Source organism: Pseudomonas sp. FYR_5, from assembly GCF_043106315.1.
GTDB lineage: Bacteria > Pseudomonadota > Gammaproteobacteria > Pseudomonadales > Pseudomonadaceae > Aquipseudomonas > Aquipseudomonas putida_Y.
Map to the genome: position 1 here is coordinate 1 of NZ_JBICMK010000044.1, position 48,087 is coordinate 48,087.

Here is a 48,087-nt window from a genome sequence, read left to right on the forward strand (position 1 = left end):
CGATAGGGCCGCAAAGCGGCCCCATTGGCCCTTCGGTTTGATATAAGATAACGCCCCTCAGATTTCCCAGCCTTGCCTTGCCCCGGAGTTCCCCATGACGGCCCCTGCCGAGCTCTCGCCTACCCTTCAACTGGCCTGCGACCTGATCCGTCGTCCCTCGGTCACCCCCGTCGATGCCGATTGCCAGGCGCAGATGATGAACCGTCTGGGCGCCGTTGGTTTCCAGCTGGAGCCGATGCGCATCGAAGACGTCGACAACTTCTGGGCCACCCACGGCAACCAGGAAGGCCCGGTGCTGTGCTTTGCCGGCCACACCGACGTGGTGCCCACCGGCCCGGTCCAGCAATGGCAGCATGAACCGTTCGAGGCGCTGATCGACGCCGACGGCATGCTCTGCGGTCGTGGCGCCGCCGACATGAAGGGCAGCCTGGCGTCCATGGTCATCGCCAGCGAGCGCTTTGTGCAGGACTACCCGGACCATCGCGGCAAGGTCGCGTTTCTGATCACCAGCGACGAGGAAGGCCCGGCCCACCACGGCACCAAGGCGGTGGTCGAGCGCCTGAAAGCGCGCAACGAGCGCCTGGACTGGTGCATCGTCGGCGAACCGTCCAGCACCACCTTGCTGGGTGACGTGGTCAAGAACGGCCGCCGTGGTTCACTGGGCGCCAAGCTGACCATACGCGGCAAGCAGGGCCATGTGGCCTATCCGCACCTGGCGCGCAACCCGATCCACCTGGCCGCCCCGGCCCTGGCGGAACTGGCTGCCGAGCACTGGGACGAAGGCAACGCGTTTTTCCCGCCAACCAGCTTCCAGATCTCCAACGTCAACTCCGGCACCGGCGCCACCAACGTGGTCCCGGGCGAGCTGACCGCGCTGTTCAACTTCCGCTTCTCTACCGAGTCCACCGTCGAAGGCCTGCAGGCCCGAGTGTCGGCGATTCTCGACAAGCATGAACTGGACTGGTCGGTCGATTGGGCACTGTCGGGCCTGCCATTCCTGACCGAACCAGGCGAGCTGCTCGACGCCGTGGCGGCCAGCATCAAGGGCGTCACCGGTCGCGAAACCCAGCCCTCCACCAGCGGCGGCACCTCCGATGGCCGTTTCATCGCAACCATGGGCACCCAGGTAGTCGAACTCGGCCCGGTCAACGCCACCATCCACCAGGTTGACGAGCGGATCCTTGCCAGCGACCTCGATCTGCTGACCGAAATCTACTACCAGACCCTGGTCCGGTTGCTCGCCTGATGCTTGCCTGCCCGCTTTGCCAGGCGCCGCTGAGCCGGCTCGACAATGGTGTGGTGTGCCCGGCTGGCCACCGCTTCGACCGCGCCCGCCAGGGTTACCTGAACCTGCTGCCGGTGCAGCACAAGAACAGCCGCGACCCCGGTGACAACCAGGCCATGGTCGAAGCACGCCGCGACTTTCTCGACGCCGGCCATTACGCGCCAGTCGCCCGCCGCCTGGCCGAGCTGGCCGCCGAGCGCCAGCCTGGCGCCTGGCTGGACATCGGCTGCGGCGAGGGTTACTACACCGCACAGATCGCCCAGGCCTTGCCGGCCGCCGACGGCTATGCGCTGGACATCTCCCGCGAAGCGGTCAAGCGTGCCTGCCGCCGAGCACCGGCGGTCACCTGGATGGTCGCCAGCATGGCCCGCGTACCGCTGACCGACGCCAGCTGCCAGTTCATCGCCAGCGTTTTCAGCCCGCTGGACTGGGCCGAGGCCAAGCGTTTGCTCAGCCCCGGCGGCGGCCTGATGCGGGTCGGCCCGACCAGCGGCCATCTGATGGAACTGCGTGAAGTGCTCTACGATGAAGTACGCCCTTACGCCGACGACAAGCACCTGGCCCTGGTCCCTGAAGGCATGGCCCATGCCCACAGCGAAACCCTCGAGTTCCGCCTGAGCCTAGCCGCGCCCAAGGCCCGCGCCGACCTGCTGGCCATGACCCCACACGGCTGGCGCGCCAGCGCCGAAAAACGTGCCCGGGTGATCGACCAGCCCGAGCCGTTCGAGGTCACGGTTTCCATGCGTTATGACTATTTCGTGCGCCAAGACTGAGCACACCGGAGCCCTTATGCGTCAACCTGATATCGAGATCTACCTGAAGGACGCCGACGTCGACCACAAGCAGATTGCCGAGTGGCTTGCCCAGGCAATCGGCCCGTGCACTGAATGGAAGCAGAAAGGCCAGACCTTCAAATGCCATGCCGGTAACATTCCGGTCACTTGGTTACCCAAGGCTGTAGGGAAATGGAACAGCCTGTACCTGGAAAGCGACCAGACGCCGTGGGCCGATGACGTTGCCTGCGCCAGGGCTGCATTTGCCGCGCTGGGTGTGGAAGTGCGCTGTGCGCCGGGTGGCTGGGTTGAGGAAGACGGGGAAGAAGATGCCGACCGCTGGGTCCGCATCAGCGCCGACGGTGAGGAGGAAATCACCTGGCGTACATCATGAAACGGCAGCCTTGCTCGTTTCTGTAGGAGCGGGTTTACCCGCGAACACGGGCCATGCCCGTGGCAGCCACCGTGGTGGCTGCTTCGCGGGCAAGCCCGCTCCTACGGCTTGAAACCAGAGGCTCAGAGGCCCACTACGTCTTCGGCTTGCAGGCCTTTCTGGCCCTGCACGCAGGCGTACTCCACCCGCTGCCCTTCGACCAGGGTACGATGCCCCTCACCGCGAATCGCCCGATAGTGGACGAACACATCTGCACCACCTTCGCGCTGAATGAAGCCGTAACCCTTGGCATCGTTGAACCACTTTACATTCCCAGTCTCACGAGACGACATCTGAACTACTCCGGATTTTTATTGTGAAGATCGCCTTGCAGGCATGAGGTCACCTGCCCCATGCCAACGCCGCTTGCCGAAATATCCTGCAAGTGGCAGGCCGAGTATATGACACAGAACAAAAAAAATTGATGACGGCCCCGCTGTTGGCCGAATTTTGCTGAACTTACGCCGATACGGCAGACTAAATAGCAGGATACTCACCTGATAATCACACCCAGGGCACACACCCCATGACCCGTTCCCCCCTGCGCCGCCTGATCTTCGGCGGCCTGCGTCGCCTGTTGTACCTGTGGGTGCGCTCCGAGACCATCAACCAGTCTTCCATGACCCTCAACCTGGACCGCAGTCGGCCGGTGTTCTATGCGCTGCCCTCGCCCGCGCTCACCGACCTGGCCGTGCTCGACCACGAGTGCACCAAGGCGGGGCTGCCGCGCCCGGTGCTGCCGGTAGCCGTCGGCCCACTGCAGGAACCCGCCGCGTTCTTCTACCTGACCCCCGACCCGGACTGGCTCGGCCGGCAGGACAAAAGTGGCGCCCCGCCCACGCTCGAGCGCCTGGTGGCTGCCGTCAGCCAGCATGCCGAAGAAGATGCGCAGATCATTCCTGTCAGCGTGTTCTGGGGCCAGACCCCGGCCAGCGAGTCCAGCCCCTGGAAGCTGCTGTTCGCCGACAGCTGGGCGGTAACCGGGCGCCTGCGCCGGCTGCTGACCGTACTGATCCTCGGGCGCAAGACCCGGGTACAATTCTCCGCGCCAATCCACCTGCGCGAACTGGTGCAGCACAACAAAGGCCACGAGCGCACCGTGCGCATGGCCCAGCGCCTGATGCGCGTGCACTTTCGCAACCTCAAGACTGCTGTCATCGGCCCGGACATCTCGCACCGACGCACCCTGGTCAAAGGCCTGGTCCATGCTCCGCAAGTGCGCCAGGCGATTGCCGACGAAGCGCAGCGCGAGAACCTGCCGCTGGCCAAAGCCGAGGCCCAGGCACTGCGCTACGGCAACGAGATAGCCTCGGACTACACTTACACCGCCATCCGCTTCCTCGAAGTGGTGCTCAGCTGGTTCTGGAACAAGATCTACGACGGCATCAAGGTCAACCACATCGAACAGGTGCAGGGTATCGCCCCTGGCCATGAAGTGATCTACGTGCCGTGCCACCGCAGCCACATCGACTACCTGCTGCTGTCGTACCTGCTGTTCCGCAACGGCCTCACCCCGCCGCACGTGGCGGCGGGCATCAACCTCAACATGCCGGTGGTGGGTAACCTGCTGCGCCGTGGCGGCGCCTTCTTCATGCGCCGCACGTTCAAGGGCAACCCGCTTTACACGGCAGTGTTCAACGAGTACCTGCACACGCTGTACACCAAGGGTTTCCCGGTCGAGTACTTCGTCGAAGGCGGCCGCTCGCGCACCGGGCGCATGTTGCAGCCGCGCACCGGGATGCTGGCCATTACCCTGCGCAGCTTCCTGCGTTCGTCGCGTACACCAATCGTGTTCGTGCCGGTGTACATCGGCTACGAGCGCGTGCTCGAAGGCCGTACCTACCTGGGCGAACTGCGCGGCGCCAGCAAGAAGAAGGAGTCGGTGTTCGACATCTTCAAGGTGTTCGGCGCACTCAAGCAGCGCTTTGGCCAGGTCTACGTCAACTTCGGCGAACCCATCCGCCTGGCTGGTTTCCTCGACCAGCAGCAGCCCGGCTGGCGTGACCAGGATCACGGTCCGCAGTACCGTCCGGACTGGCTCAACGCTACCACCGCTCGCCTGGGAGAAACCGTGGCCCGTCACCTCAACGAGGCAGCCGCCATCAACCCGGTCAACCTGGTGGCCCTGGCACTGCTGTCCACCAGCCGCCTTGCCCTGGACGAACGCGCCCTGACCCGCGTACTCGACCTGTACCTGGCGCTCCTGCGCCAAGTGCCCTACTCGCCGCACACCACCCTGCCCGAGGGCGACGGCCAGGCATTGATCGAACATGTACGCAGCATGAACCTGGTGGCCGAGCAGAAGGACGCCCTGGGCCGCATCCTCTATCTGGATGAAGGCAATGCGGTACTGATGACCTATTACCGCAACAACGTGCTGCACATCTTCGCCCTGCCGGCGCTGCTGGCCAGCTTCTTCCTCAGCAGTTCACGCATGAGCCGCCAACTGCTGGGCCAGTATGTGCACGCGCTTTACCCCTACCTGCAGGCCGAACTGTTCCTGCGCTGGACACCAGAACAGCTGGACGAGGTCATCGACCAATGGCTGGTCGCGTTGGTGGAACAGGGCCTGCTGCGCCAGGACAACGACCTGTACGTGCGCCCGGCGCCCAGCTCGAGGCAGTTCGTTTTGCTGACCCTGCTTGCCCGCACCATCACCCAGACCCTGCAGCGCTTCTACATGGCCACCTCGCTGCTGATCAACAGCGGGCAGAACAGCCTGAGCGCCGAAGCGCTGGAAGACTTGTGCGTGATGATGGCCCAGCGCCTGTCGATCCTGCATGGTTTGAACGCGCCGGAGTTCTTCGACAAGACGCTGTTCCGCCACTTCATCCAGACCTTGCTCGAGCAAGGCGTGCTGCACGCCGACGCTCAAGGCAAGCTGGGTTATCAGGACAAGCTCGGCGAGCTGGCCGAGGGCGTGGCCAAGCGTGTGCTGTCGGCCGAGCTGCGCCTGTCGATCCGCCAGGTGGCCCTGCACCGTGACGACGGGCTGGAAACTTCGGCACTCTAACGGTTCATCGGTCGGGAAAATCCGCTAAAGTCCCTGGGGTTGGCCACAAGCCAGCTCCAAGGACACCGGAGATTCCATGAAAAAGCTCTTTATGCTGTGTTGCGCATCCCTGCTTGCAGCCTGTTCCAGCCAAACCCCACACAGCCAGGCCAGCCTGGACGGTGAAGTCTTCTACCTGCAGCGCATTGCCCTGCCGCCTGCCGCCACCCTGAGCGTGGAACTGCAGGATGTGTCGCTGATGGACGCCCCTGCCGTAACCCTGGCGCGCCAGGCCGGCCCGGTCAAAGGCAACGTACCACTGCCGTTCCATCTCACCTATGACCCCGCGCAGGTCAAGCCTGGCCACCGCTATGCGGTGAGCGCGCGCATCGAGCTGAATGGCAAGTTGCTGTTCATCAATACCGAACACCACGCTGTCGCGCTCGATGGCAGTGACCCGCAATCTGTACGCATCAAGGTAGACCAGGTTCGCTGATACCCGTACTCATCCGTTTACAAGGAAAGCTTCATGATCCGCACTTCCCTGCGCTTCACCACCCTGTGCGCCGGCCTGCTGCTGTCGGCCAGTGCCCTGGCCCTGTCGCTCGGCGACCTCAGCCAGAAAGACGCCACCGGCGGCCTGAAGGACGCCCTGACCCAAGGTGCGCAACTGGCCGTCAAGCAACTGAGTGCCCCAGGCGGCTTCAGCAACAACCCGGACGTGCGCATCGAGCTGCCAGGCAACCTGGGCAAAGCTGCCAAGGCGATGAAAATGTTCGGCAAGGGTGAACAGGTCGAAGCCCTGGAAACCAGCATGAACAAGGCCGCCGAGGCTGCCGTGCCGCAGGCCCAGGCGATTTTGGTGGATGCCGTGAAGAACATGAGCGTGACCGATGCCAAGGGCATCCTCAGCGGCGGTGACGACTCGGCCACCCAGTACCTGAACAAGAGCAGCCGCGAGCAGATCCGCGCCAAGTTCCTGCCAATCGTCAAGCAGGCCACCGACAAGGTCGGCGTGGCCCAGCAGTACAATGCCTTCGCTGCCCAGGCCAAAGGCCTGGGGCTGGTCAAGGATGACGCCAATATCGAGAACTACGTGACCGAGAAGGCGCTGGATGGCCTGTTCGAGATGATCGGCAAACAGGAGCAGAGCATTCGCCAGAACCCGGCAGCCGCGGCTACCAGCCTGGCCAAGAAGGTCTTCGGCGCGCTGTAGGAGCGGGTTCACCCGCGAAAGGGCCGGGCCTGCTGGCCAATTTTCACCAGCCGCTCACCGTTGCTGCCGCCACCGTATTCGCAGGTAAACCCGCTCCTACACGGCGGCGGGGTTGGACACAGGCCGTTGTAGGAGCGGCCTTCAGCCCTTCTTCACCCTGAACCACGCCGCATACAACGCCGGTAGGAACAGCAGTGTAAGCACCGTGGCCACGATCAGCCCACCCATGATCGCCACCGCCATCGGTCCATAGAACACACTACGTGACAACGGGATCATGGCCAGCACCGCCGCCAGCGCGGTCAGCACGATCGGCCGGAAGCGCCGCACCGTAGCCTCGATGATCGCCTGCCAGCGCTCCATCCCCGCTGCGATGTCTTGCTCGATCTGGTCCACCAGGATCACCGAATTGCGCATGATCATCCCCGCCAGGGCAATGGTGCCGAGCATGGCGACAAAGCCGAACGGCTGGCGGAACACCAGCAGGAACAGGGTCACACCAATCAGCCCCAGCGGCGCGGTGAGGAACACCATCACCGTGCGCGAGAAACTGCGCAGCTGGATCATCAGCAAGCTCAGCACTACCACGACGAACAGTGGCATGCCGGCATTCACCGATTTCTGCCCACGCTCGGAGTCCTCCACTGTGCCGCCCACCTCCAGCAGATAGCCATCGGGCAGCTTGGCGCGGATGTCCTGCAGGGTCGGCAGAATCTGTTTCACCAGCGTCGCCGGCTGCTCCTGGTCGTAGATATCGGCACGCACGGTCACCGTCGGCAAGCGGTTGCGGTGCCAGATAATGCCTTCTTCAAAGCCGTACTCCAGGGTCGCCACCTGCGACAGCGCCACGCTCTGGCCATTGTCGGTGGGCAACGCCAGGCTACCCAGGTTGCCCAGCTCACTGCGTTCCTGGGGGGTACCGCGCAGCAGGATCTCGATCAGCTCGTTGTCCTCGCGGTACTGGCTGACCGTGGTGCCGATCAGCGAGCTTTGCAGGAAGCTCGCCAGGTGCGCGGTGCTCACACCCAGCGCCCGGGCGCGGTCCTGGTCGATTTCGAGGAACACCGCCTTGCTGGGTTCCTCCCAGTCCAGATGCACGTTCACCACATGCGGGTTCTCGCGCACTTTGTCAGCCACTTCACGGGCCAGTGCACGGGCCTTCTCGATATGCTCGCCAGTGACCCGGAACTGCACCGGGTAGCCCACGGGCGGGCCGTTTTCCAGGCGCGTGACCCGGGCACGCAGGTCGGGGAACTGCTGGTCCACAGTGCTGATCAGCCAACTGCGCAGGCGCTCGCGGTCTTCCATCGACTTGGCCAGCACCACGAACTGGGCAAAGCTGGCTGCCGGCAGTTGCTGGTCCAACGGCAGGTAGAAGCGCGGCGAACCGGTGCCCACATAGGCCACGTAGTTGTCGATACCGTCCTGCTGCTTGAGCAGCGCCTCCAGCTGCTTGACCCGCTCGGCGGTATTGGCCAGCGAGGCGCCTTCGGCCAGCTTCAGGTCAACCATCAGCTCCGGGCGCCCGGAAGCCGGGAAGAACTGCTGGGGTACGAAGCGGAACAGCAGGATGCTGCCGACAAAGGCAGCGATGGTCAGCAGGATTACCGTCTTGCGCCGCCGTACGCACCACTCCACCAGCCGTCGCACGCGCTGGTAGAACGGGGTGGCGTATGGGTCTGGCGCATGGCCGTCCTTGCCATGGCGCGCGGCATGCAGCTTGGCCAGGTCGGGTAACAGGCGCTCGCCCAGGTAAGGCACGAACACCACGGCCACCACCCACGAGGTCAGCAGAGCGATGGTTACCACCTGGAAGATCGACCGGGTGTATTCGCCCGTGCTGGAGGCCGCGGTGGCAATCGGCAGAAAACCTGCTGCCGTGATCAGCGTGCCGGTAAGCATCGGGAAGGCCGTACTAGTCCAGGCATAGCTGGCCGCCTTGAGCCGGTCGTAGCCCTGCTCCATCTTGATCGCCATCATCTCCACGGCAATGATCGCGTCATCCACCAGCAAGCCCAGGGCCAGCACCAGTGCGCCGAGGGAAATCTTGTGCAGGCCGATGCCGAAGTAATGCATGGCGGCAAAGGTCATGGCCAACACCAGCGGAATGGCCAGCGCCACCACCAGGCCGGTGCGCAGGCCCAGCGAGAAGAAGCTCACCAGCAGCACAATGACCAGCGCCTCGACCAGCACCTGGACGAACTCCCCCACGCCAGCCTTCACCGCCGCCGGTTGATCCGAGACCTTGCGCAGCTCCATGCCGGCCGGCAGGCTGTGCGCCAGGCGCTCGAACTCGCCTTCCAGGGCCTTGCCCAGCACCAGGATGTCACCACCGTCTTTCATCGACACTGCCAGGCCAATGGCATCCTCGCCCATGAAGCGCATGCGTGGTGCGGGTGGGTCGTTGAAGCCACGGTGCACCTCGGCGACATCGCCAATCCGGAAGGTGCGATCACCCACGCGAATGGGGAACTGGCGGATCTGCTCGACGCTGTCGAAACGCCCGCTCACCCGCAGATGCAGGCGCTCGCTGGGCGTCTCGAAGAAACCGGCGGTGCTCACCGCGTTCTGCTCTTGCAACGCCTTCTGCACAGCTTCCAGGGGCACCCCGAGGGTCGCCAGCTTGAGGTTGGACAGCTCGATCCAGACTTTCTCGTCCTGCAGGCCGATCAGCTCGACCTTGCCCACATCCTTGACCCGCTGCAGCTGGATCTGGATACGGTCGGCGTAGTCCTTGAGCAGCGCATAATCGAAACCCTCACCAGTCAGCGCATAGATATTGCCGAAGGTAGTGCCGAACTCGTCATTGAAGAACGGGCCCTGGATCTCCGGTGGCAAGGTATGACGAATGTCCGCAACCTTCTTGCGGATCTGGTACCACAGCTCAGGGATGTCTTGGGAATGCAGCGAGTCGCGGGCCATGAAAGTGACCTGCGATTCACCGGGGCGAGAGAACGAGACAATCTTTTCGTACTCGCCGGTTTCCATCAGCTTCTTCTCGATGCGCTCGGTCACCTGGCGCGACACTTCTTCGGCGCTGGCGCCTGGCCACAGGGTGCGGATGACCATGGCCTTGAAGGTGAATGGCGGGTCCTCGCTCTGGCCAAGCTTGGTGTACGACATGGCGCCAATGGCGGCCAGCAGGATCATCAGGAACAGGACGATCTGGCGGTTGCGCAGCGCCCAGGCAGAAAGGTTGAAACCCATCGGGACTTACTCCTTGGCCGCCAGGTTCACTACACGGTTGCTGCGGTCCACGGGGCGTACCTCCTGGCCCTCGCGCAGTACATGGCCACCAGCGGCAACCACCCAGTCACCCGGGTCCAGGCCTTCGAGCACCGGCACACTGTCGCTGCCATATGCCCCCAGCCGCACGGTCGCCCGCTCCAGGCGGCTTTCCTTGTTCACCCGCCAGACATAGGCCTGACCGTTTTCCGCAGTCACTGCCGACAGCGGTACCGACAGCGGGATCAGCCCATCCTTGGCGATGAACACCCGGGCGCTCTGGCCCAACTCAGCCGGAACGGCGGCCGTGGTAAAGGCGACGCGCGCCGCGAACGTGCGCGAGCGCGGGTCGGCAGCCGGTGACAGCTCGCGAATGCGCCCCTGGAAACGTGCCTGCGGGTGCGACCACAGCTCCACGCTCACCGGTTGGCCCACAGCGAAGCGAGCGAACTGCTGTTCCGGCAGGCCGATGACCACTTCTCGCTCGCCATCGGCGGCGAGGGTAAACACGGTCTGCCCGGCGGCGACCACCTGGCCCACTTCAACCTGGCGCTTGGCGATCACCCCGGCCTGCGGCGCACGCAATACGGCATATTCGGCCTGGTTGCCAGCCACATCGAACTCGGCTTTGGCCTGCTTCAGACGGGCAAGGCCTGCGCGGTAGAGGTTTTCGGCATTGTCGTACAGGGAATGGCTGACCATCTGCCGCTCCAGCAGCTTCTGGTAGCGGTCGCGCTCGGCGCGCACCAGCGACAGATTGGCCTGCGCAGCGGCCACCCGGGCGCGGTTGGCTTCCAGCTGCAGATGCACGTCCTGCGGGTCCAGTTCGGCCAGCGGCTGGTCGGCCTTGACCCGCTGCCCTTCCTCGACCAAACGGTTGCTGACCTTGCCGCCAATGCGGAAGGCCAGCTCCGGTTCGAAACGCGCACGCACCTCACCGGGGTAACTGTCGGCAGCGGCTTCGGCCGGCTGTGGCTGAACCACCAGTGCCGGGCGCGGTGCTGCGGGTGGGGCGGCTTCCTGGCCACACGCCGCCAGAAGCAGGGCAGCAGCGGCGGGCAGAGCGATGGACAAGGCATGGCGCAACATGATGAATCCTTTCGCGGAGTGCACATTTAATATTTGTACTGACGGGTATATTAAGTCAGTGAAAGGATGGCGGGAAGGGTGCGCGCTGGTTTTTCAAGCGTGCGGTGAGCAGGTAATGCAGCCTGGCTTTCGCCGGATGGCGCCTGACCCGTTAAGATGGTGATCCTTCAACCAGATGCAGACCACAATGTCCAACGACGCACCCATCGGCCCGGGCCGGCCCAAGGACCTGGCCAAGCGCGAGGCGATCCTCGAAGCGGCCAAGACGCTGTTCCTCAGCCTTGGCTACGCCAACACCAGCATGGATGCGGTCGCTGCGGCGGCAGGTGTTTCAAAGCTCACCGTGTACAGCCACTTCACCGACAAGCAGACCCTGTTCTGCTCGGCGGTCATGGCCACCTGCCAGATCCAGTTGCCTGACCTGCTGTTCGAGTATCCCGAGGGGGTACCGGTGGAAGAAGTGCTGCTGACCATTGCCCGCAACTTCCAGGCGCTTATCAGCAGTGACGAAGCGATCAAGCTCAGCCGCCTGATCATGGCCCAGGGCAGCCTGGACCCGAGTTTTGGCGAGTACTTCTACGAGGCCGGGCCCAAGCGCGTGCTGGCCGGGATGGAAGCCCTGCTGCGCGGGGCCCACGAGCGCGGGCTGCTGCGCATCGACAACCCATTGAGGGCGGCGGAGCACTTCTTCTGCCTGGTCAAGGGGGCGCCAGATTACCGCTTGCTGCTGGGTTGTGCGGGGCCGCTGGAGGGGGATGAGGCCGAGGCGCATGTGCGAGAGGTGGTAGCAGTATTCTTGCGGGCTTTCCACCCTGAAAACACCTATCACGTCCCCCTGTAGGAGCGGGTTTACCCGCGAAAGGGCCGGGTCTGCCGGCCAATTTCTACCAGCCGTTCACCGTTGCTGCCGCCACCATATTCGCGGGTAAACCCGCTCCTACACACTGATCGATGTTGGACACAGGCCATTATAGGGGGCCTTGTGTCGCGATAGAGGCGCACAACGGGCCATATTCGCCAATCAGCCGAACCTGTTTAACCAATGCGCCTACCTAGCATTTCTGCCAGTAGCCAAACAGAAAAACTCCCGGTAGGTTCATATCTAACTCATTAACATGAACGCATCACCATGCCAGCGCACACACTGATTTTTTTCTATAAGGATAATAAGCTTTCAACCTGGCATACAGGGAGTACTCACCAGACATTGCTCAGCGCCAATAACCGGAATCTAAGCGAATCGACAAATACCCCTCCACAAGTACGTCTATTGGCCACCGACGCACAAGAATCAACAGTCAGCATTGGCTCGAAAAGCCAGAGGAACATTAACTACAGCCCTTACGGCAATGACAATTGCCCGCCTACCAACCCCTTACTATCTCGATTCACAGGCCAGAGCTGGTTACCCTCTGCCATAGGTTACTTGCTAGGTAATGGTCACCGTCTGTTCAATTCAAGACTGATGCGCTTTCACAGTGCGGACAGCTTTTCCCCGTTCGGAAAAGGTGGTCTCAATGCCTATGCCTATTGCGGTAACGACCCCATCAACAGAGTGGACCCTAGCGGCAGATTTTTCGGAAGGCTGTACAAAAAGCTCAATGGTGGCTATTCATACAAGAAGCTTGCTCCACGTCTGGATGAGCGCAGACCTAACCTATCTAGAAATGAATACAATAAGCTCTCAAAATCCATCAGCAAGCGCCAACTCAGATCTGAAAAAAAACTAGAACTTGGACTTAAATATGACGATCCTCATATAACGGAAAATGCGCTCCAAGAATTAAGCACGCTTGATCGGCAACACGCAACATTGAAAAAGTTGTCAGCTGACCAGAACGGTCGTTTTAACTTTACACTTACTCAAGAGCTACATGGTGAAATTCCAGTCTACTCCGGCCCTAGCCGTAAAACCGCTGAAGATATACTTGGCGGCCCTTCAACCATTGACCCTTCAATCCCGGAAGACTTTGTAGACCAAGAGTTGAAAGAACGCCTGAGGCGCCTGCGTGGAGACTAGGCCTTCAACGCCTTCTTCGGATAAATGTCATAGCGGCTCGACTTACCCTCAAGGCTATGGCTCGGCTTCGGCCCGTCGATGGTCGGCGCCTTGCGCGGGCGCTTCACCACCACCCGGTGGCTGGCCAGCGCCAGGGCGGCTTCGAGCAGGGCCGGGGCATCCAGGTCATCGCCCACCAAAGGCCGGAACACGCGCATTTCCTTTTTCACCAGGGCGCTCTTGTCGCGGTGCGGGAACATCGGGTCGAGGTAGATCACCTGCGGCGCCTCCCCTTCCCAGGCGCGCATGCGCTCGATGGCGTTGCCGGTCAGCAGGCGCATGCGCCCGACAATCGGGCCCACTTCTTCGTCCGCTCGCGCCCGCGCCAGGCCGTCCTCCAGCAGCGCGGCAATGAGCGGCTGGCGCTCGATCAGGGTCATCTGGCAGCCAAGGCTGGCCAGCACGAACGCGTCCTTGCCCAGCCCCGCCGTGGCATCCAGCACCTGCGGCCGGATACCTTGGGCAATGCCCACGGCCTTGGCGATCATCTGCCCGTTGCCACCGCCAAACTGGCGGCGATGCGCAGCCTGGCCTTCGACGAAGTCCACGCGCACCGGCCCGGGCGCCTGCGGGCCCAGTTGCTGAATCTGCAAGCCGTCGGCGCCCACCTGCACAGCGAAGCCGGCGGTATCGTCCTGCAGCGGCAGGCCCAGGCGTTCAGCCCACGCCCTGGCCTGTTGCGCATACTCAGCTGTCATTGCCTCGACCCTGATACCCGTGCCTTGCTCTTCCATCGTTCACACCCGAAAAATCAAACCAAGCCCTTAATGAATCGGCAACCACGGCCGATACAGGCAATATCCCGCTATTCTGCCAGAGCACAGCGCGCACGACTGCCATGTCAGATACTCTTCCCATCGGCTTGACCTATTTGTCGCCTGTCGGCAACTACAGTCAGCACAACACCCAGGCACTTGGGGGCGTCAGCCACCTGTGGCAGGATTTCTTTGCCCGGGCCATGGCCGAGCGGCAGGAAGAGCCCGTAGACGGCGTCAGCCAGTCGTTCGTGCAGTACGATCAGGACAGCGGCGAACCCATCGGCGGGGCCCGTGCCCTGGCCCTGATCGACGCCCAGCGCGCCTGCCCGGTGCAAGACACCGTGGTGGCACCGCCCGAGCCGCTTTTCCTGCCCAAGGCCGAGCTCGAGGCCAAGCTGCTGCCACCCGCGCCCGAGCCGTTCAGCGCCATTGAACTGATCGAGCAGCAGCGTCAGCTCGACATCAACAACAGCTGGCTGCGTCCGGTGGTAATGAGCCAGGGCCAGCCCATTGCCGAGCCTGGCCCGGGCCCCACACCACGGTCATTGTTCCTGCCCATTGCCGAGTTCGAGACCAACCTGCTGGACCCGGCGCCCGAACCGTTCGACGAAGCCACCCTGGCCAAGCAGCAGAATGACCTGGAGTTCGACATCCACTGGGCGCGCCCAGTGGTGCTGAACAACGTGCGCGCGTACGCCTGAAGCTAACGACAGATCTGCCAGCGCCCCATGTCCAGATGGAAGTGGTTGCGGTGCGCAGCGTTGTAGTCCGGCCCCAGTACCGTGCTGAAGCTCTCGCAAGCTGCCCGCTGCACCCGGTGCAGGAATTCCGCCTTCTGTCCACCTGCCTGCCAGTCACGCGCCAGAATAATGCGCCGGCCGTCCTTCAGGCGAAATCCGCTGATGTCCAGCGCATTGGCCGTGGCGTGCTGGCTCAATCGGCCCTGCTTGCGATGGTAGACATTGCGGCAGGCAAAGCTGCCCAGGTGATCGACCTGCGTCACCGATTGCCCAAACACTTCCTGCGCCGCCGGCTGCAAGCCATGGTTCTCGAACAGTGCATAGGCCACCGCCAGCGGGCAACTGGCCAGAAAGCTGCTGCTCAGCCGCGCCTGGCCGCCCTCGATGCGCCAGACGTTCTGCAGCGGGCAGTTGGCCGACGCCGGGCTGTCGGCTTGTGCCCGGTAACGCAGGTGGCTGGTTTCCAGCGCCTGCCGGCACAGCGCCGGGTCATTGCGCAGGCGCGACAGTTTGTAGGGGGTCAGCAGGTTGGGCGGCTGGCTTACGTCCAGCGGTGCCCAGGGGTTCCACATGGCAGGCAGGCGCCAGCCGAAGTGCCAGGCCAGGCCGGCCACCGTCAGCAGGCCGGCCAATATCGCCAGCAATGCCCGCATCAGCGGCGGAACAGGTCGTTCAGTTGGGCAAACGGCATGGCCTGCTCACCGTAACCGAACGTGCCCTCATCGCGAATTTCCAGCGCGGCTCGGTGAAAGGCCCCGAGTGCAGCACGGGCCAGCGAGGAGCCCACACTGATGCGACGCACGCCCAGGTCCTGCAACTGGTTGACGTTGAGCTGCACGCCCGCCATGCCCATCAGCACATTCACAGGGCGCGGTGCGACTGCCTGCACCACGGCACGGACTTCCTCCACGGTACGCAGCCCCGGGGCGTAGAGCACGTCGGCACCGGCTTCGGCGTAGGCTTGCAGGCGCAAGATCGTGTCATCGAGGTCCATGCGCCCGTGCAGCAGGTTTTCTGCCCGGGCGCACAAGGTGAACGGAAATGGCAGGCCACGCGCCGCCTGCACAGCGGCGCGCACGCGCTCCACGGCCAGCCCGAAGTCATAGATGGGCGCATCACTGCGGCCACTGGCATCTTCGATGGAGCCGCCTACCAGGCCGACTTCGGCGGCACGCAGAATGGTCTGGGCACAGTCTTCGGGCAAATCGCCAAAGCCGTTTTCCAGATCGGCGGCCACCGGCAGCGCGGTGGCATCGACGATCTCGCCGGCATTGTCCAGCGTATCGTCCAGGCTCAAGGCGCCTTCGGCGTCTGGCCGGCCCAGGCTGAAGGCCAGGCCTGCACTGGTAGTGGCCAGTGCCTCGAAACCCAGGCTGGCGAGCAACTTGGCGGAGCCGGCATCCCACGGGTTGGGGATGACGAACGCGCCGTCGCGCTCGTGTAAAGCCTTGAAGGCCTCAGCTCGCAGGGTTTGCACATCCATGGTTCAACCTCCGGCAGTCAGGGAAAGGTCAGAGTAGCCCTAATTGTTCGACCTCAGGGGCGCGCGGCAATTCCGGCAAAGGTGCCAGGCCCGGCAGCCGTGCCATCAGCCGCTGATGGAAACACTGGGCCAGCGCCGCAGCCAGGCGATTGTCCGAGGTGTGCAGGAAGATATAGGGATTGCGGCCTTCTTCGATCCAGGCGGCGACTTTTTCTACCCAAGGGCTGAGGAAGGTGTGGTTGGCCTCCAGTTCCGGATGGCCGATGAAGCGAACCTGAGGGTGCTGGCTGAAGGCTGCCGGACGCGGTGGCACCCTGGGCTTCTTCGACTGCGCATGCAGCACGGCAGGGTCGCGCGAGGTGCAACTGAACAGCGCGCGCGGGTCGAGGCAGATGCGCTCCACGCCGCGTTCGTGCAGCAGGCGATTGAGCAGGCGTTCTTCCTCACCCTTGGCAAAAAAGGCCTGGTTGCGCACTTCCACGGCCACGGGCACGGCGATCTGATCGAGGAAGTGACAAAGCTCACCCAGGCGCGCCGGGCCAAACTGGGCCGGCAACTGCAGCCAGTAGGGTGACACGCGCTGGCCCAGCGGGGCCATCAGCCGGGTGAAGTCGAAGGCAGGCTCAAGCTGGTCACGCAGGTCGCCCTCATGGCTGACATCCCGCGGAAACTTGGCAGTGAAGCGAAAGTGCTCGGGCATGACTTGCGCCCAGCGGGCAATGGTACCGGGCGCGGGACGTGCATAGAAAGTGGTGTTGCCTTCGACGGCGTTGAAGACCTGGCTGTAGAAGCCAAGCATTTGATTACTGCTGGCGTCGGCGGGGTACAGGTAGTCGCGCCAGGCGTTTTCGCTCCACGACGGGCAACCGAGAAAGTATGGCAGTAGTGACGGATTCATCCATCAAATGTACAGGTCGAGCCCCAGTACTTCCATGTCCCAGTCGGTAAAACCGGCAGTGCTCAGGTAGCTGGCCAGTGCGGTGGCGGTGCGGCGGTCACGGGCACGAGGGAAAACCATGTCCTGCTGGCGGGCTGGCAGTCCACCGCCAGGGCGGCGGGCGGCGGTTTCCTGCGGGGCGGCTTCTGCCTCCTCGATCACCTCGGCATCGTCGATGGCCTGGTCACGCACCGCTGCTTTGCGCGAGGTGCGCTTGAGCGGGTAGGACTGCGATGAGAAACCGTCGATACGCATGGCATGAGCACTCAGGACCAATGATGGCAATTTAGCAGCATCAGGGTTCCGTCGCTAATGCTTGAGTGATAACTGGACCACAGATCGCGCAAAAGGTTTTAGTGTGTTCGGCGATAACCGACGAACAGCACTCAGTGCTTCTTGGGCGTGGCTACATTATCGCGCAGATAAACCGGCTGCGCCTGCTCGGCGACGATTGCCTCGCCACGCGCCCAGGCGAAGTTGGCCAGGCTGAGGACGTCCAGGGCATTGGGCAAGGCGCCAGGGTTGCTCGCGGCCACCTGAACCGCCAGGCGCTCGGCATAGCCCCATCCGGTACCGGCACCGAACCACTCGCCATTGCTGCCTGCCGGCAGCGCCACCTGCTCGGGCGGCAGCACGGCTTCACGGCCGACCAGGCGCATTTCGCCCGCCGTGGCCTGGTAGCAACCCCAGTACACTTCATCCATGCGTGCATCAATGGCCGCTGCCACCTGCTGCACGCCATGCTCGCGCAATGCACCCTGGGCCAGTGCGGCCAGGTTGGACACCGGCAGCACCGGGCGTTCGAGGGCAAAGGCCAGGCCTTGCACCACACCGATGGCAATACGCACGCCAGTGAACGCGCCCGGGCCACGGCCAAAGGCAATGGCATCCAGCGCATTCAGTGCCACGCCAGCGTCGGCCAGCAGTTGCTTGATCATCGGCAGCAGCTTCTGGGCATGCATGCGCGGGATCACCTCGTAGTGGCTGGTTACCTTGCCGTCATGCAGCAGCGCGACGGAACAGGCTTCGGTGGCGGTATCCAGGGCCAGCAGGGTGGTCATCGAACGGGTATCCAGGTGCGAATGAAAAAGAGCGGCAGTATAGAGCAGCAGCGGCGTTGTGTCCCGAGGGGGCCGCTGTGCGGCCTACAAACGACAACGGCCCGCAAGCGGGCCGTTTCGAGGTGCGTCAGGCGCCGGTTCAGCTCAGGGCTGCCAGGACCTTGGCGGTGATGGCTTCAACCGAGCCGACACCTTCAATGTGGCTGTACTTCGGCTTGCCGCCATTGGCAGCCGACAGCTTCTGGTAGAAATCCACCAGCGGCTTGGTCTGGCTGTGGTAGACCGACAGGCGATGGCGAACGGTTTCTTCTTTGTCGTCGTCACGCTGGATCAGGTCTTCACCGGTCTCGTCGTCCTTGCCTTCCACTTTCGGCGGGTTGTACTGAATGTGGTAGGTACGGCCCGAGGCCAGGTGCACGCGGCGGCCCGCCATGCGGCCGACGATTTCTTCGTCGTCCACGGCAATTTCAACCACGGCATCAATGTCGACACCGGCAGCGACCATGGCTTCGGCTTGCGGGATGGTGCGTGGGAAGCCGTCGAACAGGCAACCGTTGGCGCAATCAGGCTGAGCGATGCGCTCCTTCACCAGGCTGATGATCAACTCGTCGGAGACCAGCTGGCCTGCATCCATGACTTTCTTCAGCTCCAGGCCCAGCGGGGTGCCGGCCTTGACGGCGGCACGCAGCATGTCACCGGTGGAGATCTGTGGAATACCGAACTTTTCGGTGATGAACTTTGCCTGAGTACCTTTACCGGCCCCGGGAGCTCCCAGCAGAATTACGCGCATCTTGTGCTCCTCAAATTTTTTTATGAAATTCAATGGATTCGGCGACCAGGGCCAAGTCCGGAAAATCGGGTATGACCATAAATCGGTCAGAAGGCTGCTCAAGATACACAGCGCCCGGCAGCCAGACAAGCGTCCCAAAGTTGCAGGAATGCGCCACTTGCGGCTGACCGGGCAGGCGGTTGCGCCAGGCGCAACCACCCTCCCCGTCATTGTGCCGGGCCTGTATGGCACTCGCCAGACACGACCCGGGCTTGCCCTTAGCCGGTGTTGCGCAGCCCAGCGGCAATACCCGCCACGGTCACCAGCAAGGCCTGCTCCAACGGGCTGTCCAGAGCGGCTTCGCGGCTGCGCGAGCGAGCCAGCAACTCTGCCTGCAGGCGGTGCAACGGGTCCAGATAGGTATTGCGCAGGCTAATGAATTCCAGTGTCTCGGGGCTGTGCGCCAGTAGCACCGGCTGCCCGGTCAGGCCCAACACCACCTGGCATGACTGCGACAATAGGTCGCGCAGGTGCGCACCTAAAGGGAGCAAGTGCGGTTGCACCAGACGTTCGTCGTAGGCCTCGGCAATTTGCGCATCGGCCTTGGCCAGCACCATTTCCAGCATGTCGATGCGGGTACGGAAGAACGGCCATTGCTCTCGCATCTGCGCCAGCAACTCACCCTGTCCCCGGGCCAAGGCATTCGTCAGCGCGGTTTCCCAGCCCAGCCAGGCCGGCAGCATCAGCCGGGTCTGGGTCCAGCCGAAGATCCACGGGATGGCGCGCAGGCTTTCGATGCCCCCGGCGCGACGCTTGGCCGGGCGGCTGCCCAGCGGCAGGCGCCCCAGCTCCTGTTCTGGCGTCGACTGGCGGAAGTACTCGACGAAATCGGGATTATCCCGCACCACGCCGCGGTAGGCCTGGACACCATCGGCAGCCAACTGGTCCATCACCTCACGCCAGGCCGGCTGCGGGGGCGGCGGTGGCAACAGCGTGGCTTCAAGCACGGCAGCCAGGTACAGGTTGAGGTTTTGCTCGGCGATGCCCGGCAAGCCGAACTTGAAGCGAATCATTTCACCCTGCTCGGTGGTGCGGAAACGCCCCGCCACCGAACCCGGTGGCTGCGACAGGATCGCGGCATGGGCCGGGCCACCGCCTCGCCCGACCGTACCGCCACGGCCGTGGAACAGCAGCAGCTCGACCTGATGCTCGGCACAGATACGCACCAGGTTTTCCTGAGCCCGGTACTGCGCCCAGGCAGCAGCCGTGGTGCCGGCGTCCTTGGCCGAATCGGAGTAACCAATCATCACTTCCTGCGGGCCGCGCAGGCCCGCACGGTAGCCCGGCAGGCCAAGCAGGCGCTGCATGACCGGGCCGGCGTTGTCGAGGTCGGCCAGGGTCTCGAACAGTGGCACCACACGCATGGGGCGGGTCAGGCCAGCTTCCTTGAGCAACAGTTGCACCGCCAGTACATCCGAGGCGGCGCCCGCCATGGAGATGACGTAAGACCCCAGCGAGGCAGCCGGCGCTGCGGCCACCTCCCTGCAGGTCGCCAGCACTTCGGCGGTGTCCGCTTGCGGCTTGAAATGCGCAGGTAGCAGGGGCCGGCGGTTTTTCAGCTCGGCCTGGAGGAACGCGATGCGTTGCTCCTCATCCCAGTCAGCGTAACGCCCCAGGCCCAGGTAGTCGGTAATCTCGGTCAGCGCATCACGGTGACGGGCAGCGTCCTGGCGCACGTCCAGGCGGCCCAGAAACAGGCCGAAGGTAACCGCGCGACGCAAGCAGTCAAGCAGCGGGCCTTCGGCGATCACGCCCATGCCGCATTCGTGCAACGACTGGTAGCACAGCTCCAGTGGCGCGATCAGGTCGCGGTTGTCCACCAGCACGTCGGCACCGGCTGGTTGGTTGCTGGTCAAGGCCGAATGCGCCCATGCGCGTGTCGCACGCAGGCGGTCGCGCAGTTGCTTGAGCACAGCGCGGTAGGGTTCGGCACTGTCGCCGACTTGTTTGTGCAGGGCGTCGCTGGCCTGCTGCATGGACAACTCGGCGGCCAGTGCATCGATGTCGCGCAGGAACAGGTCGGCGGCCATCCAGCGCGCCAGCAGCAGCACTTCGCGGGTGACGGCAGCGGTCACATTGGGGTTGCCATCCCGGTCCCCCCCCATCCACGAGGCAAAGCGGATCGGCGCGGCCTCCAGCGGCAGGCGCAGGCCAGTGGCCTCCAGCAGGGCCTTGTCGACCTTGCGCAGGTGGCTGGGGATGGCGTGCCACAGCGAATGCTCGATCACTGCGAAACCCCACTTGGCTTCGTCTACCGGCGTAGGCCGGGTGCGGCGGATTTCTTCGGTATGCCAGGCCTCGGCGATCAGCCGGCGCAGGCGTTCGCGCACTTGCTGGCGTTCTGCCGGGGTCAGGTCACGATGGTCCTGTGCGGCCAGTTGGCCGGCGATCGCGTCGTACTTCTGGATCAGCGTGCGGCGGGCCACTTCGGTGGGGTGTGCGGTGAGCACCAGCTGGATATCGAGCTTGGCCAGTTGCCGGGCCAGGGCGTCGTTGCTGTGGCCGGCCTGCTTCAGGCGCCCCAGCAGCTCGGGCAGTACCCGCGCTTCGAAAGGTTCGGGTTGGTCAGCGTCGCGGCGGCGGATCAACTGGTACTGCTCGGCCATGTTGGCCAGGTTGAGGAACTGGTTGAAGGCCCTCGCTACAGGCAGCAGGTCTTCTTCGGCCAGGTCCGCCAGGGTTGAACTCAGTTGCTCACCAGGGCCGCGGCGGTCGGCCTTGGCACTGTGGCGGATGTCCTCGATTTTCTGCAGGAACGCATCGCCATGCTGCTGGCGAATGGTTTCGCCAAGCAGTTCACCCAACACATGGACATCTTCACGCAAACGCACATCGATATCGGTCATTGGCGCTCTCTCCGTTGCATCCCTATCAGCCTCAGCGCGCCCTGTGCAAGCGCGGGTTAACCCGTGAACAACCCAAGGCGGTGCCTGGCACCGGCGTTGCCGGTGTTCGCGGGTAAACCCGCTCCTACAGGGGGGGCGGTATCCCCCAAGAGTGCCCACAGCCGGGCGACGATGGCAAGCCGTGATCGGCCAAACCAAACTAAAGTGAAAGCACAGCACTCCCATGCAGTGCAGCCTTTCCAGGCGTCAACAGAGGTCATCATGAAAATCCGTGAACTCGCCCAGCACTGGGAACAGAATGCCGCCGGTACCCTTAGCCGTACCGGCCATGTCCTGCACCTGGACCTGGAGTCAGAAGCGCGCCTGGCCGCGCTGATCGACATGTACCCCAAGCGCACCGCTGAAGAACTGCTCGGCGAACTGGTCGCAGCCGCCCTTGAAGAATTGGAGGCCAGCTTCCCCTATGTGCAGGGGCGCCAGGTCATCGCTACCGACGAAGAAGGCGACCCGCTGTACGAGGACGTCGGTCCTACGCCGCGCTTTCTCTCCCTGTCCCGCCAGCACCTGCACAACTTGAGCAACGCTACAGTCGACAGCGAAAAATAATCCTGCGCTCCTGCGTTCCGGGCCTGATGAAGGCCCGGAATACAGCTCCAGCCTGAGAAAGTTCCAGGCAAATCGCACTGACCGATCAGTCAGAAATAGTTATCCGATTCCGGCGCTTTTTTCTGAACTATTCGAAAAACGTCCGAGTCGGAGCCAATAGCCATCACGCTAAAACCCTGCACACTGCCCTCGTGCACCGTTGAGCTGAAGCGCGCGGTTTTGTCAGGGATTGAGCGATGGACTGCTACGGACATCGTCGTTATCAGGAGTGATCCAATGGAGCTGACCACCATGAAGACCCGCACTAGCAAACTGTCATCCACTCATGTGCGCGGGTTCAAGCTGGCCGCGCTGGCACTGGGCAGTAGCCTGGTCCTGGCCGGCTGTGCGGGCAATCCGCCCACCGAGCAGTATGCCGTCACCCAGTCCGCCGTGAACTCCGCCGTCAGCGCCGGCGGTACCGAGTTCGCCGCCGTGGAAATGAAGGCGGCTCAGGACAAGTTCAAGCAAGCCGAAATCGCCATGCACGACAAGAAGTACGACGAGGCCAAGCGCCTGGCCCAACAGGCCGAGTGGGATGCCCGCCTCGCCGAACGCAAGGCCCAGGCAGCCAAAGCCCAGAAGGCCGTGCAGGATGCCCGCCAGGGCGTTCAGGACGTACGTGAGGAAGGCCTGCGCAGCGTTCAGTGAGCCCTGCCCCGCCAACCTTAGCCTTCGCACACGATCAAAGGATGAACACTATGCGCAAACACGTCATGATTCCCGCCCTGCTGGCCCTGAGCGTCGGTCTTGCTGCCTGCTCGCACGATCCGAATGCCAATCTGGAAGCGGCCCGCACCAACTTCTCTTCGCTGCAGAGCAACCCGCAAGCGAGCAAGGTCGCGGCACTGGAGACCAAGGACGCCCAGGACTGGCTGAACAAGGCCGACAAGGCCTACATGGACCGTGAAGACGAGAAGAAGGTCGACCAACTGGCCTACCTGACCAACCAGCGCGTCGAAGTGGCCAAGCAGACCATTGCCCTGCGTACCGCCGAAGCTGAACTGAAAAACGCCTCGGCCCAGCGCGCCCAGGCCAAGCTGGATGCCCGCGACGCGCAGATCGCCAAGCTGCAGGACAGCCTCAACGCCAAGCAGACCGACCGCGGAACGCTGGTGACCTTCGGCGATGTACTGTTCGACTTCAACAAGGCCGAACTCAAGAGCAGCGCTTACCCGAATATCACCAAGCTGGCACGGTTCCTCCAGGAAAACCCGGAACGCAAGGTGATCGTCGAGGGCTACACCGACAGCGTCGGCTCGGCCAACTACAACCAGACACTGTCCGAGCGCCGCGCCAACAGCGTGCGCATGGCACTGGTACGTGCCGGGGTAGATCCGGCGCGTATCGTTTCCCAGGGCTATGGCAAGGCGTACCCGGTAGCGGACAACTCGAGCAACTCGGGGCGTGCGCAGAACCGTCGGGTGGAGGTGACCATCTCCAACGACAACCAGCCGGTGGCACCGCGCTCGGTGAGCCAGGCTCAGCAGTAAGGCTGGTTAGCTGAAATGACAAGCCCCGCGATTGATGCGGGGCTTTCTTTTGCCTGTTCTGGCCTCTTCGCGGGCAAGCCCGCTCCCACAGGTACGGCGCCAGTCTCGAGTTTTGCGCGACCCTGTGGGAGCGGGCGTGCCCGCGAAGAGGCGAGTTCAGGCAGCAGGGATAATGGCTCACTGCACCTGCTGTGGTGTTTCTTCGCCCATGCAGCGCACCGCACGCTTACGGTTGTCCACCAGCACGCCGGTCAGGCCTTTTTGCTGGGTGTCGAACAGCACCAGCACGCCATCGACGCACTGGGCCACTTGCGGCGCCGGGTCCAGCGATACCTTGTAGTCCTCGCCGGGGATGGTCTTGAGCATGGTGAAATCCTGCAGCAGCAGGGCATCTTCGGGCTTGGCGAAATGCAGGTAACCGTAGTACCACAAGGCCCCCACCGTCACGATGATGCTGCCGACGCCGGTCAGGATCAGCGGGATGGCGTTGCGTTCTTCACTCATTGCTTGTTCTTCTCGTCAGGGTAATTGGGCACTTCGGCTAGCCGCCGCAGGCCGTTGAAATGGCTGGGGTCATCGAGGAACCGCAGCATCACCTGGCGCCAGGTAGGGTCGGCGAAGGTCTGTACGTGCCCACCTCGGGTCAGTTGCAGCACCCGAGGGGGTGGCGCGTGCTGATACAGGCGGATGCCATTGTCCATCGGGACCAGGTTGTCGTCGATGCTGTGGAAAAACAGCTTGGGCGGGCTGCTCAGTCGCTCGATCGAGTGGATCGCGCTGTCGCCGTCCGGCACCAGCCACGACAGCGGAACCTGCAGTGGCCAGGTCATCCAGGAGGTGCTCAGAGCAAAGCGCCCCACCGCGCGGTAACTGGCCGGCACGCCATCGAACACCAGGGCGCTGAAGCGCTGGCGCTGCTCCGGGTGCGCCGCCAGGTAATGAATGGCCATGGCACCGCCCAGGCTCTGCCCCAGCAGTACCAGCGGCTTGCCCCTGACCTCGGGGGCCTGCTCCAGCCAGGCCATGGCTGCGGCAATGTCCTCGTACACTTGCGGCAGGCTTGGCTGGCCCTGAGACAAGCCATAGCCGCGGTAATCGATCATCAACACCTGGTAGCCCTGCTCCGGCAGCCAGTAGCTACCCCCCAGGTGCCCAGGCAGGTTACCGCCGTTGCCGTGCAGGTGCAGCACCGTGCCCTTGACCTCCACCCCGGCCTTGGCCGGCAGCCACCAACCGTGAAGGCGGATGCCATCAGCAGTGGTCAGCGTGACGTCGCGGTATTCCAGCTTGGCCCGCTCAGGGGTGAAGGCCTGACCACGCTCGGGGTAGAACAGCAGGCTGCTGCAGCCCCCAAGGCTCAGCAGGACCAGGCCCAGGACCAGCAGACGGCAGTGCTCAGAGAATGTTCGCGTAGTCGGCTTCAATACGGTCCAGGCTCAGGTGGTTGAGGAAGTTGGAGAAACACATCCAGGCCGACAGCGCATTAAGGTCACGGAACTGTTCGGGCAGGTACTTGGGCGGCTCGACCAGCCCTTCCTCGACAAGTTGGCGTAGGGTGCGCATGTCTTCCAGGGTGGTTTTGCCACAGAACAGCAACGGGATCTGTTCCAGTTTGCCCTTCTTCACGGCCAACTGAATGTAGTTGTAAACCATGATGAAGCCCTTGAGGTAGGACAAGTCCTTGGTGAATGGCAAGCCGTTGGGCACCGACCCGCGGAACACCCGGCTGGCGTTGCTGTAGCTCTGCGCCATCTCGAAGCCCTGCTCGCGGAAGAAACCGTAGACCTGCATGAAGTCTGCGCCCTCCTCGACCATATGGATGGCTCGGGTTCGGTTGGTGAGCTTGCGCAGGCGGCTGGGGTAGGAGGCAAAGGCGATCACCTCCATGAGGATGGCCAGGCCCTCCTGGGTTACCGTCGACGAGGGCGGGCCCTTGGCCAGGAAGGTGCAGATCGGCTGGTTCAGGCCATTGAGCGTGGTCCCGACGTGCACCAACCCTTCGTGCACCTCCAGGGCGCGCACATCGCGGGTGTTGAACATGGCATCGGCACGCACCTTGATGTAGTCGGCACCAGCCGCGGCGTCGGCGACGATACCGTCGGACTCGAACACGCGAATGGTCCCTTCGGCCTCGCCGAACACTTTGTTCAGCCGGTGCTGGAGGATCTCCACGGCCTCCTTGGCAGTGAGGTTCTTTGGCTCATCCTTGAGGTCACCACGGCCATCGATGTTGTTCAGGTAGTCCGACAGCATCAGGCCAAGGTCGGCCAGGGTCGGGTCACCGGCGTGGAAGGCATCCGAGGCGGCGCCGTACAGCTCCTGGGAGATCAGGCCGAAGTCCTCGGTACCGCGCGCTTCGAGCATGCGCACCACCATGCGGTACTCGCGGCACATGCGCTTCATGATCTGCCCGACCGGGTTGAACTGGCCCAACTGGCGAATGATGTCGCGCTCGATGCCCTGGAACTCGGCCTTGACCGCGCTGGAGTCGAACGACAGCGGGCGCGATTGGTAGTAGGCACGATCTACCGCCGGCGGCTCCTTGCCCTTGGCCTTGAGAAAGCCCTGGCGGATGTTGTCGTCCCACTTCACCGCGTCCAGGACCCGAATAGGCGTCTGTGCCGCAACGATGCGGTCGGACAGGGCGCGGATGGTTTGCTGGTATTCGTCCACCGGGGACTCCTTTCTAGTACACGAAACCTGTACCGGCGTCTTCGCGGGCAAGCCCGCTCCCACAGGGACACCACAGGATCAGATACCTGTGAAATACCTGTGGGAGCGGGCTTGCCCGCGAAGACGCCAACACGGTCATTTGCCCGAGCGCTGGAACCGCGCCACTTCGACGAACAGGTCGGAGTTGGCCGGGTCGTCCAGGTAGGCCAGCACCCGCGCCGCCGGGCTGTCGATCAGCACGCCGTCGCCGTTGTCCTCCGGCACTTCGGTACTACGACCGCTCAGTTCCTTCTTGTCCACCGCCTGCTGCACCTGCTCGACATCCAGGTTGTAGACCACCAGTTCCTTGCCATCGACGATATCGAAGCCGCCAATCAGGAAATTGCCGCCCAGGCGCTTGGGCACGCCGGCCGACAAGTACCAGCGGTTGCCGTGACGCGACACGGTGAACACGTATTCTTCAGGGGCCTTGCCCTTGGCCGTGGCCACCGCCTTGTAGGCATCGCCGCCGCTACGGCTGATCACCAGTTTCAGCGGCTCTCCCCAGGCGTCCTTGCTGCTCCACTTGCCGAGCAGGGCCTTGGGCGCTGCCTGGTTGCTGGGCAAGGGCTCATGGAAGGTCACCAGACAACCGCCCAGCAGCAGGAATGACAAAGTCAACAACACCACACGCCAGGCTTTCATCAGGTTCTCCTTGAAAAGGTCGTTCTCGCCTCAGGCCGATGCCAGCACCAGCTGCAGGTATCGGGTAAGCATAGCGAGCATCTGCCCATCGGCTTGCGCATTCGCATCCTTGAGCAGGCCTTGATATTCCAACTGCTCGATAATCGCCGTCAACATCTGTGCGTCCTGCTCCGGCTGCCGCGAGCCTACTACCTGCAGCAATTGCCGGGTGCCGTGCAGCAGGATCTGTTCATGGGCGCACACCAGCTCTGCCAGCCGTGGGCACAACAACGCCTCCTGGCGGAAGGCCTGCTCGGCCATCAGGAAGTCACGGCGGTTCAGCAGTTGCCGCTGAACGTAGTCGGCGGTCATGCGCGCCACGTCGTCAGCCAGCCGCGCACGTGACTGCGGGCTGCCATCGCCCTGTGCCAGCAACTGGCGCAACACCACCTCGGTATTGGCCCACAGCTTGGCCATGTAGGCCGCACTGCGCTCGACATACTGGGCAAAGGTATCGGTGAGCAGGTCCTCGATATCCTTGAAGTAGTAGGTGGTGGCCGACAATGGCACGCCAGCCTCGGCGGCCACTGCCCGGTGGCGCACACCGCGCACGCCATCGCGCACGACAATGCGCATGGCGGCATCGAGAATCAACTGGCGACGCTGTTCGCTGCCTTGGCGGGCAGTCTTGCGGCCTTGGTATTGCACGCTTTCGGCGACGGCGGTGGCGATGCCGGCGGCGCCTTGGTCAGGCATGGCGGGTGTCACGGGGGATACCTCATGGGCAGTGTTTCGTCAGTACGGCCTCTTCGCGGGTAAAACCGCTCCTGCAAGGGCCTGCTGAGGCCTTTGTAGGAGCGGGTTCACCCGCGAAGGGGCCAGCCCTGACAACATAAAGCTTCAGGCAAGAAAAAGCCGCCTCGAAAGGCGGCTCGTTCAGCTCACTCAGGCCTGCGGACGCATGTGCGGGAACAGGATGACGTCGCGGATCGACGGCGAGTTGGTCAGCAGCATCACCAGGCGGTCGATGCCGATGCCTTCACCGGCGGTGGGCGGCATGCCGTACTCCAGCGCACGAACGAAGTCGGCGTCATAGTGCATGGCTTCATCGTCACCTGCGTCCTTCTCGGCCACCTGGGCCAGGAAGCGCTCGGCCTGATCTTCGGCATCGTTGAGCTCGGAGTAGGCGTTGGCGATTTCGCGGCCACCGATGAACAGCTCGAAACGGTCGGTAACGGCCGGGTTGTCGTCGTTGCGACGGGCCAGCGGCGACACTTCGAACGGGTACTCGGTAATGAAGTGCGGCTGCTCCAGCTTGTGCTCGACCAGCTCTTCGAAAATCATCACCTGCAGCTTGCCCAGGCCTTCATGGCCCAGCACCTTGGCGCCGGCCTTCCTGGCAATCTCGCGGGCGCGGTCGACGTCCTGCAGGTCGGCAGCGGTCAGCTCCGGGTTGTACTTGAGGATCGAGTCGAACACCGACAGGCGCACGAACGGCTCGCCGAAGTGGAATACCTTGTCGCCGTACGGCACGTCCGTAGAACCCAATACCAGTTGCGCCAGCTCGCGGAACAGTTCCTCGGTGAGGTCCATGTTGTCACGGTAGTCGGCATAGGCCTGGTAGAACTCGAGCATGGTGAATTCAGGGTTGTGACGAGTCGAAACGCCTTCGTTACGGAAGTTGCGGTTGATCTCGAACACTTTCTCAAAACCACCAACCACCAGACGCTTGAGGTACAGCTCCGGCGCGATACGCAGGAACATGGCCATGTCCAGGGCATTGTGGTGGGTTTCGAACGGCTTGGCAGCGGCGCCGCCCGGAATGGTCTGCAGCATCGGCGTCTCGACTTCGAGGAAGTCACGCTCGATGAGGAACTTGCGGATGTGCGAGATCACTTGCGAACGCACACGGAAGGTGTGGCGGGTTTCTTCGTTGACCATCAGGTCGACGTAGCGCTGGCGGTAGCGCTGCTCGGTGTCGGTCAGGCCGTGGTGCTTGTCGGGCAGCGGGCGCAGCGACTTGGTCAGCAGGCGTACGTTGGTCATCTCGACGTACAGGTCGCCCTTGCCGGAACGGGCCAGGGTGCCTTCGGCGCTGATGATGTCGCCCAGGTCCCAGGTCTTGACCGCGGCCAGGGTTTCTTCCGGCAGGGTCTTGCGGTTGACGTAGACCTGAATACGGCCAGTCATGTCCTGGATAACCATGAACGAACCACGGTTGAGCATGATGCGGCCGGCGACCTTGACCGGGATCGCGGCTGCTTCCAGCTCTTCCTTGGTCTTGTCCGCATACTGCTTCTGCAGGTCGTTGCAGTAGCTGTCGCGACGGAAGTCGTTGGGGAAGGCATTGCCCTTGGCACGCTCGGCGGCAAGTTTTTCCTTGCGCAGGGCGATCAGGGCGTTTTCTTCCTGTTGCAGGTCTTGCGATTCGGTCTTGAGGTCGCTCATGTCGTCATTCTTTCCATCAGGTATTCGTTGCCCGTTCCGGGCAGGGCACGCGCTACCGGCGGCTGGCCAGGTAGCGCGGCATGGGGGTGCGAATTACAGGCCCTGCTTGAGGCTCGCTTCCAGATACTGGTCGAGGTCGCCGTCCAGGACTTTCTGGCAATCGCTACGCTCGACACCGGTACGCAAGTCCTTGATGCGCGAGTCATCCAGTACGTAGGAGCGAATCTGGTGGCCCCAGCCGATGTCCGACTTGCTGTCTTCCAGCGCCTGCGAGGCGGCATTGCGCTTCTGCATTTCCAGCTCGTACAACTTGGCCCGCAACATTTTCATGGCGGTGTCCTTGTTGGCGTGCTGGGAACGTTCGTTCTGGCAAGCCACCACGGTGTTGGTCGGCACGTGGGTGATACGGACCGCCGAGTCGGTGGTGTTCACGTGCTGACCACCGGCACCGGAGGAGCGGTAGGTGTCGATGCGCAGGTCGGACGGGTTGATCTCGATTTCGACCTTGTCGTCGATCTCGGGCGATACGAACACCGCCGAGAACGACGTGTGGCGACGGGCGCCGGAGTCGAACGGGCTCTTGCGCACCAAGCGGTGCACACCGATTTCGGTGCGCAGCCAGCCGAAGGCGTACTCGCCCTTGATGTGCACGGTTGCACCCTTGATACCGGCCACTTCACCTTCGGAAAGCTCGATGATGGTGGCGTCGAAACCACGCTTGTCGGCCCAGCGCAGGTACATGCGCAGCAGGATGTTGGCCCAGTCCTGCGCTTCGGTACCACCGGAACCGGCCTGGATGTCCAGGTAGGCGTTGTTCATGTCCATCTCGCCGCTGAACATGCGACGGAACTCAAGCTGGGCCAGGTTTTCTTCCAGGCTTTCCAGCTCGGTCACGACGTCGCCGACGGCGCCTTCGTCATTTTCTTCGACGGCCATGTCGAGCAGGTCCTGGCAGTCACCCAGGCCGTTGGACAGTTTGTCCAGGGTCTCGACGACCTGGGCCAGCATGGCACGCTCGCGGCCCAGTGCCTGGGCGTACTCAGGCTTGTTCCAGACGTTGGGGTCTTCCAGCTCGCGGTTGACTTCGATCAGGCGGTCATGCTTGTGATCGTAGTCAAAGATACCCCCGAATTGACTGGGAACGCTCGGTGAGGTCCTTGATGGTGTTCAGGATCGGTTGGATTTCCATGGGCGGGCTACTCGTGCGAATTCGGTGAAAAGCCCGCGAGTATAACCGAGTCCGCAGCATGGCGGCAGACCCGCCGGGCGGTCGTATGTATTTAGGGCAACCTGCGCGGTCTCATGTGAGAGCGGCCGCGCCCTCTCCAAGTGCTTAGGCGATGCCGACTTGGTTACGCCCACCGTTCTTGGCCAGGTAAAGACCTTTGTCGGCCGCCGAAATCAGCTGCCGACAGTGGCTGCCGATAGCAGGCGTCTGGGTGGCCAGGCCGATGCTTACGGTCAAAAATGCATCAGCCGTTGGCGCAGTATGCGGGATACCCAGGCCCAGCACGGTCTGGCGCAGCTTCTCGGCCACCAGCCGCGCCCCGCCTGGCGAGGTGTTGGGCAGCACCAGGGCGAACTCTTCACCGCCATAGCGCGCCGGAAGGTCGGTCGGCCGCGAACACGAGCCGCGAATGGCTTCGGCCACCTGGCGCAAGGCCTCGTCGCCGGCCAGGTGGCCAAAGCTGTCGTTGTAGACTTTGAAGAAGTCCACGTCGATCATCAGCAAAGACAACTGCTGCTGTTCACGCATCGCCCGCCGCCACTCCAGCTCCAGGTATTCATCGAAGTGGCGGCGGTTGGACAGCCCAGTCAGGCCATCGGAGTTCATCAGCCGCTGCAGCATCAGGTTGGAATCCAGCAACTGCTGCTGGCTGACGCGCAAGGCACGGTAGGCCTCGTCGCGCTGCAACAGTGTCAGGTAGGAGCGCGAGTGGTAGCGAATGCGCGCCACAAGCTCGATGGTGTCAGGCAGCTTGACCAGGTAATCGTTGGCCCCGGCAGCAAATGCCGCACTCTTGACCAACGGGTCTTCCTTGGTCGACAGGACGATGATCGGGATGTCCTGGGTCACCGGGTTGTTGCGGTACTCGCGCACCAGGGTCAAGCCGTCCAGGCCTGGCATGATCAGGTCTTGAAGAATGACCGTGGGCTTGATGCGCATGGCCTGGGCCACCGCCTGGTGCGGGTCGGCACAGAAGTGGAAGTCGATGTTGTCTTCATCGGCCAAGCCACGCCGCACCGCTTCGCCGATCATTGCCTGATCGTCAACCAACAGCACCATCGCCGAGTTCTCGTTGGTGGTCGCGAAACCTTCGATCGGTAAATCATTCATCATTGTTCACCCGATCACTACCGGCCTGGCGGCGTGATTCAATACATTTCGTCATTTTGCGAAAAATTCAGTCAGGCGCCCGGCAATGCGTTCCAGCGGGCGGATTTCCACGGCGGCATCAATAGCCGCAGCAGCCTTGGGCATGCCATACACCGCGCTGCTGGCTTGGTCCTGGGCAATGGTCAGAAAGCCCTGCTGACGCATCAGCTTCAGGCCCTGGGCACCGTCGCGGCCCATGCCGGTGAGCAACACGCCCACGGCTTCACCATTCCAGTAACGTGCCACGCTCTCGAAGAACACATCGATCGAGGGCCGGTAGATTTCATTCACAGGTTCGGCAGTGTAGGCCAGTTGGCCGCTCTGTAGCAGGCGAATGTGGTGGTTGGTACCGGCCAGGAGTACCTGCCCTGGCCGCGGCGGTTCGCCTTCACGGGCCAGTCGCACCGGCAGGCCTGCTGCGCTGCTGAGCCATTCGGCCATGCCTGCGGCAAACACCTGGTCCACATGCTGGACCAGCACGATGGCCGCCGGAAACGCGACCGGCAAGCCCTTGAGCAACACTTCCAGTGCTGCTGGCCCCCCCGCCGAAGACCCGATTGCCACCAACCCGCGGCGCTGGGAAGCCTCGCGCAGTGGTGCCGCCACCGACCTTGCGGCAGGTGTACGCTGCTGGCCGACCAGCCAGCCGATATTGAGGATCTTGCGCAGCAATGGCGCCGCCGCTTCGCGGGCATCGCCAGCCCCCAGCGCAGGGGTGTCGACCACATCGAGGGCGCCATGGCCCATGGCCTCGAATACCCGGTGTACGTTCTGCTTACGGTCGACCGTGACGATGACAATGGCGCACGGGGTTTCGGCCATGATCCGTCGGGTCGCCTCGACACCGTCCATCACCGGCATGATCAGGTCCATGAGTATCAGGTCCGGCAACAACTCGGTGCAACGCTGCACCGCCTCGGCACCGTTGCTGGCTACCCACACGACCTGGTGCGCGGGCTCCAGGGCGACCGCACGGCGCAACGCTTCGACGGCCAGGGGCATGTCATTGACGATGGCGATCTTCATCCCTGAGCACCTCCGATCAGCTCCACCACAGCATCCAGCAACGCATCGTCGTGGAAACTGGCCTTTGCCAAATAGTAGTCGGCGCCGGCATCCAGGCCTCGCCGTCGGTCTTCCTCACGGTCTTTATAGGACACCACCATCACCGGCAACGACTGCAGGCGCTGGTCGCGGCGCACCAAGGTAACCAGCTCGATACCGTCCATGCGCGGCATGTCGATGTCGGTGATCAGCAGGTCGAAGTCCTCGCTGCGCAGGGCGTTCCAGCCATCCATGCCATCCACCGCCACCGCCACGTCGTAGCCACGATTGCCCAGCAGCTTGCGCTGCAGTTCACGCACGGTCAGCGAGTCGTCGACCACCAGGATGCGTTTGCGGACTACGCCACGGGCTCCGCTGCTGCCGCGTTCGATACGCTCCAGGCTGCCAGTGCTGAGCAGTTTTTCCACTGAGCGTAGCAAGTCTTCGACATCGACAATCAGGACCACCGAGCCATCATCGAGCAAGGCGCCGGAGGAAATGTCCTGCACCTTCCCCAGGCGTGGGTCGAGTGGCATCACGACCAGCACCCGCTCCCCCACCAGCCGCTCCACGGCCACGCCATACAGCTGCTCACGCTCACGAATCACCACTACCCGCAAGCTGGCTTCGTCACTTTGCCCGGCCGGGCGATTGAGCAACTGGCTGGCCGCCACCAGGCCAATATGCCGGCCTTCGTGCCAGAAGTGCTGGCGCCCCTCGATCTGCACGATCTGTTCGGCGGTCACTTCCAGCGTGCGTTCGATATGCGCCAGCGGGAAGGCGTAAGCCTCACCGCCCACCTCGACCACCAGGCTGCGAACGACCGACAGGGTCAGCGGCACCTGCAGATGGAAGCGACAGCCCTGCCCTGCCGCCTGAGTCAACTCGATCGAGCCGCGCAGCTCGCGGATCAAGTGCTGCACCGCATCCAGCCCCACACCGCGCCCGGACACTTCGGTAACCTTGTCACGCAGGCTGAAACCGGGCAGGAACAGGAACGTCAGCAGCTCCGCCTCACTCATCCGCGCCACCGTATCAGCAGGCGACAGGGCGCGCTCGACGATGCTGCTGCGCAGGCGCTCCAGGTCGATACCGGCGCCATCGTCGATCAGTTCCAGGCTGAGCATGCCCGCCTGGTGCGAAGCCCGCAGTCGGATCACCCCCTCGTCCGGCTTGCCCGCCAGCAAGCGCCGCTCGGGCAATTCGATACCGTGGTCGACGGCATTGCGCAACAAGTGGGTCAGCGGGGCTTCGAGCTTTTCCAGCACATCGCGGTCGACCTGGGTCTTTTCCCCTTCCACCACCAGCCGCACCGGTTTGCCCAGCGAACGGCCCAGGTCGCGGACCATGCGGCTTTGCCCGGTCAGCACGTCGGCAAACGGCCGCATCCGGCAGGCCAGGGCAGTGTCATACAACAACTGTGCACGCTGACTGGCCTGCCAGCCGAACTCATCCAGATCGGCCGCCTGCTGCTGCAGAATCTGCTGGGTCTCTGCCAGCAGGCGCTGGGTCTGTGCCAAGGCTTCGAGCACCTCGCCGCCCTGACCACTGTCTTCCAGTTGCATGCGCAAGCCGTCAAGTGCCTGCATGCCTTGGCCGTGCATGCGTTTGAGGCGCTGCAGGGTAGCCAGGTACGGTTTGAGCCGCTGGGTTTCCACCAGCGACTTGCTGGACAGGTCAAGCAGGCTATTGAGGCGGTCGGCGGTGACACGCAGAACCCGCTCGGCACCTTCGCCAGCGCGCTTGCCAGCCTTGCGCCGCAGGGCTGGTTCGGGCTCTGGTTCCGGCGCCTGGGCTGGCAATGGCAAGGGTGCAGGCGGCAGGGTTGCCGGCGGCGGCTCCGGCAGCACGGGTGCAGCCAGCGGCACTGCAGGCATGGCGGAAGCGCCCACGTCGAGCAGGCTGGCCATTTGCGCAAGAAACACCGGCAAGGTCGCCTGCGCCCCGGCATCGCCGGGTGTGGCAATACGCATCAGCAGGTCGGTACCTTGCAACAACGCGTCAATATGCTCGGCGGTCAGCCGCAGTCGGCCTTCCTGGGCCGCTACCAGGCAATCCTCCATGACGTGGGCGACACTGACGCCAGCATCCACCCCGACAATGCGCGCTGCCCCCTTGAGCGAGTGCGCTGCGCGCATGCACGCCTCGAGCTGGTCGGCTTGGGTGGGGTTGCGTTCCAGTGCCATCAGGCCAGCGCTGAGCACTTGGGTCTGCGCCTCGGCCTCCAGGCTGAACAGTTCGAGCAACGATGCGTCGCGCATTTGCTCTGGGGTCATGACAGGCTCCGCTGCAGGGCAGACAGTAAGTGTTGATCGTCCAGAACCCGCACGCTGCGGCCGCGCCACTGCAGGACTGCGGCGGTAAAGCGTGTGGCGTCCCGGCCACTGCCCAGCAACTGCGGGTCGAGCCGGTGAATACCGTCGATTTCCTCGACAGCCATCACCACCGGCCCACCTTCGGCGGCCAGAATCAGCATACGTGGCATCGCCCGTACGCTGCGTTGCTCGGGGGCGCCGCCCTGCACCCCCAGCAAGTCAGCCAGTGACAGGCACGGCACCAACGCGCCGCGCACATTGGCAACCCCATGCAGCAGCCGCGAGCGCTGGTGCGGCAAAGAATGCACCGCCTGCAAGGGGGCAATCTCGACCAGGCAAGCGGTAGCCAGCGCCAGCCATTCTTCGCCCAGACGGAACAGCAGCATGGAATGGCCGGTGTTTTCCTCGTCCAGCTGCACCGCTGCAGCCTGGTGGTCCTGCGTCAGCGCATAACGGTCGAGCAAACGCGTGGCCGCAGCGGCATACACCTCGCAATTGCGGCAATGAACATGCCGCTCCAGCAGTGGGCACTGCTTGTCGCCGCGCACACCAATGCGGTTCCAACAGTCGTCGATGTGCGCGTCATCCTCGGCGAGCAACTGCATCGCGGATTCACTGTTCATCGTTCAGACTCCCGGCCAGCCCGCGCCGCGCGCGCCTGAAGGCGCCGAGCGCCGGCCATGTCACCCTGGGCCGCCAGCAAGGCGGCCAGGTGCACCAGCGCCTCGGGGTGCTGTGGATCCAGGTACAGGGCCTTGCGATAGTGGTTCAGCGCCTGCTGCGCATCGCCTTCGGTATCACTGAGCAAACCCAGCCAGTAGTACACCTGTGCCGACGGCGGGTACTGGCTCAGGTAGCGCTGGCATGCGCTACGGGCCTGCTCGCTGGCGCCGGCATTGGCCAGCCGGGCAATGTCGGCCAGCAACTCGCTGGCCCCCTCGTGCCTGTGCTCGCGGACTGGCGCTGGCCTGGCCGCCACCGGCAGCACACGCAGAGGACGAGACAACGGCACACTGGGCTGCGAAAAACCCGGTGCCGGCAAGCTGGTGAACGTACGCTTGGCGGGTTGGGCAGGTGCCGCCGCCAAGGGGGGGCTGTCGCCTTCGTGACGCACATAGGCAAACGACTGGGCGATCCCCAATGGACGCATGCCCATGCGCGCCAACAAACTGCCTTCAGCCGGGCCGATGAACAGCACACCCTGCGGATGCAGCAAGCGCTTGAGCACTTCGAACACACGCTGTTGGGTCGGGACGTCGAAATAGATCAACAGATTGCGACAGAACACGAAGTCATACAGGCCATCGCGGCTGGCCAGCGCCGGGTCAAGCACATTGCCCACCCGCAGGCTGACTTGCTGGCGTACCCGTTCATGCAGGCGGTGGCCTTCGCCCTGAGCATCGAAGTAGCGCTCGCGAAAGCCCAGTTCGCTACCCCGGAACGCATTGCGCCCATATACCGCCTGCCCGGCCTTGGCTACCGAGCTGGGGCTGATGTCCATTCCATCGACAAGGAATGCCCCTGGCCCCATCCCGGCGTCAAACAAGGCCATGGCCAGCGAATAGGGCTCCTCGCCGGTAGAACATGGCAGGCTGAGCAATCGCAGCGGGCGCGCGCCAGCCAGTTGAGCAAGCCGTTTATGGGCCAGGCTGGCCAGCGCAGTGAAGGATTCGGGGTAACGGAAAAACCAGGTTTCCGGGACGATCACCGCTTCGATCAGCGCCTGTTGCTCATCTGCCGACTGCTGCAGGCGCAGCCAGTATTCGTCCAGGTCCATCGCGCCCGCGGCCATGCAACGTTGGCGCAGCGCGCGTTCGACCATGGGCGCCCCCACCGACTCCACATCCAGGCCAATACGCTCGCGCAAGAAGCGGAAGAAACGCTGTTCGTTCATGTGGGCATCCCTGTCGGGTATTGCGTGTACAGCAATGCGTGCACGGTGTCGGGCAGCAGGTCATTGACTTCGATGCGCTGCAGCAGGCCCTGGGCATCCTCGCGCACCGGGCCCAGATAAGGCGCTTCGCCTGTGTCCACCCCGTAGGGCTGGAACTCGTCGGGTTGGCAACGCAGGGTTTCGGTGGCCTGCTCAAGGATCAGGCCAAGCTGCAGACCGCCTCGATAGTGGACCAGCACCAGGCGGGTGCTGGTGCGTTGCACCGCTGCCTGGCCGAAGCTCAGTGCGGCAAGGTCGATCACCGGTACCAGTTGGCCACGATGGGCGAGGATACCCGCGACCCAGGCAGGTGCCTGAGCGATGGGCTTGAGCGGCTGACGCGGCAGCACTTCGATCACCTCGTGCACGCTCAGGGCAAAGCGCTGCTCTCTGATGCGAAACTGCAGGTACAGCGTCCCCTTGGTGTTCTCCGCCGCGTTGCGCAGTAGCAAGTCGTTCATCGCGGTCAGACTTTGAAGCGCGACACGCCGCCACGCAGGCCCGCAGCCACCTGGCTCAGCTCATCGATGGCATAGCTGGCCTGGCGCAGCGACTCGACAGTCTGGGTGCTGGCATCGCTGAGCTGGGCCAGCGCCTGGTTGATCTGCTCGGCACCAGTGGCCTGGGCCTGCATGCCTTCGTTGACCATCAACACACGCGGCGCCAAGGCCTGTACCTGGTGAATGATCTGGCTGAGTTGCTCGCCCACCTGCTGCACCTCGAACATGCCGCGGCGCACCTCTTCGGAGAACTTGTCCATCCCCATGACACCGGCCGACACTGCCGACTGGATCTCGCGCACCATCTGCTCGATGTCGTAGGTGGCCACGGCGGTCTGGTCGGCCAGGCGGCGCACTTCGGTAGCAACCACGGCAAAGCCGCGGCCATATTCGCCGGCCTTTTCCGCTTCGATGGCGGCGTTGAGCGACAGCAGATTGGTCTGGTCCGCAACCTTGACGATGGTTACCACCATCTGGGTGATGTTGCTGGCTTTCTCGTTGAGGATACCGAGCTTGGCATTGACCAGGTCGGCAGCGCCCATCACCTGATGCATGGTCTCTTCCATGCGTGCCAGGCCCTGCTGCCCGGAGCCTGCCAGACTGGATGCCTGATCAGCAGCCGTAGTCACTTCGGTCATGGTGCGCACCAGGTCCCGCGAAGTGGCGGCGATTTCCCGCGAGGTGGCGCCGATTTCGGTGGTGGTGGCGGCCGTTTCGGTGGCGGTGGCCTGCTGCTGCTTGGACGTGGCGGCAATCTCGGTGACCGAAGTGGTCACCTGCACCGACGAACGTTGGGCCTGGGCCACCAGGTTGGCCAGTGCCTCGGCCATTTCGTTGAAGCCGCTTTCGATGGCGCCGAATTCGTCCTTGCGGTCCAGGCTCAGGCGCATGCTCAAATCACCCGAGCGCAGTTTGTCGAGGGCATGCACGATACGCTGCATGGGCGCCGTGATAGCACGTAGCAGCAGCAGGCCGCAGATGCCGGCAGCGATGATTGCCAACAACAGTGAAACCACCATGCTGCCCTTGGCCGTGCTGACGGCGTCGACGATCTCGTTGGTGGCGGCACCGGCAGAGGCCCGATTGTTCTCGATCACCTCGTTCAGGTGCTCACGCCCCTCCATCCAGGCCGGGGTGAGGACCTCGTTTATCAAACGTTGGGCCTCGTCGTAGTTGCGCTGGCCGTACGTATCCAGCACCTGGTTGACGATCTTGAGGTAGTTTTCTTCCAGTTGCACGAAGCTGTCAAATCGGGCCTGGTCGTCCTTGTCCCGGATGGTGGCCTGGTAGCTGGCCATGAACTGCTTCAGCCGGTTATCGAAGTTTCTGAACAGCTCCAGGTCGGCCGAAGTGATTTCACGATGGTTGGACAGGCCCACCAGTTGCTGGCTGGTGACGTAGCTGTCGACCCAGGCGCTGCGGATCATCGAGCTGTAGTAGACGCCGGGAATGCTGTCGGTCCCCACCGCCTCTTCGGCGGTTTCGATAGTCACCAACCGCGAGTAGGCGGCCACGATCATCAGCAGCATGATGGCGATGATCACGGCGAAACTTGCCAGGATCCGTTGGCGCAAGGTCCAGTTCTTCACATTCAGCCCTCAGGAATTCACAACGAGCGGGAAAAATCGCCGAAGTATAGCCCAGAGGTCTTACGGTTTATCGGGCGAAATGCGCGGATTGGGTAAAAGCTGGCAAGTGCTTGTCGTGACATTTTCGGCGCTCGGTTTGACGAACGCAGAAAATGTCGTGACAAACGCTGCTACTGCGCAACGGCCTCCCTCACCTGGGTCTCCAGCGCCTGGCGCAAGCCCGGGTCCAGCCGCAGCTGGCGGGCCAGCTCATCCAGGTAGGCACGCTCCATGAAGTTATCCTCATCGACCATCATCACGCTGGCCAGATACATCTCGGCAGCCATCTCCGGCGTTTGCGCCGCGCGGGCCACTTCGGCCGGGTCCAGCGGCTTGTTCAGCTCGGCATGCAGCCAGTGCTGCAATTCGCGGTCGCTGTCCAGGCGCGTGAACTCGCCCTCGATCAGCGCCCGTTCGCGCTCGTCGATATGCCCATCGGACTTGGCGGCCGCCACCAGCGCGCGCAGTACTGCCTGGCTGTGCTGCTCGGCCTGGGCTGGCGGCAGGCGGTCGATGGTTTGAGGCTCGGCGGCGGCCACCCGCTGGTTTGCCTGCCAGTTGCCGTAAGCTTTATAGGCCAGCACCCCCAGCGCGGCGAGGCCACCGTACGTCAGGGCTTTGCCACCGTACTTGCGGGCCTTCTTGCTACCCAGCAACAGGCCAAGAGCGCCTCCACCCAACAGGCCGCCCCCTGCTCCGGACAATAGCCCGCCAAGCCCGCCTGACGCGCTGCCAGGCTTGGTGGCGCCTCCCTGCTTCTCGAGCAATTGCTGGCCAGATTTGAGGAGTTGATCAAGCAAGCCCCGGGTATTCATTCGCGCGTCTCCACGTAAGAAGATTCAAACGCCAGAGTAAGGCTTGGCGGAGCACACGCCATGCAGGGATTTGCTTCCGGATGTTGCATTAGCTGGCAAAAAGCCAACTAGACTCGATATCGCCAATACCTCGCACCCACGCACTACGCTTATAACGATTGCTTCACTGCTTGCCTCATGACTGCCAGAACAGGATCGCCAAGAAGAGGGAACACCATGTCAGTGCACAAGACCGCATTGCTCGGCGCCACCACCTGCGCCTTGCTGGCCGGCACCAGCCTGCAGGCCGCCGAAGCGCCCAAGGCCCTGGGAGCCGGCGAGGGGCGCCTGGACATCATCGCCTGGCCCGGCTACATCGAGCGCGGTGAAAGCGACAAGGCCTACGACTGGGTAACCGGCTTCGAAAAGGAAACCGGCTGCAAGGTCAGTGTGAAAACTGCCGCCACCTCGGACGAGATGGTCAGCCTGATGGCCAAGGGCGGCTATGACCTGGTCACCGCCTCGGGCGATGCATCGTTGCGGCTGATCGCAGGCAAACGCGTGCAGCCGATCAACACCGCCCTGATCTCGAATTGGAAGACCATCGACCCGCGCCTGCAGAACGGTGACTGGTATGTGGTCGACAAGCAGGTGTACGGCACGCCGTACCAGTGGGGGCCAAACGTGCTGCTGTACAACACCAACACCTTCAAGCAGGCACCGACCAGCTGGAGCGTGGTGTTCGAGCCGCAGAACCTGCCCGACGGCAAGCCGAACAAGGGCCGCGTGCAAGCCTATGACGGGCCGATCTACATCGCCGATGCAGCGCTGTACCTCAAGTCGGCCAAGCCCGAACTGGGTATCAAGGACCCGTACGAACTGAACGAGGCACAATACAAGGCCGTGCTGGAACTGCTACGCCAGCAACAACCGCTGATCCACCGCTATTGGCATGACGCCACGGTCCAGATGAGCGATGTGAAAAATGAAGGCGTGGTTGCCTCCAGCTCCTGGGGCTACATGGTCAATGGCCTCAAGGCCGAGAACCAGCCAGTGGCCTCCACCATCCCCAAGGAGGGCGCGACCGGCTGGGCCGACACCACCATGCTGCACGCCGAGGCCAAGCACCCCAATTGCGCCTACAAATGGATGGACTGGTCGTTGCAACCAAAGGTGCAAGGCGATGTGGCAGCCTGGTTCGGCTCGTTGCCGGCTGTGCCGGCGGCGTGCACCGGCAGCGAACTGCTGGGGACCGAGGGCTGCAAGGCCAACGGTTTCGACAACTTCGACAAGATCGCCTTCTGGAAAACACCGCAGGCCCAAGGGGGCAAGTTCGTGCCGTACAGCCGCTGGACCCAGGACTACATTGCGATCATGGGTGGTCGCTGAGGTTGCCTGAATGCCTGTGCTGGCCTCTTCGCGGGCAAGCCCGCTCCCACAGGTTCTTCACCGCCTGTAAGGGTGGCGCGTCTCCCGTAGGAGCGGGTTCACCCGCGAAGAGGCCGGCACAGGAGAACCCTTGTTGTCCGGAGCCCAGCATGCCCCTAGCCGTCCAGTTCACCCAGGTTTCCCGCACCTTTGGCGAGGTCAAGGCCGTCGACCAGGTCAGCATCGACATCATCGATGGCGAGTTCTTTTCCATGCTCGGCCCTTCCGGCTCGGGCAAGACCACCTGCCTGCGCCTGATCGCAGGCTTCGAGCATCCCTCCAGCGGTTCGATCCGCATCCAAGGGATCGAGGCCGCAGGCATGCCGCCCTACCAACGTGACGTCAACACAGTGTTCCAGGACTATGCGCTGTTCCCGCACATGAACGTGCTGGACAACATCGCCTATGGCCTGAAGGTAAAAGGCGTGGGCAAGGCCGAACGCCACAGCCGTGCCGAAGAAGCCCTGGCCATGGTGGCCCTGGCTGGCTATGGCGCGCGTAAGCCGGCACAGCTGTCTGGCGGCCAGCGTCAGCGCGTGGCCCTGGCCCGGGCGCTGGTCAACCGGCCGCGGGTGCTGCTGCTGGATGAGCCACTGGGCGCGCTGGACCTGAAATTGCGCGAACAGATGCAAGGCGAGCTGAAAAAGCTGCAACGCCAACTGGGCATCACCTTCATCTTCGTCACCCACGACCAGACCGAAGCGCTGTCGATGTCAGACCGGGTCGCGGTGTTCAACCGCGGGCGTATCGAACAGGTCGACACCCCGCGCAACCTGTACATGAAGCCTACCACCACCTTCGTCGCTGAATTCGTCGGCACGTCCAACGTGGTGCGTGGCGAGCTGGCCATGCAGCTCAACGGCAGCCCTGCGCCCTTCTCCATTCGCCCCGAGCATATCCGTCTGGGTGACCCGGTAGTGACCAGCCATGAGGTTCAGGTCAGCGGCGTGCTGCGTGATGTCCAGTACCAAGGCAGCGCCACCCGCTACGAACTGCAACTGGACAACGGCCAACTGCTGGCAGTCAGCCAGGCCAATGACCGCTGGCAGAAGCAGGTGCAGAGCTGGCAGCCCGGGCAACGGCTGCAGGTACACTGGCCCCGCGAGGCCATGACGGTGCTGCAGGAAACCGAGGCCTGCTGAGATGAGCACACTGCGCAGCCTGTCCAGCCTGCTGTACCGGCGCCCCAACCTCTACCTGGCACTGCTGTTGATCCCGCCGCTGACCTGGTTCGGCGCGATTTACCTGGGCTCGTTGCTGAACCTGCTGTGGCAGGGTTTCTATACCTTCGACGATTTCACCATGGCGGTGACCCCGGACCTGACCCTGGGCAACTTCGCCGCGCTGTTCAACCCGTCGAACTTCGACATCATCCTGCGTACCCTGGGCATGGCGGCAGCGGTGTCGCTGGCCAGCGCGGTACTGGCCTTCCCCATCGCCTATTACATGGCGCGCTACACCAGCGGCAAGACCAAGGCGTTTTTCTACATCGCGGTGATGATGCCGATGTGGGCCAGCTATATCGTCAAGACCTATGCCTGGACCCTGCTATTGGCCAAGGGCGGCGTGACCCAATGGTTCGTCCAGCAGCTGCACCTGGATGGCCTGCTGCAAGCAGTGCTGGCCGTGCCGGGCGTGGGCGGCAGCACGCTGTCGACTTCGCACCTGGGGCGCTTCCTGGTGTTCGTGTATATCTGGCTGCCGTTCATGATCCTGCCGATCCAGGCCTCGCTGGAGCGCTTGCCACCGTCGCTGCTGCAGGCTTCGGCGGACCTGGGCGCCCGGCCAGGGCAAACCTTCGTGCAGGTGATCCTGCCGCTGTCGATCCCCGGTATCGCCGCCGGCTCGATCTTCACCTTCTCGCTCACCCTGGGCGACTTCATTGTGCCGCAACTGGTTGGCCCGCCCGGCTACTTCATCGGCAGCATGGTCTATGCCCAGCAAGGAGCGATAGGCAACATGCCGATGGCCGCCGCGTTCACCTTGGTGCCCATCGTGCTGATCGCGGTGTACCTGGCCATCGTCAAACGCCTGGGGGCTTTCGATGCACTCTGAAAAAGCGTCTGCGGGGCTGCGCCTGGCGGCCTGGGGCGGGTTGCTGTTCCTGCACTTCCCGATCCTGATCATCTTTCTGTACGCCTTCAACACCGAAGACGCCGCGTTCAGCTTCCCGCCCAAGGGCTTTACCCTGAAGTGGATCGACGTCGCCTTCGCCCGGCCCGATGTCCTTGAGGCAATCAAGCTTTCGCTGCAGGTGGCTTGCCTGGCCACATTGATCGCACTGGTGCTCGGTACGCTGGCCTCGGCGGCGCTGTACCGGCGCAGTTTTTTCGGCAAGGAGAGCATTTCGCTGGTGCTGATCCTGCCCATCGCCCTGCCAGGCATCATAACCGGTCTCGCCCTGCTCTCGGCGTTCAAGACGTTAGGGATAGAGCCCGGGGTGTTCACCATCGTAGTCGGCCACGCCACGTTCTGCGTGGTGATCGTCTACAACAACGTGATCGCCCGCCTGCGGCGTACCTCGCAAAGCATGATCGAAGCCTCGATGGACCTCGGCGCCGACGGTTGGCAGACCTTCCGCTACATCGTCCTGCCCAACCTCGGCTCGGCACTACTGGCGGGCGGCATGCTGGCCTTTGCCTTGTCGTTCGATGAAATCATCGTCACCACGTTCACCGCCGGCCACGAGCGCACCCTGCCGATCTGGCTGCTCAACCAGCTCAGCCGCCCGCGCGACGTACCCGTGACCAACGTTGTCGCCATGCTGGTGATGCTGGTGACCATGCTGCCGATTCTTGGCGCCTATTACCTGACCCGTGGCGGCGATAGCGTCGCGGGCGGTGGCAAATGACCCTGGAGGAGCCCCCGATGCAAACGCAGATGCTGATCAATGGCCAACTGGTCGCTGGCCAAGGCCCGGCCTGGACCGTGCTCAACCCGGCGCTGGGCACTGCCCTGGCGCAGATCAACGAAGCCACTGAGGCACAGGTGGACAGCGCCGTACGCGCTGCCGACCAGGCCTTCGACAGCTGGTCGCAAACCAGCCCTAAAGAACGTTCGCAAGCATTGCTGGCGCTGGCCGACGCCATCGAAGCCCATGGCGATGAACTGGCCCGGCTGGAATCGCAAAATTGCGGCAAGCCCCTGAGCGCTGCACTGAACGATGAGATCCCGGCGATTGCCGACGTGTTCCGCTACTTTGCCGGTGCGGCGCGCTGCCTGGGCGGCTCGGCGGCAGGCGAGTACCTACCGGGCCACACCTCGATGATTCGCCGCGACCCGTTGGGCGTGGTGGCTTCCATCGCGCCGTGGAACTACCCGCTGATGATGCTGGCCTGGAAGATCGCCCCGGCCCTGGCGGCCGGCAACACGGTGGTGATAAAGCCGTCCGAACTGACGCCGCTGACGGCCCTGCGCCTGGGCGAACTGGCCCAGGACCTGCTCCCGCCGGGCGTGCTGAACATTCTCTTCGGCCGCGGCCAGACGGTCGGCAACCCGTTGATTACCCACCCCAAGGTGCGCATGGTATCGCTGACCGGCTCAATCCCCACCGGCGCGCACATCATCAGCGCCACCGCCGACAGCGTGAAACGCATGCACATGGAATTGGGCGGCAAAGCGCCGGTGCTGGTGTTCGATGACGCTGACATCGATGCCGCCATCGACGGCATCCGAACCTTCGGCTTTTACAACGCCGGCCAGGACTGCACCGCAGCCTGCCGCCTGTATGTACAGGACGGGATCTACGAGCGCTTCGTCGAGCGCCTGGGTAAAGCCGTAGCCAGCCTCAAACCGGGCCTGCAGGAGTCTGAAGAAACCGAACTGGGGCCGCTGATCAGTGCCCAGCACCGCGACAAGGTCGCCGGTTTGGTGCAGCGGGCCATCGCCCAGCCGCACATTCGTCTGGTAACCGGTGGCAAGGCAATAGAGGGCGATGGCTATTTCTTCGAGCCTACCGTGCTGGCCGATGCCCTGCAGGATGACGAGATCGTGCGCAACGAAGTGTTTGGCCCGGTGATTTCGGTCACCCGCTTCACCGATGAAGCGCAGGCGCTGGAATGGGCCAACGACTCCGATTACGGCCTGGCCTCATCGGTATGGACCCGCGACACCGGCCGCGCCCACCGCCTGGCGGCACGCTTGCAGTACGGCTGCACCTGGGTGAACACCCACTTCATGCTGGTCAGCGAAATGCCCCATGGCGGGCAGAAGCATTCAGGGTATGGCAAGGACATGTCGATGTATGGGCTGGAGGACTACACCTGTGTGCGGCATGTGATGATCAAGCACTAAGTGCTCGCGTTGACCGAGGGGCTTGAATGCCCCTCGGTCAACGCCTCAGAATTTTCCTTCAACCGTGATCTACTCCCTCCTACTGCACATCCATTGAGCCCTCATGCTTGGTATCATAATCTGATACCATGAATAATCATCAGAAAGCCACACTTGAAGCATTACTTGAAAGGCCGGTGCCCAGAACACTGGAGTGGGCGCGAGTGGAGTCTCTATTGGTATCGCTGGGTGCCAGGGTCATAGAAGGAAGAGGATCGCGGGTTCGCTTTGAACTCAATGGAGCAGTGGCAACCTTCCACCGCCCTCATCCGGACAGGCACGCCAAGCCCTATCAACTCAGAGACGCCCGCCAGTTCCTTGAGCAGGCAGGAGTATTACCATGAATGTAATGACTTACCGCGGCTACGCCGCTCGTATCGAATACAGCGACGAAGACCAGTTGCTGATCGGCCATGTCGCCGGTGTTCGCGACGTGATTGGTTTTCATGGCGAATCGATCAGTGAGTTGCGCCAGGCATTTGAAGAAGCCGTTGACGATTATCTTGAGACTTGCCAACGCCTCGGGCGGGAACCGCAGAAAACGTACTCCGGCAAGCTCAGCCTACGCCTTGAGCCTACCCTTCACGCCAGTGTGGCGGCCCAGGCAGAGCTGGCCGAAAAGAGCATCAATCAATGGGTGAGCGATATTCTCAGCAAGGCTACCTATAGCTGAACCCAGCTACCAACGCCGGCGTTGCAGGAGCGGCCTTGTATCGCGATGGGCTGCGCGGCAGCCCCGGCAACTGTTGCCGGGACACAGGGCCGCTCCTGCAAGGGCCGCGCAAGGCTTGGGTCAGTCGCGCAAATCGGACTCGTGAATCGGGTTGGCGCGGCTGGTCGCGCGCTGGTATTGCGCCGGCCAAGTGGCCTTGTTGCCGCCCAGGTCGTCGTCGGCATGCAGTGGCCAGTACGGATCGCGCAAAAGTTCGCGGGCGAGGAAGATGATATCGGCCTGGCCGGTGCGCAGGATGTGCTCGGCCTGGGCCGGTTCGGTGATCATGCCCACGGTGCCGGTGGCAATTTCCGATTCCTTGCGCACGCGCTCGGCAAAGCGGGTCTGGTAGCCGGGGCCGGTAGGGATCTCGGCGTTGACCGAGGTGCCGCCTGAAGAGACATCGATCAGATCCACGCCCAACTCCCGCAGGCGGCGTGCCAGTTCGACGGTTTCATCCGGATTCCAGCCATCCTCTACCCAATCGGTAGCCGATACCCGCACGAACAGCGGCAATTCGGCAGGCAAGGCCTTGCGCACGGCCTCGACCACCTGCAGGGTCAGGCGGATACGGTTTTCAAAGCTACCGCCATATTCGTCACGGCGCTGGTTGCTTAGCGGTGACAGGAACTGGTGCAGCAGGTAGCCATGGGCAGCGTGGATTTCCACCACCTTGAATCCAGCCTTCAAGGCGCGTTCGGTCGAGGCGACGAAAGCGGCGATTACATCCTGGATCTCGTCCTGGCTCAACTCGCGTGGAGGCGTGTGCTGCGGATCGAAGGCGATCCTCGATGGCCCCACCGGCTGCCAGCCGCCCTCCTCCAGTTTGACGCTGCCTGGTTTGCCAAGCCACGGGCGGTAGGTACTGGCTTTGCGCCCGGCGTGAGCCAGCTGAATACCAGCCACGGCGCCCTGGGCACTGATGAAGCGGGTGATGCGCTGCAACGGCGCTATCTGGGCGTCGTCCCACAGGCCCAGGTCTTCGGCGGTGATCCGGCCGTCGGCGGTCACCGCCACGGCTTCAGTGATTACCAGGCCGGCGCCACCGACGGCGCGGCTGCCTAAATGGACGAGGTGCCAGTCGTTGGCCAAGCCATCGACGGCGGAATACTGGCACATTGGTGACACGGCGATGCGGTTGGGCAAGGTCAGCTGACGCAGGGTGTAAGGCTCGAGCAGCAGGCTCATGAGGGCACCTCCCAAGGACTCCAATGGTGATCCGGCCTGGACACTCAATTACACGTCCCTGGCCCAGGTCCGGTCATAACCTCAGACTAGACCAGAATGGGTGGGGAGGAGGTTCCGTGGGATTTTGGGTGGGGTGCGTTTTTTGAGTGCGATCCATGAACCCCACCTTCTAAAAGATAGGGCCTCAG

At 63.2% G+C, this 48,087-nt stretch carries 46 protein-coding genes; 19 read left to right on the forward strand and 27 right to left on the reverse strand.

Features of this window, described 5'->3' with window-relative positions:
• The first annotated feature begins 94 nt into the window (after positions 1 to 94).
• Genes dapE through ACF8RA_RS05545 form a run of 3 tightly spaced genes read left to right on the forward strand, consistent with a single transcriptional unit; the run spans position 95 to position 2,452 of the window.
• Positions 95 to 1,246: a succinyl-diaminopimelate desuccinylase gene (gene dapE / locus ACF8RA_RS05535; protein WP_176682747.1), complete on the forward strand. Its 1,152-nt coding sequence runs from the start codon at positions 95 to 97 to the stop codon at positions 1,244 to 1,246.
• A complete protein-coding gene (locus ACF8RA_RS05540; protein WP_003252259.1) occupies positions 1,246 to 2,058 on the forward strand; it encodes a putative RNA methyltransferase in 813 nt (270 codons plus the stop codon). Before dapE ends, ACF8RA_RS05540 begins: the two co-directional genes overlap by 1 nt.
• A 16-nt stretch (positions 2,059 to 2,074) precedes the next feature.
• Complete coding sequence (locus tag ACF8RA_RS05545; protein WP_176682746.1) at positions 2,075 to 2,452, forward strand: hypothetical protein; 378 nt, start codon at positions 2,075 to 2,077, stop codon at positions 2,450 to 2,452.
• Positions 2,453 to 2,574: 122 nt separating this feature from the next.
• Here ACF8RA_RS05545 and ACF8RA_RS05550 read toward each other — a convergent pair whose 3' ends face one another.
• Complete coding sequence (locus ACF8RA_RS05550; RefSeq protein WP_003252255.1) at positions 2,575 to 2,784, reverse strand: cold-shock protein; 210 nt, start codon at positions 2,782 to 2,784, stop codon at positions 2,575 to 2,577.
• Between the two features lie 233 nt (positions 2,785 to 3,017).
• On the opposite strand from ACF8RA_RS05550, the gene plsB reads away from it, so the two are divergent.
• From plsB to ACF8RA_RS05565, 3 genes are all read left to right on the forward strand, one after another.
• Positions 3,018 to 5,504 carry a glycerol-3-phosphate 1-O-acyltransferase PlsB gene (gene plsB, locus ACF8RA_RS05555; RefSeq protein ID WP_392460516.1) on the forward strand — a complete coding sequence of 829 codons (2,487 nt, stop codon included), beginning with the start codon at positions 3,018 to 3,020 and terminating at the stop codon, positions 5,502 to 5,504.
• A 76-nt stretch (positions 5,505 to 5,580) separates the two neighbouring features.
• Positions 5,581 to 5,979, forward strand: a complete 399-nt coding sequence (locus ACF8RA_RS05560) for a YbaY family lipoprotein (RefSeq protein WP_103462968.1) — start codon at positions 5,581 to 5,583, stop codon at positions 5,977 to 5,979.
• Between the two features lie 33 nt (positions 5,980 to 6,012).
• Positions 6,013 to 6,699 (forward strand): DUF4197 domain-containing protein, encoded by a 687-nt coding sequence (locus ACF8RA_RS05565; RefSeq protein WP_274147774.1) that lies wholly within the window; start codon positions 6,013 to 6,015, stop codon positions 6,697 to 6,699.
• 141 nt (positions 6,700 to 6,840) lie between these two features.
• Here ACF8RA_RS05565 and ACF8RA_RS05570 read toward each other — a convergent pair whose 3' ends face one another.
• Positions 6,841 to 9,906: an efflux RND transporter permease subunit gene (locus ACF8RA_RS05570; protein WP_176682742.1), complete on the reverse strand. Its 3,066-nt coding sequence runs from the start codon at positions 9,904 to 9,906 to the stop codon at positions 6,841 to 6,843.
• Between the two features lie 6 nt (positions 9,907 to 9,912).
• Complete coding sequence (locus tag ACF8RA_RS05575) at positions 9,913 to 11,013, reverse strand: efflux RND transporter periplasmic adaptor subunit (protein ID WP_209963930.1); 1,101 nt, start codon at positions 11,011 to 11,013, stop codon at positions 9,913 to 9,915.
• Between the two features lie 175 nt (positions 11,014 to 11,188).
• Here ACF8RA_RS05575 and ACF8RA_RS05580 point away from each other — a divergent pair, with 175 nt between their 5' ends.
• Positions 11,189 to 11,854 (forward strand): TetR/AcrR family transcriptional regulator, encoded by a 666-nt coding sequence (locus tag ACF8RA_RS05580; protein WP_176682740.1) that lies wholly within the window; start codon positions 11,189 to 11,191, stop codon positions 11,852 to 11,854.
• Between the two features lie 288 nt (positions 11,855 to 12,142).
• Positions 12,143 to 13,033: an RHS repeat-associated core domain-containing protein gene (locus tag ACF8RA_RS05585; RefSeq protein WP_392518906.1), complete on the forward strand. Its 891-nt coding sequence runs from the start codon at positions 12,143 to 12,145 to the stop codon at positions 13,031 to 13,033.
• Here the strand turns inward: ACF8RA_RS05585 and ACF8RA_RS05590 are convergent.
• Complete coding sequence (locus ACF8RA_RS05590) at positions 13,030 to 13,806, reverse strand: class I SAM-dependent methyltransferase (RefSeq protein ID WP_176682738.1); 777 nt, start codon at positions 13,804 to 13,806, stop codon at positions 13,030 to 13,032. The genes ACF8RA_RS05585 and ACF8RA_RS05590 overlap by 4 nt on opposite strands.
• Positions 13,807 to 13,910: 104 nt before the next feature.
• On the opposite strand from ACF8RA_RS05590, the gene ACF8RA_RS05595 reads away from it, so the two are divergent.
• Positions 13,911 to 14,531 carry an energy transducer TonB gene (locus tag ACF8RA_RS05595; protein ID WP_392518907.1) on the forward strand — a complete coding sequence of 207 codons (621 nt, stop codon included), beginning with the start codon at positions 13,911 to 13,913 and terminating at the stop codon, positions 14,529 to 14,531.
• Positions 14,532 to 14,533: 2 nt separating this feature from the next.
• On the opposite strand, the gene ACF8RA_RS05600 is transcribed toward ACF8RA_RS05595, so the two are convergent.
• The 7 genes from ACF8RA_RS05600 to ppc form a co-directional block, all read right to left on the reverse strand.
• Positions 14,534 to 15,223 carry an extensin family protein gene (locus ACF8RA_RS05600; RefSeq protein WP_176682736.1) on the reverse strand — a complete coding sequence of 230 codons (690 nt, stop codon included), beginning with the start codon at positions 15,221 to 15,223 and terminating at the stop codon, positions 14,534 to 14,536.
• The gene (locus ACF8RA_RS05605) at positions 15,223 to 16,053 is read right to left on the reverse strand and encodes an isocitrate lyase/phosphoenolpyruvate mutase family protein (protein WP_339442967.1); all 831 of its coding nucleotides are present in this window, start codon (positions 16,051 to 16,053) and stop codon (positions 15,223 to 15,225) included. The genes ACF8RA_RS05600 and ACF8RA_RS05605 overlap by 1 nt, the downstream gene beginning before the upstream one ends.
• Before the next feature lie 28 nt (positions 16,054 to 16,081).
• Complete coding sequence (locus tag ACF8RA_RS05610) at positions 16,082 to 16,951, reverse strand: DUF72 domain-containing protein (RefSeq protein ID WP_392518908.1); 870 nt, start codon at positions 16,949 to 16,951, stop codon at positions 16,082 to 16,084.
• Between the two features lie 3 nt (positions 16,952 to 16,954).
• Positions 16,955 to 17,245 (reverse strand): hypothetical protein, encoded by a 291-nt coding sequence (locus ACF8RA_RS05615; RefSeq protein ID WP_392518909.1) that lies wholly within the window; start codon positions 17,243 to 17,245, stop codon positions 16,955 to 16,957.
• Positions 17,246 to 17,376: 131 nt separating this feature from the next.
• Complete coding sequence (gene tsaB / locus ACF8RA_RS05620; RefSeq protein ID WP_392518910.1) at positions 17,377 to 18,051, reverse strand: tRNA (adenosine(37)-N6)-threonylcarbamoyltransferase complex dimerization subunit type 1 TsaB; 675 nt, start codon at positions 18,049 to 18,051, stop codon at positions 17,377 to 17,379.
• Positions 18,052 to 18,190: 139 nt separating this feature from the next.
• A complete protein-coding gene (gene adk, locus ACF8RA_RS05625) occupies positions 18,191 to 18,841 on the reverse strand; it encodes an adenylate kinase (RefSeq protein WP_004575467.1) in 651 nt (216 codons plus the stop codon).
• A gap of 257 nt (positions 18,842 to 19,098) precedes the next feature.
• Positions 19,099 to 21,726: a phosphoenolpyruvate carboxylase gene (ppc, locus tag ACF8RA_RS05630; RefSeq protein ID WP_392514398.1), complete on the reverse strand. Its 2,628-nt coding sequence runs from the start codon at positions 21,724 to 21,726 to the stop codon at positions 19,099 to 19,101.
• A 261-nt stretch (positions 21,727 to 21,987) separates the two neighbouring features.
• On the opposite strand from ppc, the gene ACF8RA_RS05635 reads away from it, so the two are divergent.
• The 3 genes from ACF8RA_RS05635 to ACF8RA_RS05645 all read left to right on the forward strand — a co-directional run bounded on the left by ACF8RA_RS05635 (position 21,988) and on the right by ACF8RA_RS05645 (position 23,864).
• Complete coding sequence (locus ACF8RA_RS05635; protein WP_176682732.1) at positions 21,988 to 22,332, forward strand: pilin assembly protein; 345 nt, start codon at positions 21,988 to 21,990, stop codon at positions 22,330 to 22,332.
• A gap of 276 nt (positions 22,333 to 22,608) precedes the next feature.
• Positions 22,609 to 23,022: a DUF4398 domain-containing protein gene (locus ACF8RA_RS05640; protein ID WP_020190164.1), complete on the forward strand. Its 414-nt coding sequence runs from the start codon at positions 22,609 to 22,611 to the stop codon at positions 23,020 to 23,022.
• 50 nt (positions 23,023 to 23,072) lie between these two features.
• On the forward strand, positions 23,073 to 23,864 hold the full coding sequence (locus ACF8RA_RS05645) for an OmpA family protein (protein ID WP_176682731.1): 792 nt from the start codon (positions 23,073 to 23,075) through the stop codon (positions 23,862 to 23,864).
• 177 nt (positions 23,865 to 24,041) lie between these two features.
• Here ACF8RA_RS05645 and ACF8RA_RS05650 read toward each other — a convergent pair whose 3' ends face one another.
• From ACF8RA_RS05650 to ACF8RA_RS05720, 15 genes are all read right to left on the reverse strand, one after another.
• Positions 24,042 to 24,368: a hypothetical protein gene (locus ACF8RA_RS05650; RefSeq protein WP_003252219.1), complete on the reverse strand. Its 327-nt coding sequence runs from the start codon at positions 24,366 to 24,368 to the stop codon at positions 24,042 to 24,044.
• A complete protein-coding gene (locus ACF8RA_RS05655) occupies positions 24,365 to 25,288 on the reverse strand; it encodes an alpha/beta hydrolase (protein ID WP_274147765.1) in 924 nt (307 codons plus the stop codon). The genes ACF8RA_RS05650 and ACF8RA_RS05655 overlap by 4 nt, the downstream gene beginning before the upstream one ends.
• Positions 25,260 to 26,537, reverse strand: coding sequence for a flavohemoglobin expression-modulating QEGLA motif protein (locus ACF8RA_RS05660; protein WP_028698370.1), 1,278 nt, complete (start codon positions 26,535 to 26,537; stop codon positions 25,260 to 25,262). Before ACF8RA_RS05660 ends, ACF8RA_RS05655 begins: the two co-directional genes overlap by 29 nt.
• A 135-nt stretch (positions 26,538 to 26,672) precedes the next feature.
• Positions 26,673 to 27,221 (reverse strand): hypothetical protein, encoded by a 549-nt coding sequence (locus tag ACF8RA_RS05665; RefSeq protein ID WP_014592169.1) that lies wholly within the window; start codon positions 27,219 to 27,221, stop codon positions 26,673 to 26,675.
• Positions 27,222 to 27,251: 30 nt separating this feature from the next.
• A complete protein-coding gene (locus tag ACF8RA_RS05670; protein WP_209963896.1) occupies positions 27,252 to 27,956 on the reverse strand; it encodes a TetR/AcrR family transcriptional regulator in 705 nt (234 codons plus the stop codon).
• Between the two features lie 189 nt (positions 27,957 to 28,145).
• Entirely contained in the window at positions 28,146 to 29,648 is a 1,503-nt protein-coding gene (gene lysS, locus ACF8RA_RS05675; RefSeq protein ID WP_010952588.1) for a lysine--tRNA ligase, read from the reverse strand.
• A 93-nt stretch (positions 29,649 to 29,741) separates the two neighbouring features.
• A protein-coding gene (gene prfB, locus ACF8RA_RS05680; RefSeq protein WP_061405587.1) for a peptide chain release factor 2 occupies positions 29,742 to 30,837 on the reverse strand; the annotation gives its coding sequence in 2 pieces (ribosomal slippage) (positions 29,742 to 30,764 and positions 30,766 to 30,837; 1,095 coding nt in all).
• Positions 30,838 to 30,981: 144 nt separating this feature from the next.
• Positions 30,982 to 31,986, reverse strand: a complete 1,005-nt coding sequence (gene wspR, locus ACF8RA_RS05685) for a Wsp signal transduction system regulator diguanylate cyclase WspR (protein WP_176682728.1) — start codon at positions 31,984 to 31,986, stop codon at positions 30,982 to 30,984.
• A 51-nt stretch (positions 31,987 to 32,037) separates the two neighbouring features.
• A complete protein-coding gene (gene wspF, locus ACF8RA_RS05690) occupies positions 32,038 to 33,051 on the reverse strand; it encodes a Wsp signal transduction system protein-glutamate methylesterase WspF (protein WP_176682727.1) in 1,014 nt (337 codons plus the stop codon).
• On the reverse strand, positions 33,048 to 35,345 hold the full coding sequence (locus tag ACF8RA_RS05695; protein ID WP_176682726.1) for a hybrid sensor histidine kinase/response regulator: 2,298 nt from the start codon (positions 35,343 to 35,345) through the stop codon (positions 33,048 to 33,050). The genes wspF and ACF8RA_RS05695 overlap by 4 nt, the downstream gene beginning before the upstream one ends.
• Entirely contained in the window at positions 35,342 to 36,007 is a 666-nt protein-coding gene (locus ACF8RA_RS05700) for a chemotaxis protein CheW (RefSeq protein WP_392518911.1), read from the reverse strand. The genes ACF8RA_RS05695 and ACF8RA_RS05700 overlap by 4 nt, the downstream gene beginning before the upstream one ends.
• Positions 36,004 to 37,278: a CheR family methyltransferase gene (locus tag ACF8RA_RS05705; RefSeq protein ID WP_392518912.1), complete on the reverse strand. Its 1,275-nt coding sequence runs from the start codon at positions 37,276 to 37,278 to the stop codon at positions 36,004 to 36,006. Before ACF8RA_RS05705 ends, ACF8RA_RS05700 begins: the two co-directional genes overlap by 4 nt.
• Positions 37,275 to 37,778, reverse strand: a complete 504-nt coding sequence (locus ACF8RA_RS05710; protein WP_392514126.1) for a chemotaxis protein CheW — start codon at positions 37,776 to 37,778, stop codon at positions 37,275 to 37,277. Before ACF8RA_RS05710 ends, ACF8RA_RS05705 begins: the two co-directional genes overlap by 4 nt.
• Positions 37,779 to 37,783: 5 nt before the next feature.
• Positions 37,784 to 39,406 (reverse strand): methyl-accepting chemotaxis protein, encoded by a 1,623-nt coding sequence (locus ACF8RA_RS05715; protein ID WP_392518914.1) that lies wholly within the window; start codon positions 39,404 to 39,406, stop codon positions 37,784 to 37,786.
• A 170-nt stretch (positions 39,407 to 39,576) separates the two neighbouring features.
• Positions 39,577 to 40,260 (reverse strand): tellurite resistance TerB family protein, encoded by a 684-nt coding sequence (locus ACF8RA_RS05720; RefSeq protein ID WP_176682721.1) that lies wholly within the window; start codon positions 40,258 to 40,260, stop codon positions 39,577 to 39,579.
• A gap of 216 nt (positions 40,261 to 40,476) precedes the next feature.
• On the opposite strand from ACF8RA_RS05720, the gene ydcS reads away from it, so the two are divergent.
• The 7 genes from ydcS (at position 40,477) to ACF8RA_RS05755 (ending at position 46,672) form a co-directional block, all read left to right on the forward strand.
• Positions 40,477 to 41,628 carry a putative ABC transporter substrate-binding protein YdcS gene (ydcS, locus tag ACF8RA_RS05725; protein ID WP_176682720.1) on the forward strand — a complete coding sequence of 384 codons (1,152 nt, stop codon included), beginning with the start codon at positions 40,477 to 40,479 and terminating at the stop codon, positions 41,626 to 41,628.
• A gap of 149 nt (positions 41,629 to 41,777) precedes the next feature.
• The gene (locus tag ACF8RA_RS05730) at positions 41,778 to 42,809 is read left to right on the forward strand and encodes an ABC transporter ATP-binding protein (RefSeq protein WP_339442974.1); all 1,032 of its coding nucleotides are present in this window, start codon (positions 41,778 to 41,780) and stop codon (positions 42,807 to 42,809) included.
• 1 nt (position 42,810) lies between these two features.
• On the forward strand, positions 42,811 to 43,722 hold the full coding sequence (locus ACF8RA_RS05735; RefSeq protein ID WP_392518915.1) for an ABC transporter permease: 912 nt from the start codon (positions 42,811 to 42,813) through the stop codon (positions 43,720 to 43,722).
• On the forward strand, positions 43,712 to 44,518 hold the full coding sequence (locus ACF8RA_RS05740; protein ID WP_176682718.1) for an ABC transporter permease: 807 nt from the start codon (positions 43,712 to 43,714) through the stop codon (positions 44,516 to 44,518). The genes ACF8RA_RS05735 and ACF8RA_RS05740 overlap by 11 nt, the downstream gene beginning before the upstream one ends.
• A 17-nt stretch (positions 44,519 to 44,535) precedes the next feature.
• Complete coding sequence (locus tag ACF8RA_RS05745; RefSeq protein ID WP_209963867.1) at positions 44,536 to 45,960, forward strand: gamma-aminobutyraldehyde dehydrogenase; 1,425 nt, start codon at positions 44,536 to 44,538, stop codon at positions 45,958 to 45,960.
• A 128-nt stretch (positions 45,961 to 46,088) separates the two neighbouring features.
• Entirely contained in the window at positions 46,089 to 46,343 is a 255-nt protein-coding gene (locus ACF8RA_RS05750) for a type II toxin-antitoxin system HicA family toxin (RefSeq protein ID WP_209963865.1), read from the forward strand.
• Complete coding sequence (locus ACF8RA_RS05755; RefSeq protein ID WP_176682715.1) at positions 46,340 to 46,672, forward strand: type II toxin-antitoxin system HicB family antitoxin; 333 nt, start codon at positions 46,340 to 46,342, stop codon at positions 46,670 to 46,672. The genes ACF8RA_RS05750 and ACF8RA_RS05755 overlap by 4 nt, the downstream gene beginning before the upstream one ends.
• Positions 46,673 to 46,792: 120 nt before the next feature.
• Here ACF8RA_RS05755 and ACF8RA_RS05760 read toward each other — a convergent pair whose 3' ends face one another.
• Complete coding sequence (locus tag ACF8RA_RS05760; RefSeq protein ID WP_392518916.1) at positions 46,793 to 47,899, reverse strand: NADH:flavin oxidoreductase/NADH oxidase; 1,107 nt, start codon at positions 47,897 to 47,899, stop codon at positions 46,793 to 46,795.
• Positions 47,900 to 48,087 lie beyond the last annotated feature (188 nt).

Bases quoted from the DNA above. Each gene is read 5' to 3' on its own strand.
- dapE (WP_176682747.1), top strand. From the start codon at position 95: ATGACGGCCCCTGCCGAGCTCTCGCCTACCCTTCAACTGGCCTGCGAC.
- ACF8RA_RS05540 (WP_003252259.1), top strand. From the start codon at position 1,246: ATGCTTGCCTGCCCGCTTTGCCAGGCGCCGCTGAGCCGGCTCGACAAT.
- ACF8RA_RS05545 (WP_176682746.1), top strand. From the start codon at position 2,075: ATGCGTCAACCTGATATCGAGATCTACCTGAAGGACGCCGACGTCGAC.
- ACF8RA_RS05550 (WP_003252255.1), bottom strand. From the start codon at position 2,784: ATGTCGTCTCGTGAGACTGGGAATGTAAAGTGGTTCAACGATGCCAAG.
- plsB (WP_392460516.1), top strand. From the start codon at position 3,018: ATGACCCGTTCCCCCCTGCGCCGCCTGATCTTCGGCGGCCTGCGTCGC.
- ACF8RA_RS05560 (WP_103462968.1), top strand. From the start codon at position 5,581: ATGAAAAAGCTCTTTATGCTGTGTTGCGCATCCCTGCTTGCAGCCTGT.
- ACF8RA_RS05565 (WP_274147774.1), top strand. From the start codon at position 6,013: ATGATCCGCACTTCCCTGCGCTTCACCACCCTGTGCGCCGGCCTGCTG.
- ACF8RA_RS05570 (WP_176682742.1), bottom strand. From the start codon at position 9,906: ATGGGTTTCAACCTTTCTGCCTGGGCGCTGCGCAACCGCCAGATCGTC.
- ACF8RA_RS05575 (WP_209963930.1), bottom strand. From the start codon at position 11,013: ATGTTGCGCCATGCCTTGTCCATCGCTCTGCCCGCCGCTGCTGCCCTG.
- ACF8RA_RS05580 (WP_176682740.1), top strand. From the start codon at position 11,189: ATGCAGACCACAATGTCCAACGACGCACCCATCGGCCCGGGCCGGCCC.
- ACF8RA_RS05585 (WP_392518906.1), top strand. From the start codon at position 12,143: ATGCCAGCGCACACACTGATTTTTTTCTATAAGGATAATAAGCTTTCA.
- ACF8RA_RS05590 (WP_176682738.1), bottom strand. From the start codon at position 13,806: ATGGAAGAGCAAGGCACGGGTATCAGGGTCGAGGCAATGACAGCTGAG.
- ACF8RA_RS05595 (WP_392518907.1), top strand. From the start codon at position 13,911: ATGTCAGATACTCTTCCCATCGGCTTGACCTATTTGTCGCCTGTCGGC.
- ACF8RA_RS05600 (WP_176682736.1), bottom strand. From the start codon at position 15,223: ATGCGGGCATTGCTGGCGATATTGGCCGGCCTGCTGACGGTGGCCGGC.
- ACF8RA_RS05605 (WP_339442967.1), bottom strand. From the start codon at position 16,053: ATGGATGTGCAAACCCTGCGAGCTGAGGCCTTCAAGGCTTTACACGAG.
- ACF8RA_RS05610 (WP_392518908.1), bottom strand. From the start codon at position 16,951: ATGAATCCGTCACTACTGCCATACTTTCTCGGTTGCCCGTCGTGGAGC.
- ACF8RA_RS05615 (WP_392518909.1), bottom strand. From the start codon at position 17,245: ATGCGTATCGACGGTTTCTCATCGCAGTCCTACCCGCTCAAGCGCACC.
- tsaB (WP_392518910.1), bottom strand. From the start codon at position 18,051: ATGACCACCCTGCTGGCCCTGGATACCGCCACCGAAGCCTGTTCCGTC.
- adk (WP_004575467.1), bottom strand. From the start codon at position 18,841: ATGCGCGTAATTCTGCTGGGAGCTCCCGGGGCCGGTAAAGGTACTCAG.
- ppc (WP_392514398.1), bottom strand. From the start codon at position 21,726: ATGACCGATATCGATGTGCGTTTGCGTGAAGATGTCCATGTGTTGGGT.
- ACF8RA_RS05635 (WP_176682732.1), top strand. From the start codon at position 21,988: ATGAAAATCCGTGAACTCGCCCAGCACTGGGAACAGAATGCCGCCGGT.
- ACF8RA_RS05640 (WP_020190164.1), top strand. From the start codon at position 22,609: ATGGAGCTGACCACCATGAAGACCCGCACTAGCAAACTGTCATCCACT.
- ACF8RA_RS05645 (WP_176682731.1), top strand. From the start codon at position 23,073: ATGCGCAAACACGTCATGATTCCCGCCCTGCTGGCCCTGAGCGTCGGT.
- ACF8RA_RS05650 (WP_003252219.1), bottom strand. From the start codon at position 24,368: ATGAGTGAAGAACGCAACGCCATCCCGCTGATCCTGACCGGCGTCGGC.
- ACF8RA_RS05665 (WP_014592169.1), bottom strand. From the start codon at position 27,221: ATGAAAGCCTGGCGTGTGGTGTTGTTGACTTTGTCATTCCTGCTGCTG.
- ACF8RA_RS05670 (WP_209963896.1), bottom strand. From the start codon at position 27,956: ATGCCTGACCAAGGCGCCGCCGGCATCGCCACCGCCGTCGCCGAAAGC.
- lysS (WP_010952588.1), bottom strand. From the start codon at position 29,648: ATGAGCGACCTCAAGACCGAATCGCAAGACCTGCAACAGGAAGAAAAC.
- wspR (WP_176682728.1), bottom strand. From the start codon at position 31,986: ATGAATGATTTACCGATCGAAGGTTTCGCGACCACCAACGAGAACTCG.
- wspF (WP_176682727.1), bottom strand. From the start codon at position 33,051: ATGAAGATCGCCATCGTCAATGACATGCCCCTGGCCGTCGAAGCGTTG.
- ACF8RA_RS05695 (WP_176682726.1), bottom strand. From the start codon at position 35,345: ATGACCCCAGAGCAAATGCGCGACGCATCGTTGCTCGAACTGTTCAGC.
- ACF8RA_RS05700 (WP_392518911.1), bottom strand. From the start codon at position 36,007: ATGAACAGTGAATCCGCGATGCAGTTGCTCGCCGAGGATGACGCGCAC.
- ACF8RA_RS05705 (WP_392518912.1), bottom strand. From the start codon at position 37,278: ATGAACGAACAGCGTTTCTTCCGCTTCTTGCGCGAGCGTATTGGCCTG.
- ACF8RA_RS05710 (WP_392514126.1), bottom strand. From the start codon at position 37,778: ATGAACGACTTGCTACTGCGCAACGCGGCGGAGAACACCAAGGGGACG.
- ACF8RA_RS05720 (WP_176682721.1), bottom strand. From the start codon at position 40,260: ATGAATACCCGGGGCTTGCTTGATCAACTCCTCAAATCTGGCCAGCAA.
- ydcS (WP_176682720.1), top strand. From the start codon at position 40,477: ATGTCAGTGCACAAGACCGCATTGCTCGGCGCCACCACCTGCGCCTTG.
- ACF8RA_RS05730 (WP_339442974.1), top strand. From the start codon at position 41,778: ATGCCCCTAGCCGTCCAGTTCACCCAGGTTTCCCGCACCTTTGGCGAG.
- ACF8RA_RS05735 (WP_392518915.1), top strand. From the start codon at position 42,811: ATGAGCACACTGCGCAGCCTGTCCAGCCTGCTGTACCGGCGCCCCAAC.
- ACF8RA_RS05740 (WP_176682718.1), top strand. From the start codon at position 43,712: ATGCACTCTGAAAAAGCGTCTGCGGGGCTGCGCCTGGCGGCCTGGGGC.
- ACF8RA_RS05745 (WP_209963867.1), top strand. From the start codon at position 44,536: ATGCAAACGCAGATGCTGATCAATGGCCAACTGGTCGCTGGCCAAGGC.
- ACF8RA_RS05750 (WP_209963865.1), top strand. From the start codon at position 46,089: ATGAATAATCATCAGAAAGCCACACTTGAAGCATTACTTGAAAGGCCG.
- ACF8RA_RS05755 (WP_176682715.1), top strand. From the start codon at position 46,340: ATGAATGTAATGACTTACCGCGGCTACGCCGCTCGTATCGAATACAGC.
- ACF8RA_RS05760 (WP_392518916.1), bottom strand. From the start codon at position 47,899: ATGAGCCTGCTGCTCGAGCCTTACACCCTGCGTCAGCTGACCTTGCCC.